General features: G+C 66.3%; 41 protein-coding genes (1 of these 41 running past the window's edge). 22 read left to right on the forward strand and 19 right to left on the reverse strand.

Annotation, left to right across the window (positions count from 1 at the left end; all coding sequences use genetic code 11):
• Positions 1 to 267 precede the first annotated feature (267 nt).
• From ACJ7C5_RS17800 to ACJ7C5_RS17820, 5 genes are all read left to right on the forward strand, one after another.
• Positions 268 to 2517 (forward strand): methyl-accepting chemotaxis protein, encoded by a 2250-nt coding sequence (locus ACJ7C5_RS17800; RefSeq protein WP_412703310.1) that lies wholly within the window; start codon positions 268 to 270, stop codon positions 2515 to 2517.
• A gap of 191 nt (positions 2518 to 2708) precedes the next feature.
• Positions 2709 to 3482: a flagellar brake protein gene (locus tag ACJ7C5_RS17805; RefSeq protein ID WP_088028335.1), complete on the forward strand. Its 774-nt coding sequence runs from the start codon at positions 2709 to 2711 to the stop codon at positions 3480 to 3482.
• Positions 3483 to 3725: 243 nt separating this feature from the next.
• Positions 3726 to 4217 carry a chemotaxis protein CheW gene (locus ACJ7C5_RS17810; RefSeq protein ID WP_412704671.1) on the forward strand — a complete coding sequence of 164 codons (492 nt, stop codon included), beginning with the start codon at positions 3726 to 3728 and terminating at the stop codon, positions 4215 to 4217.
• A gap of 136 nt (positions 4218 to 4353) precedes the next feature.
• On the forward strand, positions 4354 to 4737 hold the full coding sequence (locus tag ACJ7C5_RS17815) for a hypothetical protein (protein ID WP_010482470.1): 384 nt from the start codon (positions 4354 to 4356) through the stop codon (positions 4735 to 4737).
• Between the two features lie 101 nt (positions 4738 to 4838).
• The gene (locus ACJ7C5_RS17820) at positions 4839 to 7217 is read left to right on the forward strand and encodes a methyl-accepting chemotaxis protein (protein WP_412704672.1); all 2379 of its coding nucleotides are present in this window, start codon (positions 4839 to 4841) and stop codon (positions 7215 to 7217) included.
• Between the two features lie 101 nt (positions 7218 to 7318).
• Here the strand turns inward: ACJ7C5_RS17820 and ACJ7C5_RS17825 are convergent, their stop codons facing one another.
• Positions 7319 to 7939, reverse strand: coding sequence for a hypothetical protein (locus ACJ7C5_RS17825; protein WP_412704673.1), 621 nt, complete (start codon positions 7937 to 7939; stop codon positions 7319 to 7321).
• Positions 7940 to 8298: 359 nt separating this feature from the next.
• On the opposite strand from ACJ7C5_RS17825, the gene ACJ7C5_RS17830 reads away from it, so the two are divergent.
• The 5 genes from ACJ7C5_RS17830 to ACJ7C5_RS17850 all read left to right on the forward strand — a co-directional run bounded on the left by ACJ7C5_RS17830 (position 8299) and on the right by ACJ7C5_RS17850 (position 13739).
• Positions 8299 to 10560, forward strand: coding sequence for a methyl-accepting chemotaxis protein (locus tag ACJ7C5_RS17830; RefSeq protein WP_412704674.1), 2262 nt, complete (start codon positions 8299 to 8301; stop codon positions 10558 to 10560).
• A 52-nt stretch (positions 10561 to 10612) separates the two neighbouring features.
• On the forward strand, positions 10613 to 11467 hold the full coding sequence (locus tag ACJ7C5_RS17835; RefSeq protein WP_412704675.1) for a CheR family methyltransferase: 855 nt from the start codon (positions 10613 to 10615) through the stop codon (positions 11465 to 11467).
• On the forward strand, positions 11464 to 12060 hold the full coding sequence (gene cheD / locus ACJ7C5_RS17840; RefSeq protein ID WP_008264676.1) for a chemoreceptor glutamine deamidase CheD: 597 nt from the start codon (positions 11464 to 11466) through the stop codon (positions 12058 to 12060). The genes ACJ7C5_RS17835 and cheD overlap by 4 nt, the downstream gene beginning before the upstream one ends.
• Positions 12057 to 13130, forward strand: coding sequence for a protein-glutamate methylesterase/protein-glutamine glutaminase (locus ACJ7C5_RS17845; protein ID WP_197617249.1), 1074 nt, complete (start codon positions 12057 to 12059; stop codon positions 13128 to 13130). The genes cheD and ACJ7C5_RS17845 overlap by 4 nt, the downstream gene beginning before the upstream one ends.
• 285 nt (positions 13131 to 13415) lie before the next feature.
• Positions 13416 to 13739 (forward strand): hypothetical protein, encoded by a 324-nt coding sequence (locus tag ACJ7C5_RS17850; RefSeq protein ID WP_412704676.1) that lies wholly within the window; start codon positions 13416 to 13418, stop codon positions 13737 to 13739.
• Positions 13740 to 13820: 81 nt separating this feature from the next.
• On the opposite strand, the gene acnB is transcribed toward ACJ7C5_RS17850, so the two are convergent.
• From acnB to ACJ7C5_RS17865, 3 genes are read right to left on the reverse strand one after another with little or no spacing between them, the layout of a single operon-like run.
• The gene (gene acnB, locus ACJ7C5_RS17855; protein ID WP_412704677.1) at positions 13821 to 16412 is read right to left on the reverse strand and encodes a bifunctional aconitate hydratase 2/2-methylisocitrate dehydratase; all 2592 of its coding nucleotides are present in this window, start codon (positions 16410 to 16412) and stop codon (positions 13821 to 13823) included.
• 43 nt (positions 16413 to 16455) lie between these two features.
• Positions 16456 to 16854: a type II toxin-antitoxin system VapC family toxin gene (locus ACJ7C5_RS17860; protein ID WP_008267153.1), complete on the reverse strand. Its 399-nt coding sequence runs from the start codon at positions 16852 to 16854 to the stop codon at positions 16456 to 16458.
• Positions 16855 to 16860: 6 nt separating this feature from the next.
• A complete protein-coding gene (locus ACJ7C5_RS17865) occupies positions 16861 to 17085 on the reverse strand; it encodes an AbrB/MazE/SpoVT family DNA-binding domain-containing protein (protein WP_005409505.1) in 225 nt (74 codons plus the stop codon).
• Positions 17086 to 17387: 302 nt separating this feature from the next.
• Here ACJ7C5_RS17865 and acnA point away from each other — a divergent pair, with 302 nt between their 5' ends.
• Complete coding sequence (gene acnA / locus ACJ7C5_RS17870; protein ID WP_412704678.1) at positions 17388 to 20141, forward strand: aconitate hydratase AcnA; 2754 nt, start codon at positions 17388 to 17390, stop codon at positions 20139 to 20141.
• 287 nt (positions 20142 to 20428) lie between these two features.
• Here acnA and ACJ7C5_RS17875 read toward each other — a convergent pair whose 3' ends face one another.
• Positions 20429 to 21979, reverse strand: a complete 1551-nt coding sequence (locus ACJ7C5_RS17875; RefSeq protein ID WP_412704679.1) for a BCCT family transporter — start codon at positions 21977 to 21979, stop codon at positions 20429 to 20431.
• 170 nt (positions 21980 to 22149) lie between these two features.
• On the opposite strand from ACJ7C5_RS17875, the gene betI reads away from it, so the two are divergent.
• The 5 genes from betI to rpfF all read left to right on the forward strand — a co-directional run bounded on the left by betI (position 22150) and on the right by rpfF (position 29001).
• Positions 22150 to 22740, forward strand: a complete 591-nt coding sequence (gene betI / locus ACJ7C5_RS17880) for a transcriptional regulator BetI (RefSeq protein ID WP_005409501.1) — start codon at positions 22150 to 22152, stop codon at positions 22738 to 22740.
• Positions 22741 to 22778: 38 nt separating this feature from the next.
• Complete coding sequence (gene betB, locus ACJ7C5_RS17885) at positions 22779 to 24251, forward strand: betaine-aldehyde dehydrogenase (protein WP_412704680.1); 1473 nt, start codon at positions 22779 to 22781, stop codon at positions 24249 to 24251.
• A gap of 101 nt (positions 24252 to 24352) precedes the next feature.
• Complete coding sequence (betA, locus tag ACJ7C5_RS17890) at positions 24353 to 26035, forward strand: choline dehydrogenase (protein ID WP_412704681.1); 1683 nt, start codon at positions 24353 to 24355, stop codon at positions 26033 to 26035.
• A 218-nt stretch (positions 26036 to 26253) separates the two neighbouring features.
• Entirely contained in the window at positions 26254 to 27930 is a 1677-nt protein-coding gene (locus ACJ7C5_RS17895) for a long-chain fatty acid--CoA ligase (RefSeq protein ID WP_094001964.1), read from the forward strand.
• A 201-nt stretch (positions 27931 to 28131) separates the two neighbouring features.
• Positions 28132 to 29001 (forward strand): diffusible signal factor synthase RpfF, encoded by an 870-nt coding sequence (rpfF, locus tag ACJ7C5_RS17900; RefSeq protein WP_094001963.1) that lies wholly within the window; start codon positions 28132 to 28134, stop codon positions 28999 to 29001.
• 12 nt (positions 29002 to 29013) lie between these two features.
• Here rpfF and ACJ7C5_RS17905 read toward each other — a convergent pair whose 3' ends face one another.
• From ACJ7C5_RS17905 to ACJ7C5_RS17940, 8 genes are all read right to left on the reverse strand, one after another.
• A complete protein-coding gene (locus tag ACJ7C5_RS17905) occupies positions 29014 to 31734 on the reverse strand; it encodes a response regulator (protein ID WP_412704682.1) in 2721 nt (906 codons plus the stop codon).
• A 1-nt stretch (position 31735) separates the two neighbouring features.
• Positions 31736 to 32791 (reverse strand): cyclic di-GMP phosphodiesterase response regulator RpfG, encoded by a 1056-nt coding sequence (rpfG, locus tag ACJ7C5_RS17910; protein WP_412704683.1) that lies wholly within the window; start codon positions 32789 to 32791, stop codon positions 31736 to 31738.
• Between the two features lie 289 nt (positions 32792 to 33080).
• The gene (lysS, locus tag ACJ7C5_RS17915) at positions 33081 to 34592 is read right to left on the reverse strand and encodes a lysine--tRNA ligase (RefSeq protein ID WP_043398964.1); all 1512 of its coding nucleotides are present in this window, start codon (positions 34590 to 34592) and stop codon (positions 33081 to 33083) included.
• Between the two features lie 220 nt (positions 34593 to 34812).
• Entirely contained in the window at positions 34813 to 36453 is a 1641-nt protein-coding gene (locus ACJ7C5_RS17920) for an acetolactate synthase large subunit (protein ID WP_412704684.1), read from the reverse strand.
• Between the two features lie 63 nt (positions 36454 to 36516).
• Entirely contained in the window at positions 36517 to 37902 is a 1386-nt protein-coding gene (locus ACJ7C5_RS17925) for an NAD-dependent succinate-semialdehyde dehydrogenase (RefSeq protein ID WP_412704685.1), read from the reverse strand.
• A gap of 644 nt (positions 37903 to 38546) precedes the next feature.
• The gene (locus ACJ7C5_RS17930) at positions 38547 to 39329 is read right to left on the reverse strand and encodes a helix-turn-helix transcriptional regulator (RefSeq protein ID WP_065723163.1); all 783 of its coding nucleotides are present in this window, start codon (positions 39327 to 39329) and stop codon (positions 38547 to 38549) included.
• A 225-nt stretch (positions 39330 to 39554) separates the two neighbouring features.
• Positions 39555 to 40680 (reverse strand): peptide chain release factor 2 gene (gene prfB, locus ACJ7C5_RS17935; protein ID WP_097048047.1). Its coding sequence is split into 2 segments (ribosomal slippage): positions 39555 to 40604 and positions 40606 to 40680, totalling 1125 coding nucleotides; the frame shifts between segments, so codons are not numbered across the junction.
• A gap of 70 nt (positions 40681 to 40750) precedes the next feature.
• On the reverse strand, positions 40751 to 41635 hold the full coding sequence (locus tag ACJ7C5_RS17940; protein WP_412704686.1) for a LytTR family DNA-binding domain-containing protein: 885 nt from the start codon (positions 41633 to 41635) through the stop codon (positions 40751 to 40753).
• Between the two features lie 153 nt (positions 41636 to 41788).
• Between ACJ7C5_RS17940 and ACJ7C5_RS17945 the strand changes: the two genes are divergently transcribed.
• Both ACJ7C5_RS17945 and ACJ7C5_RS17950 read left to right on the forward strand, forming a co-directional pair.
• On the forward strand, positions 41789 to 42994 hold the full coding sequence (locus ACJ7C5_RS17945; RefSeq protein WP_412704687.1) for an acyltransferase family protein: 1206 nt from the start codon (positions 41789 to 41791) through the stop codon (positions 42992 to 42994).
• A 73-nt stretch (positions 42995 to 43067) separates the two neighbouring features.
• Positions 43068 to 44045 carry a phosphatase PAP2 family protein gene (locus ACJ7C5_RS17950; protein ID WP_412704688.1) on the forward strand — a complete coding sequence of 326 codons (978 nt, stop codon included), beginning with the start codon at positions 43068 to 43070 and terminating at the stop codon, positions 44043 to 44045.
• A gap of 139 nt (positions 44046 to 44184) precedes the next feature.
• Here the strand turns inward: ACJ7C5_RS17950 and ACJ7C5_RS17955 are convergent, their stop codons facing one another.
• Positions 44185 to 46989 (reverse strand): VIT domain-containing protein, encoded by a 2805-nt coding sequence (locus ACJ7C5_RS17955; protein WP_412704689.1) that lies wholly within the window; start codon positions 46987 to 46989, stop codon positions 44185 to 44187.
• Positions 46990 to 47225: 236 nt separating this feature from the next.
• Here ACJ7C5_RS17955 and ACJ7C5_RS17960 point away from each other — a divergent pair, with 236 nt between their 5' ends.
• Positions 47226 to 48275, forward strand: a complete 1050-nt coding sequence (locus ACJ7C5_RS17960; RefSeq protein WP_412704690.1) for a DUF1176 domain-containing protein — start codon at positions 47226 to 47228, stop codon at positions 48273 to 48275.
• Here the strand turns inward: ACJ7C5_RS17960 and ACJ7C5_RS17965 are convergent.
• Positions 48213 to 48791 (reverse strand): VIT domain-containing protein, encoded by a 579-nt coding sequence (locus ACJ7C5_RS17965; RefSeq protein WP_412704691.1) that lies wholly within the window; start codon positions 48789 to 48791, stop codon positions 48213 to 48215. The genes ACJ7C5_RS17960 and ACJ7C5_RS17965 overlap by 63 nt on opposite strands.
• Positions 48792 to 48922: 131 nt before the next feature.
• On the opposite strand from ACJ7C5_RS17965, the gene ACJ7C5_RS17970 reads away from it, so the two are divergent.
• Together ACJ7C5_RS17970 and ACJ7C5_RS17975 are read left to right on the forward strand one after the other, a co-directional pair.
• On the forward strand, positions 48923 to 49972 hold the full coding sequence (locus ACJ7C5_RS17970) for a DUF1176 domain-containing protein (protein WP_412704692.1): 1050 nt from the start codon (positions 48923 to 48925) through the stop codon (positions 49970 to 49972).
• A gap of 154 nt (positions 49973 to 50126) precedes the next feature.
• On the forward strand, positions 50127 to 51245 hold the full coding sequence (locus ACJ7C5_RS17975; protein ID WP_412704693.1) for a DUF1176 domain-containing protein: 1119 nt from the start codon (positions 50127 to 50129) through the stop codon (positions 51243 to 51245).
• 106 nt (positions 51246 to 51351) lie between these two features.
• Here ACJ7C5_RS17975 and recJ read toward each other — a convergent pair whose 3' ends face one another.
• Positions 51352 to 53109 (reverse strand): single-stranded-DNA-specific exonuclease RecJ, encoded by a 1758-nt coding sequence (recJ, locus tag ACJ7C5_RS17980; protein ID WP_412704694.1) that lies wholly within the window; start codon positions 53107 to 53109, stop codon positions 51352 to 51354.
• A 157-nt stretch (positions 53110 to 53266) separates the two neighbouring features.
• On the opposite strand from recJ, the gene ACJ7C5_RS17985 reads away from it, so the two are divergent.
• The gene (locus ACJ7C5_RS17985; protein WP_412704695.1) at positions 53267 to 54307 is read left to right on the forward strand and encodes a DUF1176 domain-containing protein; all 1041 of its coding nucleotides are present in this window, start codon (positions 53267 to 53269) and stop codon (positions 54305 to 54307) included.
• A 111-nt stretch (positions 54308 to 54418) separates the two neighbouring features.
• On the opposite strand, the gene ACJ7C5_RS17990 is transcribed toward ACJ7C5_RS17985, so the two are convergent.
• The 3 genes in view from ACJ7C5_RS17990 to carB are tightly spaced (at most 4 nt apart) and all read right to left on the reverse strand, a layout consistent with a single transcriptional unit that may run on beyond the window.
• The gene (locus tag ACJ7C5_RS17990; RefSeq protein ID WP_164080825.1) at positions 54419 to 55336 is read right to left on the reverse strand and encodes a phosphoglycerate mutase; all 918 of its coding nucleotides are present in this window, start codon (positions 55334 to 55336) and stop codon (positions 54419 to 54421) included.
• A 4-nt stretch (positions 55337 to 55340) separates the two neighbouring features.
• Positions 55341 to 55817, reverse strand: coding sequence for a transcription elongation factor GreA (gene greA / locus ACJ7C5_RS17995; protein ID WP_005416377.1), 477 nt, complete (start codon positions 55815 to 55817; stop codon positions 55341 to 55343).
• Positions 55814 to 57671, reverse strand: the 3' portion of a protein-coding gene (carB, locus tag ACJ7C5_RS18000; RefSeq protein ID WP_071229307.1) for a carbamoyl-phosphate synthase large subunit. Its footprint extends 1385 nt past the window's final position; the window shows 1858 of its 3243 coding nt (coding positions 1386–3243); the start codon falls outside the window, past its right edge; the stop codon is at positions 55814 to 55816. The genes greA and carB overlap by 4 nt, the downstream gene beginning before the upstream one ends.

A 57671-nucleotide genomic window follows, 5' to 3' on the forward strand; every position in this document is an offset into this window, starting at 1 on the left:
GACCCCCACCCCATCCGTGAACTCCGTCGGCACCGTGCTTGCGCATGCAACCACCTCATGCAAGCGAAAGCCCCGCCACTGCAGCACTTTCGCGTCGTCATCCCTACGCAACCGAATGTGATCTGCGTCCATAAAGTCCGCCCGCAGCACGCCGCTATCTCGCTTTGACGGCCGTCACCGAACCCCCACCGGGCACCCCCGTTCGCTCTGCAACCACCCCCAGCCGACGCACCGACGCCGGCACCCTGCCCACCTGGAGCACCCTGCATGAAGTGGTTCCAAGATCTGCCCATCGCCCGCAAGCTGGCCGTGGGGTTCACCCTCACCACGTTGATGACCCTGGTCCTCGGCGCCTTCGCCCTGTTGCGCCTGAGCGAGGCCAACAATCAGCTGGGCGAGATGGCCAGCAACGATATTCCGTCGGTCCAGCACCTGGGCGAAGCACGCTCGCAGCTGGGCGAGTTCCGCACCTACGAACTGGCCCTGCTGAGCATGCTCGACCAGCCGGAGAAGGTTGCCGACTACAACAAGCGCATGGACGACACCGCCAAGGCCGTGCATGACGAACTGGCCGCGTACTCGGCGCTGCCCGCACTGGAAAAGGAACGCGAACTCTATCGCGCGGCCAACGTGCAGCTGGAGCGCTATTTCGCCGCCAACAAGGCGATGCGCGAGGCCGTGGCCGCCGGCGATGGTGCCTTGGCGCAACAGATCTCCGACGAACAGTCGCGCCCGGCCCGTCGTGACCTGTTCGCCGCGATGAAGACCCTCGGCACCCACATCGCCGGCCTGATGGACGGCAAGATTGCCGCTGCCAATACCACCCACCGCACCAGCATGATCGCCATCATCGGCTGCATCGTGCTGCTTTCGCTGGTCGCAGCCGCGCTGGCCACGGTCATCTCGCGCGCCGTCACTGGCCCGCTGGGCAAGGCCGTGCATGCCATCCAGGCGGTTGCCCGCGGCGACCTCAGCGTCAGCACCCAGGCCACCAGCAAGGACGAAGCCGGCAAGATGCTGGCCGCCACGGCCGAGATGACCGCGATGCTTCGCCGTTTCAGCGAACAGACCCAGCTGATGGCACAGATGCACGCTGGCCCGGACATCAGCCACCGCATCCCGGAAGACTTCCCGGGCGTGTATGGCCAGCTGGCCGGGGGCATCAATACCGTGATCTTCGAGCACCTCGATGCGATCCGCGATGCCATCGACGTGCTCAACCAGTACGCCACCGGCAACCTCACCCCGGACGCACGTCGCCTGCCGGGCAGCCGCGCGATCCTGCACGAGTCGATGGATGCAGCCAAGGCCAGCCTGCTGGCCATCAACACGCAGATCCAGCAGCTGGCCTCGGCCGCCGCCGCCGGTGACTTCAGCCAGCGCGGTGATGCACAGCGTTTCGATCACGATTTCCGTGTGATGATCGAGCAGCTCAACAGCATGATGCAGGTGGCCGACGGCAACCTCGGCCAGCTCTCGCAGCTGCTGCAGTCGATCGCCGCTGGCGACCTGACCGCACGCATGGACGGCCAGTTCAACGGCGTGTTCGCACGCATGCGTGATGATGCCAACACCACCGTTGCACAGCTGACCCAGATCGTCGGCCAGATCCAGGCCAGCGCCGGCAGCATCACCCTGGCTGCCGGCGAGATCGCGTCGGGCAACAGCGACCTGTCGCGCCGTACCGAACAGCAGGCCGCCAACCTGGAAGAAACCGCCGCGTCGATGGAGGAACTGACCTCCACCGTGCGCCAGAACGCCGAACACGCCCGCCAGGCCAACCAGCTCGCCATCGGCGCGCATGGCGTCGCCTCGCAGGGCGGAGAGGTCGTCGGCCAGGTGGTCACCACCATGTCGGCCATCGAAGCCTCGTCGAAGAAGATCGCCGAGATCATCAGCGTCATCGACGGCATCGCCTTCCAGACCAACATCCTGGCACTGAATGCCGCGGTTGAGGCCGCGCGTGCCGGTGAACAGGGCCGCGGCTTCGCCGTGGTCGCCAGCGAAGTGCGTACCCTCGCCCAGCGCTCGGCTGCGGCCGCGAAGGAGATCAAGGGCCTGATCGACGACTCCGTCGGCAAGGTCGCCGAAGGCTCCAGCCTGGTGCACCAAGCCGGCAGCACCATGGGCGAGATCGTCGCCTCGGTGCAGCGCGTGACCGACATCATGGCCGAGATCTCCGCAGCCTCGCAGGAACAGTCGGCCGGCATCGAGCAGGTCAACCAGACCGTGGTGCAGATGGACGAAACCACCCAGCAGAACGCCGCGCTGGTGGAGGAAGCCACCGCCGCCGCGCGTGCAATGGAAGACCAGGCCGTGCAGCTGGGGGAAGCCGTGGCCCGCTTCCGGCTGGCATCACAGGGCGCCACCGTCGCGCCGACACGCCTGACCACCGCACCGCTGCCACGCCAGGTGGCGGCCGCCGCGCCGGTTGCCAGGCCCGCCCCTGCTCGTCCGCTGCGTGGGTCGGCGGCGCAGCCAGCACTGGCTGCGGACGGCGATTGGCAGGAGTTCTGACCTACGCGGAGGCATCCACGCAGAACCACGGGGTCAGATCCCTTTCCCGCGGGAAAGGGGTCTGACCCTTACGCGACCCTACACTCATGGAAAGTGATGCAATTCTCACTTCATAATCCGGCACAGTGGCCGATATCCCCATCGAGCCTCGCGCCAACGCGTGCTGGCGCCCGCCCCTGACCGTAGATTCCATGTCCGACGGCAACGACACTGCAGTGCATGATGTCCACGCGGCTGATGCCGCTGACGAACGTTTCCTGGTCCGCAATCCGCGCCAGCTGCGGCAGCTGCTGCGATCGCTGATCGACCAGCGATCACTGATCAATGCGCATATCGACGGCCGCGACCGCTCGTTCCCGACCGCGCTGCTTGAACTCGACGAGGACGACGACACCCTGCTGCTCGATGGCAGCCCGCAGGAGGCGTCCAACCGCGCCGCCGAACAGGCCGACCATCTGCTGTGCTTTGCCCAGCTCGAACGCGTGCTGGTGCGGTTCCGCCTGCAGGCACTGCAGCGCGTGGACAACGACGGCCACGTCGCCTTCCGTGCCCCTCTGCCGGACGAACTGGTCCATCTGCAACGACGTGAGATGTACCGGCTGGAGACGCCCGTCACCGATTCGCCCCAGTTGCTGATCCCCGCCGGCGAGAGCCGTGCCGAAGCGCTGTCGATGCGGGTGGTGGACATCAGCGGCGGCGGCCTGGCGGTAGCCGTGCCTACCGACTGCGCAGTGTTCAGCCTGCAGAAGCGCTACCCGGCGGTGCTGTCGCTGCCCGACGGCCCGGACCTGGAGATCGAGCTGGTCGTCTGCAACCTGCTGCCGCAGCGCCAACCCAACGGCATCGAGATCAAGCGCGTGGGCATGCGCTTCGACATCCTGCCCCGCGGCGCCGACAGCGCCATCCAGCGCTACATCTTCCGCATCGACCGCCAGCGCAAGGCGCGCCGCAACGGCGAGCTGTAAGGCCTCCCGACCGGTAGTGCCGGCCGCTGGCCGGCACTGGTCGTATCCACATTGTTGCCAGGTTGCCGGCCAGCGGCCGGCACTACCGCTTCCCGTATAGATCCACGCCATGCGTGGATGCCCCCACCCTCCCCGGTAGATCCACGCCATGCGTGGATGCCTTCCCCCGACACCTAAAGTCCCCAACCAAGGGGCCGATATCGAGCCTGACACCGGGACTTCCGGCAGAACCAGGACCCCTCGATGAACGACAAGACCAGCTCCACCGCCAACGCCGGTGGCGAATTCCTCAGCTTCACCCTCGGTGCCGAGCACTACGGCGTGGACATCCTCAAGGTGCAGGAAATCCGCGGCTACGACGCCGTCACCCGCGTGCCGGATGCCCCGGACTACATCAAGGGCGTGATCAACCTCCGCGGCACCATCGTGCCGGTCATCGACCTGCGACTGAAGCTGCGCCTGGACAACGCCCGCTACGACGCCTTCACCGTGATGATCGTGCTGAACGTGGACGACCGCGTGGTCGGCATCGTGGTCGACAGCGTCTCGGACGTGATCCCGCTGTCGGCCGAGCAGATCCGCCCGACCCCGGAATTCGGCGCCGCCGTCGATACCCGCTTCATCTCCGGCATCGGCACGCAGGACGACCGCATGCTGATCCTGCTCGACATCGAGACCCTGCTGGACAGCGCCGATATGGGTCAGGCCAACGTCGTTGAAGACGCCGCTGCCTGATCGAACGGACCTGCTTCACGTTCTGGTCACAAAACCCTTCAGTTCCCTCCGGCAGTGCCGATAGGGGGACAGAAGCCGGTCGCGCAGGAGCGCGCAGAACCGGAACGACCATCACCATCCCCGGAGATACACCTCGATGAAGTCCCTGCTTGCGTTCGTTTCGGCCGCTGTCCTGGCCACCACCGCTTCCGCCGCGTTCGCCCAGTCGGCCGACATGATCCCGCCGGAACTGGCCCCGCGCTCGGTCGGCAAGGACGGCATGGTCTGCGGCAAAGTTGAAAAGGCCCGCTACGCAGAAGGTTCCGAAGGCCAGCCGACCTTCCTGTACATGGGCGGCGCCTTCCCGCGCCACACCTTCTCGGCCCGCATCGCCGGCGAGAACCGCGGCAAGTTCTCCTTCCCGCTGGAAACCCTGGAAGGCAAGACCGTGTGCGTGATCGGCAAGATCCAGCGCGACGCCTCGCGCGCGGAAATCGAAGTCAGCTCGCCGGCCGGCCTGAAGCTGGCCAACATCAAGTAATCCGCTGTCCGTCGAACCACGCCGGACCTGGTGCCGGCGTGGTTTCTGCTGCAACCGGGCCCGATGCCCGGACGCGTCTGCCTTAGGAGCTCGCAACGCCCATGCCGTGGATCAACAACCTGAAACTGATGCCGAAGCTGCTGCTGACCTTCGGTGTCCTCCTGCTGGTGATGCTGCTGCAGGGCATCGTCGCCTATCGCGGCCTGCACTCGCTCAACAATGTCACCACCGAGTTGGCCGGTTCGCGCATGGAGAGCATCCGCATGGCCGGCGAGATGCGCGGCATGCTGGGTGAATATCGCAACGCCGCCTACCAGCAGCTGATCCGCGCCAGCGACGACGTCAAGGCCGATGCACGCAAGCAGACTGTCGAGCTGCGCGAGAGCATGGACAAGTCGATCAAGGGCTACCCGGCACTGGTCGACAACGCACAGCAGAAGAAGCTGTTCGACACCTTCGCAAAGGAGTGGAAGGACGCCCTGGCCTCCTATGACAGCGTCACCGAGATGCTGGAACTGGACCTGCCGGACGACGCCATCGATACCTTCGTCGGCGAGACCCGCACCAAGCACCGCAAGGCCGCATCGGCGCTGGAAGCGCTGATCGCCGAAGACAACCGCCTCGCCCGTGCCTCGCGCGAAGAGGCTGAATCCACCTATTCCGCCTCGGCCGTGCTGACTGTGATCGCCCTGCTGGGCGGCGCCGCGCTCGGCCTGGTGCTGGTCTGGCTGTTCGCCCGCGCCCTGGTCGGCAGCGTGCGCGGCGCCGTGTCGGTTGCCAACGACGTGGCCGGCGGCAAGCTCGATGGCCACATCGACGTCAGCCGCCAGGATGAAGTGGGCGAACTGATGCAGGCCATGCAGCGCATGCAGCGCGACCTGCGCGAGCGCATCGAAACCGACCAGGCCGTCGCCCGCGAGAACCTGCGCATCCGTACCGCGCTGGATTACAGCTCGACCGGCGTGTACCTGACCGACACCAGCAACACCATCGTTTACAGCAACCGCGCCCTGCAGCAGACCCTGAGCCAGTACCAGGACGAAGTCCGCCGCGATCTGCCGGACTTCGATGCGCAGGCTTCGCTGATCGGCAAGCCGGTCACCGTGCTCGAGCACCGCGGCGAGATGGACCAGACCCTGCTGGGCAACCTGAAGGCACACGGCGTCGCCCGTCGCCCGATGCAGTACGGCGATGCCCAGTTCGCCCAGGTGGTTTCGACCATCCGCAATGAAGGCGGCGACACCGTCGGCTACGTGGTGGAATGGCGCGACCGTACCCAGGAAGCGCAGGTGGAAGCCGAAGTGGCCCGCGTGATCGCCCAGGCTGCTGCCGGCGACCTGTCCGGCCGTATTGATTCCAGCGACAAGGAAGGCTTCTTCCTGCAGCTGGCCCAGCAGATCAACGGCCTGCTCGACGCCAACGCCGGCAGCATCGAGCAGATCTCCGGGCTGCTTGCCGCACTGTCGCAGGGCGACCTGACCGTGCGCATGCATGGCGACTACCAGGGCGTGTTCGCCCGCATGCGCGACGACGCCAACGCCACTGCCGCGCAGCTGAGCGAGATTGTTACCCGTATCAAGCAGTCCAGCCGTGCGATCAGCTCGGCCGCTGGCGAGATCGCATCGGGCAACAGTGACCTGTCGCGCCGCACCGAGCAGCAGGCCGCCAACCTGGAAGAAACCGCCGCCTCGATGGAGGAGCTGACCTCCACGGTGCGCCAGAACGCCGAGCACGCCCGCCAGGCCAACCAGCTCGCCATCGGCGCGCATGGCGTCGCCTCGCAGGGCGGTGAAGTGGTCGGCCAGGTGGTCACCACCATGTCGGCCATCGAAGCCTCGTCGAAGAAGATCGCCGAGATCATCTCGGTCATCGACGGCATCGCCTTCCAGACCAACATTCTGGCGTTGAACGCCGCAGTGGAAGCTGCGCGTGCCGGTGAACAGGGTCGTGGTTTCGCCGTGGTTGCCAGCGAAGTGCGCACCCTCGCCCAGCGTTCGGCCGCTGCCGCCAAGGAGATCAAGGGCCTGATCGACGACTCGGTCGGCAAGGTCAACGACGGCTCGGCGCTGGTACACAAGGCCGGCGCCACCATGGGCGAGATCGTCGCCTCTGTGCAGCGCGTGACCGACATCATGGCCGAGATCTCCGCAGCCTCGCAGGAGCAGAGCGCCGGCATCGAGCAGGTCAACCAGACCGTGGTGCAGATGGACGAAACCACCCAGCAGAACGCCGCGCTGGTGGAAGAAGCCACCGCCGCCGCACGTGCGATGGAAGAACAGGCCGGCCACCTCAGCGAAGCGGTGTCGATCTTCGTGGTCGACGAAGCCGAGACCGTGGCTGCCCCGCGCATCGCCGCTGCCCCGGCCCCGCGTGCTGCCGCACCTGCCGCGCCGGCCCCGGTCGCCCCGCCAGCCCGCCGCACCGCCGGTGGTCGCCCGATGGCCACCGAACTGGCCGACGGAGACTGGCAGGAGTTCTGATGCCTGCCTGACCTGACGCACGAGAACGCCCTGGCCCTGCGCTGGGGCGTTTTCGTTCTGCAGAATCCAGGCTCCTCAACTGCACGATGCCGTGCGCTCCGCTAACGCAACTCAAGCCTCTCATCGAAATCGAACTCGAGCTGCCTGGGCGCGCGGCAGGCACGGAATCGACGCCATGGCCTCAAGCCTTCCATGCTTATCGGTGGCGCTAGAACAAGCGCATGCTGCCATGCAGACACTTGGCTCGCGTATGCACAGCGACGATAGGTGTGGGAAATGGACAAGCGTAGAAAGCGAGCCAACGCGGACATACGGAAATCATGGTGCTCCAGCATCACCAGATAGATGCTGGCGACCGAGTAGTGCAACTCCCCCTCGGCCGGAGGAATCGGATCCGCTTCGCGGGCCTCCATTACGCTCAGCGGGTCATCTCCATCGGCGCTCAACCGTTCCAGCAAGGGATGGCTCCCTGCGTCGTCCCCCGGCGCATGATCCAAGCGCACGGCGTGCCGGACGTTCAGCTCGGTATAGCGCACAAGCCTCTGATAGAGATGGCTGATCAGCTGGCTTTGATCGTCGCGCTCCTTGAGATTCAGCGGTCGCCTGTCGGACTGCTCCCATGTGGCTACCAACAACCAGGCTTCACTGATCACATCATCTTCGCTGTACTCACCCCGCGTATGCCGCGCAATGCGCCTCAGATCGCCCTGTCGCTCCACCATGAACTCCGCAAATCCGTCCAATGCCTGCCCGCTCCACACTGTGGCCTCCCACAGTGGGCCGGGTGGCGGCCTCCGGCTATGAACGGAGTTGCAGATTTCTGAGGGCTGCCGGCGGTTGGATGACGATGGGCAGGCAACGGATGCTACGAATTCCTATCCACGCATGGCGTGGATCTACTGGATTACGCGCTACCGGACGCCCACGCCCGCCGCCGCTGCAAGGAAACCTGAATACGTTCGGACACCGCACCTCAATCCCCCGGCCCATCGGCCGATAACGGGGTTGTCACGGCGTGTCCCGCCGCTGACCGGCTCGGCGCCGCCCGCCCGCTTCGACCTGGTCCTGCTCGATGAATCTCATGCATCGCTGGCAACACTACTTCAGCAACCTCTCCGTCCGGCGCAAGCTCAACCTGCTGACGCTGCTCATCGCGCTCGGCGTGATCGCGCTCTCGGTGATCGCCGCCCGCATGCAGTACCTCGACCTGACCGAGACCCGCAAGACCGCGCTGAAGACCCAGGTCGAACTCAGCTACGGCATCCTCCAGCATTACCACCGCCTGGCCGGTACCGGCGAGCTCAGCGAGGACGCTGCCAAGAGCGCGGCGTTGCAGGCGCTGGAAGTGATGCGCGCCGAGAACGATGCCTACTACTTCAACATCTACGACACCGGCTACCGCCTGCTGATGCACCCGTTCCGCAAGGACCTGGTCGGCAAGGACATGAAGGACTTCCGCACCGACGACGGCGTACGCATCTACTACGACCAGGTCGAAGCGGCCAAGGCCGGAGGCGGCTTCGTCAACTATCGCTGGGCCAAGCCCGGCAGCAAGGGCGAGGTCGAGAAGGTGGCCTACGCCGGCCTGTTCGCGCCCTGGAACTGGGTGGTCAGCAGTGGCGTCTACATGGACGACGTGCAGAAGCAGGCGCTGGTGTTCACCGCCATCATGGCCGTCTCCGGTGGCGTGCTGGTGCTGATCGTGCTGGCCCTGAGCTGGCTCATCGGCAACCGCATCGCCGTGCCGCTGAAGCAGGCAACGGCCGTCGCCGAGGGTATCGCCCGCGGCAAGCTGGACAGCCACATCGGCCCGCAGCCGCATGACGAGACCGGCCGCCTGCTGGACGCCATGTCGGGCATGCAGCAGCAGCTGCACGCGGTGATCAGCGGCCAGCGCGAGATGGCGCGCCGCCACGACGGCGGCGAACTGAGTTACCGCATCGACGCCAGCGCCTTCCCCGGCGAGTACGGGCTGATGGTGCAGGAAACCAACGCCCTGGTTGGCGGCCACGTGCAGACCCTGCACGACGTGCTGGACGTGGTGCAGCAATACGCGGTCGGTGATCTCAGCCGCGACATCGCACGCTATCCCGGCGAGAAGGCCGCGATGACCACCACCGTCGACACGGTCAAGGCCAACCTCGGCCGCATCAATGCCGAGATCAAGCAGCTGGCCAGTGCCGCCGCTGCCGGCGACTTCAGCCGTCGTGGCGATGCGCAGCGCTTCGATCACGATTTCCGCCTGATGCTGGAAAACCTCAACGCGATGATGGCGGTCAGCGATGACAACCTCGGCAAGCTCTCGCAGCTGCTGTCGGCCATCGCCGAAGGCGACTTGACCGCGCGCATGCACGGCGACTACCAGGGCGTGTTCGCGCGCATGCGGGACGACGCCAACACCACCGTCGCGCAGCTGACCCAGATCGTCGGCCAGATCCAGGCCAGTGCCTCCAGCATCACCCTGGCCGCCGGTGAGATCGCTTCGGGCAACAGCGACCTGTCGCGCCGCACCGAACAGCAGGCCGCCAATCTGGAAGAAACCGCCGCGTCGATGGAGGAGCTGACCTCCACCGTGCGCCAGAACGCCGAGCACGCCCGCCAGGCCAACCAGCTCGCCATCGGCGCGCAGGGTGTGGCCTCGCAGGGTGGCAGCGTGGTCGGCCAGGTGGTCACCACCATGTCGGCCATCGAAGCCTCCTCGAAGAAGATCGCCGAGATCATCAGCGTCATCGATGGCATCGCCTTCCAGACCAACATCCTGGCCTTGAACGCCGCGGTGGAGGCTGCGCGTGCCGGTGAACAGGGTCGCGGCTTCGCCGTGGTCGCCAGTGAAGTGCGCACCCTCGCCCAGCGCTCGGCCGCCGCTGCGAAGGAGATCAAGGGCCTGATCGATGACTCGGTCGGCAAGGTCGCCGAAGGCTCCAGCCTGGTCCACCAGGCCGGCAGCACCATGGGCGAGATCGTCGCCTCGGTGCAGCGCGTGACCGACATCATGGCCGAGATCTCCGCGGCCTCGCAGGAGCAGTCGGCCGGCATCGAGCAGGTCAACCAGACCGTGGTGCAGATGGACGAAACCACCCAGCAGAACGCTGCGCTGGTGGAAGAAGCCACCGCTGCCGCGCGCGCGATGGAAGAACAGGCTGGCCAGCTGGCCGACGCCGTGGCGATCTTCCGCCTGGACAACCAGGTCTCCGCCGCCGTGAAGGCCGTGGCCGCACGCGTGGAACCGGCCCGTGTCACCACCGTGGCACGTCCACAGCCGGCCAGCACGCCCACCCCGGTCCGCCGCAGCAGCAACGCCAGCACCTTCGTCGCCAGCGACAGCGACTGGCAGGAATTCTGAGACCCACCCGCGGCGGCTTCGGCCGCCGCCTCTGCCGATGGACACGTCCCCCGTGCAAAGTCCTACTCCCATCGTCACCGGCCCGCGCGAATTCGAGTTCGCCGACCGTGATTTCCGCCGCGTCTGCGACCTGATCTACCAGCGCGTGGGCATCGCCCTCGCCCCGGCAAAGCGCGACATGGTCTATGGCCGCCTGTCGCGCCGCCTGCGCACGCTGGGCATGCGCAGCTTCCAGCAGTATCTGGACCATCTGGAGCAGGAAGACGGCGACGAGTGGCAGGCGTTCACCAACGCGCTGACCACCAACCTGACCTCGTTCTTCCGTGAGCCGCACCACTTCGACAAGCTGCGCGAGGAGCTGCAACAGCGCTCCAGCCGCACGCCGCTGCTGCTGTGGTCGTGCGCGGCGTCCACCGGCGAAGAGCCCTACTCGATGGCGATCACCGCCTGCGAGGCCTTCGGTACCCTCAAGCCACCGGTACGCATCATCGCCACCGACGTCGATACCCAGGTGCTGGCCACCGCCGGCCGTGGCGTCTACAACATCGATCGCGTCACCAGCCTCGATCCGGACCTGCGCCGGCGCTACTTCCAGCGCGGCAGCGGCCCCAACGAGGGCCAGTGCCGCGTGTTGCCGGCGCTGCGCGAGTTGATCGAGTTCCGCCCATTGAACCTGCTCGCCCCGCGCTACGACGTCGGCGGCCCGTTCGACGCGCTGTTCTGCCGCAACGTGATGATCTACTTCGACAAGCCGACCCAGCGCGCGATCCTGGGCCGGCTGGTGCAGCACCTGTCCGACGATGGCCTGCTCTACACCGGCCACTCGGAGAACTACCTGCACGCCGCCGACCTGATCCAGCCCTGCGGGCGCACCCTGTACCGCCGTGCGGCAAGGGCCGGCGCATGAACGCCTCGCTGCGTACCGATGATGTGATGCGTTACCAGGACGCGCGCTTCAAGACCATTGCGGCCAAGCTGTTGCCGACCCAGTACCTGGTGGTCGACGACACCACCGCGCTGACCACCACGCTGGGCTCCTGCGTGGCCGCCTGCCTGCGCGACCCGGTGCTGAAGATCGGCGGCATGAACCATTTCCTGCTGCCCGAGGGCAATGCCGGCGACGGCGCACCTGCGCGCTATGGCAGCTACGCGATGGAACTGCTGATCAACGACATGCTCAAGCGTGGCGCGCACCGCAAGCGCATCGAGGCCAAGGTGTTCGGCGGCGCCAACGTACTCAAGGGCTTCACCAGCAATCCGGTCGGCACCCGCAACGCCGAGTTCGTGCGCCAGTACCTGCAGGCCGAGCACATTCCGATCATCGCCGAGGACCTGTGCGGCATCCATCCGCGCAAGATCTGGTTCTTCGCCGATACCGGCCGGGTGGTGGTGCAGCGCCTGCCGCATGCACACGAAGCCGAAGTGGCCGCGACCGAATCGGCCGTGCGGGCACGCCTGTCCAAGGCCCCGGTCACCGGCGGCGTGGAGCTGTTCGAATGACCCTGACCGGCAACGCCCCCTGCCGGGTCCTGATCGTCGACGACTCCGCCGTCGTACGCCAGATGCTCACCGAGATCCTGTCCAGCGATCCGTCCATCGACGTGGTCGGCACCGCCGCCGACCCGCTGCTGGCGCGCGAGAAGATCAAGCGCCTGGCCCCGGACGTGATCACGCTGGACGTGGAAATGCCGCGCATGGACGGGCTGGCGTTCCTGGAAAACCTGATGCGCCTGCACCCGCTGCCGGTGGTGATGATCTCCTCGCTGACCGAACGCGGCGCCGACACCACCCTGCAGGCACTGGCGCTGGGCGCGGTGGATTTCGTCTCCAAGCCGAAGCTGGACGTGGCGCGCGGCCTGCAGGCCTACGCCGACGAGATCATCGCCAAGGTCAAGATGGCGGCGCGCTCGCGGGTGCGTCCGCTGGTGCGCGCTGCCGCACCGAAGCTCCTGCTGGAAGCCGCTCCTGCGATGCGCCCCGCCGCGCCGCAGTTCCGCACCACCGACCGCCTGATCGCGATCGGCTCGTCAGCCGGTGGCACCGAGGCCCTGCGCGTGGTGTTGGAAGGAATGCCCGCCGATGGCCCGGCCGTGGTGATGACCCAGCACCTGCCGGCCAGCTTCAGCAGCGCCTTCGCCGAACGCCTGGACCGCCACTCGGCAATGGCCGTACGCGAGGCCAGCGACGGCGAAGCGGTGCTGCCCGGCCACGCCTACCTTCCGCCCGGCGGCAAGCACCTGCGGATCATCCGCGACGGTGCGCGCTGGCGCTGCCGCGTCGACGACGGCCCTGCGGTTAACCGGCACAAGCCCGCGGTGGACGTGCTGTTCCGCTCGGTCGCGCAGAACGCCGGCGGCAACGCCATCGGCGCCATCCTCACCGGCATGGGCGATGACGGCGCACGCGGCCTGCTGGAGATGCGTCAGGCCGGCGCCCCGACGCTGGTGCAGGACGAGGCCACCAGTGTGGTCTGGGGCATGCCCGGTGCCGCCTTCAAGCTCGGCGCTGCCGAAGAGCAGGTGCCGCTGGAGCGGATTGCCGAGCGGTTGCTGGCCCTGGCCCGCGGCTGATTGCGTGCCCCCGCTCAAGGGCGCGCGCGCAGTAGATCCACGCCATGCGTGGATGCCTTTGTAGAGTCGAGCCGCGCTCGACTCATCGCGCATCGCACGAACAGCAGCCAAGCATGGACTCGGCGCTACAGGCCATCAGGCAACAAAAAAAGGCGCCGGCTTTCACCGGGGGGTTCTTCGTTTCAACGCGCTACCCGCATGTGTGCTTTGATAGCGGTATTGCACAAGGAATGCTGCACATGATCAAAGGCATGGAAGGCCGCCCTGGCGGCCGTACTGCTTTCATTGCCACTGGCACCCGCCAGCGCCAGTGGCGATCTGTTCTACTTCGAGGCCAAGCAGGGTGATGTGTTCTTCATGCTGATGCTGGTGGGTCGCGAAGACCCCGGCGCGGTAAGCGTCAGCTGGAAAGGCGCGTCGATCCCGCCGTACCCCAACGTGCATCGCCGCTACTACATCGAATTCAACCGCGCAAAGCGCGAGGCCTATGTGCGTCCACATAGCCGTGATGGATTGCCCTGGTTCGAGATGGATGTTTCCGGTGAGCGCGGCAACGTGCTGATCGGCGGCCGTCGGTTGCAGGGCAACGCAGACTGGACCGTGCAATAGCGGATGCAGCAGACAAAAACCCCGGCTTTCACCGGGGGTTCTTCGTTTCAACGGGATGCCGGCCAGCGGCCGGCACTACCCTCAGGCAGCGACCGTCTTGGCCACGTCCTGGTATTCCTCGATCTGGTCGAAGTTCATGTAGCGGTAGATCTCCGCGCCGCTGGCAGCGATCACGCCCACATCGGCCATGTACTCTTCCTTGGTCGGGATGCGGCCCAGACGCGAGCAGATCGCGGCCAGTTCGGCCGAACCCAGGTACACGTTGGTGTTGCGGCCCAGGCGGTTCGGGAAGTTGCGGGTCGAGGTCGACATCGCGGTGGAACCTTCACGGATCTGCGCCTGGTTGCCCATGCACAGCGAGCAGCCCGGCATTTCCATGCGTGCGCCCGTAGCGCCGAAGGTGCCGTACACGCCTTCCTTGGTCAGCTCCGAGGCATCCATCTTGGTCGGCGGGGCCACCCACAGGCGGGTCGGCAGGTCACGCTTGCCTTCCAGTAGCTTGGCAGCCGCACGGAAGTGACCGATGTTGGTCATGCACGAACCGATGAACACTTCGTCGATCTTGGCGCCGGCCACTTCGGACAGGGTCTTCACGTCGTCCGGGTCGTTCGGGCAAGCCACGATCGGCTCGTGGATGTCGGCCAGGTCGATCTCGATGACGGCGGCGTACTCGGCGTCGGCATCCGGCTCCAGCAGCTCCGGGTTGGCCAGCCACGCTTCCATCTTCTCGATACGGCGCTGCAGCGAGCGCGGATCCTGGTAACCCTCGGCAATCATCCACTTCAGCAGAGTGATGTTGCTGTTGAGGTACTCGATGATCGGCTCCTTGTTCAGGCGCACCGAGCAGCCGGCCGCCGAACGCTCGGCCGAGGCGTCGGACAGTTCGAACGCCTGTTCGACCTTCAGTTCCGGCAGGCCTTCGATTTCCAGGATGCGACCGGAGAAGATGTTCTTCTTGCCAGCCTTGGCCACAGTCAGCAGGCCCGACTTGATCGCGTACAGCGGGATCGCGTTGACCAGGTCACGCAGAGTCACGCCCGGCTGCATCTTGCCCTTGAAGCGCACCAGCACCGACTCCGGCATGTCCAGCGGCATCACGCCGGTAGCAGCGGCGAAGGCCACCAGGCCCGAACCGGCCGGGAACGAAATGCCCACCGGGAAACGGGTGTGCGAGTCACCACCGGTACCGACGGTGTCCGGCAGCAGCATGCGGTTGAGCCAGCTGTGGATCACGCCGTCGCCCGGGCGCAGCGAGACGCCGCCACGGGTGGAGATGAACTCCGGCAGGGTATGGTGGGTCTTCACGTCCACCGGCTTCGGATAGGCGGCGGTGTGACAGAACGACTGCATCACCAGGTCGGCCGAGAAACCCAGGCAGGCCAGGTCCTTCAGCTCGTCACGGGTCATCGGGCCGGTGGTGTCCTGCGAGCCGACCGAAGTCATCTTCGGTTCGCAGTAGGTACCCGGGCGCATGCCCTGGCCTTCAGGCAGGCCACAGGCGCGGCCGACCATCTTCTGCGCCAGCGAGAAGCCCTTGCCGGTATCGACCGGCTGCACCGGCAGGCGGAACAGGTCGGTCGGGGCCAGGCCCAGCGCTTCGCGCGCCTTGCCGGTCAGGCCACGGCCGATGATCAGCGGAATGCGGCCACCGGCGCGCACTTCGTCGAACAGCACTTCGGACTTGACCTGGAACTCGGCGATCACTTCACCGTTCTTCAGCGCCTTGCCTTCGTACGGACGCAGCTCGACCACATCGCCGTGCTCCATCTTCGACACGTCCAGCTCGATCGGCAGTGCACCGGCATCTTCCATGGTGTTGTAGAAGATCGGAGCGATCTTCGAACCCAGGCAGACGCCACCGGCGCGCTTGTTCGGGATGAACGGAATGTCATCGCCGGTCCACCACAGCACGCTGTTGGTGGCCGACTTGCGCGAGGAACCGGTGCCGACCACGTCGCCGACGTAGGCAACCAGGTGGCCCTTGTCCTTCAGGTCGAGGATCTGCTGGATCGGGCCGCGCTTGCCGTCCTCTTCCGGGGTGAACGGCGCGTCGTCGCGCTTGTTCTTCAGCATCGCCAGGGCGTGCATCGGAATGTCCGGGCGGGTGGTCGCGTCCGGCGCCGGCGAAAGGTCGTCGGTGTTGGTCTCGCCCGGCACCTTGAACACGGTGACGGTCAGGCTCTGCGGCACTTCCGGGTTGCTGGTGAACCACTCGGCATCGGCCCAGCTCTGCAGCACGGCCTGGGCGTTGGCATTGCCGGCCTTGGCCTTTTCCTGCACATCATGGAAGGCATCGAACACCAGCAGGGTCTTCTTCAGACCGTTGGCGGCGATGGTGCCGACGCTGGCGTCGTCCAGCAGCTGTACCAGCGGGGCAACGTTGTAACCGCCGAGCATGGTGCCCAGCAGTTCGGTGGCGCGCTCACGGCTGATCAGCGGGTTCTGCTCGCTGCCCAGGGCGATCGCCGCCAGGTACGAGGCTTTGACTTTGGCAGCATCGTCGACGCCGGCCGGCACGCGGTGGGTCAGCAGGTCGAGCAGGAACTCGGCCTCGCCCTGCGGCGGGTTCTTCAGCAGTTCGATGACATCGGCCGTCTGCTGCGCGCTCAGCGGCAGCGGCGGGATGCCAAGCGCAGCGCGCTCGGCGACGTGGTGGCGGTAGGCTTCCAACATGACAACTCCCGGGTAATGCGTAGGTTGAAAAAACAAAGTGGGCTCAGGCTTGCGGCACGATCAGCTTCAGGCCCTTGAAGTAGTCGCGGTAAAACGTATCGTTCCAGGTGATCAGGCCGTCGCACTGCAGCAGTGCGTGAGCGCCGACCATGAATTCGTCCAGGCTGCGGCGGCTGCCGCTGCGCTGGCGGTGGCGGCGGTGCATCTCGCCGGCGCGCAGCGCCGACTTGGCTTCCATCGGGTTGAAATGCACGCCCATTTCTTCCAGTGCTTCGAGCACCTCAGCGCCGCCGCGCAGCGATGCGCAGACCTCGGCCAGGGTCGCACCGCAGACCACCACGCGGCCACCGACCAGGCTCTGCCGGAGGATGGCTTCCACGGCATCGGCCTGCGGACCATTGCTGAGCAGCTCGACCAGCACCGGTGAATCGACGGCGATCATCACGGCTTATTCCTCGTCACGCACCGCGCGTACCGCTGCGTCGGACGATTCGAAACCGTCCAGCGCGAACTTGCCGCGCGCCCGTGAAATGGCATCGTCAACACTCTTGCGCAGGATGATGCGGCTGCCGTCCAGCTCGACCTTCAGCAGCGTGCCCTTGGTCAGGCCGAGGGCATCACGCACCGCCTTGGGCAGGGTGATCTGTCCGCGCTCTGCAACAGTGGCTTCCATGGGTAGGCCCTCCAGAGTATGCACAAATTATACATACTTCCCCGGGCATACTTCCACCCTGAACAGGACCGGCACCCCGCCAGCCCTTGCCTCGCAAAGGATCGGCCACAAACGTGACATACGCCATACACCGTCCCCTGTAGTCTGGAACCGATGCCGCAGGCCGGAACCCGGCCCGGATGAATCCATTCAGTCTGGGGTTCATACTGGGACCACCGGGGCCGCCAGGCCCGCGGCGACCGCAAGCAGGTCCGCCCATGCGCGGGCCACTGCAAGCCATCCGCAAGAAGGAGTTACCCCGCATGAGCGATTCGTTCTCCACCCGCAGCCAGCTGAACGTCGGCGGCAAGACCTACGACTACTTCAGCCTGCCCACGCTGGGCCAGCGCTTCGATATCTCCCACCTGCCCTACTCGATGAAGATCCTGCTGGAGAACCTGCTCCGGCACGAGGACGGCGGCATCACCGTCGGCAAGGACCACATCGAAGCCGTGGCCCGCTGGAACCCGGCGGCCGAGCCGGACACCGAAATCGCCTTCATGCCAGCGCGCGTGGTCCTGCAGGACTTCACCGGCGTGCCCTGCGTGGTCGACCTGGCCGCGATGCGTGACGCGGTGGTCAAGCTTGGCGGCTCACCTGAGCAGATCAACCCGCAGATTCCCTCCGAACTGGTCATCGACCACTCGGTGCAGGTCGATGTGTTCGGCAAGCCGGACGCACTGGACCTCAACGGCAAGATCGAATTCCAGCGCAACCAGGAACGCTACGGCTTCCTGCGCTGGGGCCAGAAGGCCTTCGACAACTTCAAGGTGGTGCCGCCGAACACCGGCATCGTCCACCAGGTGAACCTGGAGAACCTGGCCCGCGTGGTGATGACCGCCGACAAGGACGGCAAGGCCGTTGCGTATCCGGACACGGTGTTCGGCACCGACAGCCACACCACCATGATCAACGGCATCGGCGTGCTGGGCTGGGGCGTGGGCGGCATCGAAGCGGAGGCGGCCATGCTTGGCCAGCCGTCGTCGATGCTGATCCCGCAGGTGGTCGGCTTCAAGCTGACCGGCAAGCTGCCCGAGGGCGCCACCGCCACCGACCTGGTGCTGACCGTCACCCAGATGCTGCGCAAGCTGGGCGTGGTCGGCAAGTTCGTCGAGTTCTACGGTGACGGCCTGCAGCACCTGCCGCTGGCCGACCGCGCCACCATCGGCAACATGGCCCCGGAATACGGCGCCACCTGCGGCATCTTCCCGATCGACGCCGAATCGTTGAACTACCTGCGCCTGTCCGGCCGCAGCGAAGAGCAGATCGATCTGGTCGAAGCCTATGCCAAGGCGCAGGGCCTGTGGCACGAGCCGGGCAGCCCGCACGCGCAGTACAGCACCACGCTGGAACTGGACATGGGCACGGTGAAGCCGTCGCTGGCCGGCCCGAAGCGTCCGCAGGACCGCGTGCTGCTGGAAGACGTGCAGAAGAACTACCGCGAAGCACTGGTCGGCCTGACCACCAACCGCGACAAGCGCAGCGATGACGTCTCCTCGTTCGTCAACGAAGGCGGTGGCGCCGCGGTCGGCAACGAGCAGCTGGCCAAGGGCTACGCCGACATCGAAACCGAAGGCCGCAAGGTCCGCCTGAAAGATGGTGCAGTGGTCATCGCTGCCATCACCTCGTGCACCAACACCTCCAACCCGGCGGTGATGATCGGTGCCGGCCTGCTGGCCCGCAACGCGGCCGCCAAGGGCCTGAACCGCCAGCCGTGGGTGAAGACCTCGCTCGGCCCGGGCTCGCGCGTGGTCACCGACTATCTGGAAAAGGCCGGCGTACTGAAGGAACTGGAGAAGATCGGCTTCTACGTGGTCGGCTACGGCTGCACCACCTGCATCGGCAACTCCGGCCCGCTGCCGACCGAAGTCAGCGCTGGCATCGCCACCGGCGATCTGGTCGTCACCTCGGTACTGTCCGGCAACCGCAACTTCGAGGGCCGCGTGCATCCCGAAGTAAAGATGAACTACCTGGCCAGTCCGCCGCTGGTGGTGGCCTACGCCATCGCCGGCACCACCGACATCGACCTGACCACCCAGCCGCTGGGTACCGGCAGTGATGGCCAGCCGGTGTTCCTGCGCGACATCTGGCCGAGCAACAAGGAAATCGGCGACGTCATCGCTGCCACCATCGGCCCGGAGATGTTCAAGCAGAACTACGCCGATGTGTTCAAGGGTGATACCCGCTGGAACACCATCGCTTCGCCGGACGGCAATCTGTACGAGTGGAGCGATGCCTCCACCTACATCAAGAACCCGCCGTACTTCGATGGCATGACCATGCAGACCGGCAGCATCGACGACGTGCACGGTGCGCGCGTGATGGGCCTGTTCGGCGACTCGATCACCACCGACCACATCTCCCCGGCCGGCAACATCAAGAAGGACTCGCCGGCAGGCCGCTTCCTGCAGGAGCGCGGCGTGCAGCCGGCCGACTTCAACAGCTACGGCAGCCGCCGCGGCAACGATGACGTGATGGTCCGCGGCACCTTCGCCAACATCCGCATCAAGAACCTGATGTTCGGTGGCGAGGAAGGCGGCAACACCCTGTACTACCCCGCCGGTGGTGGCCAGCCGGAGAAGCTGGCGATCTACGATGCGGCCATGAAGTACAAGGCCGACAAGGTGCCGCTGGTGGTGCTGGCCGGCAAGGAATATGGCACCGGTTCGTCGCGCGACTGGGCCGCCAAGGGCACCCTGCTGCTGGGGGTGAAGGCGGTCATCGCCGAGAGCTTCGAGCGCATCCACCGCTCCAACCTGGTCGGCATGGGCGTGCTGCCGCTGCAGTTCCGCAACGGCGAGAACGCGCAGTCTCTGGGCCTGGACGGCTCGGAAGTGATCGACATCACCGGCCTGCAGGACGGTGCCAGCAAGCGCGCCACGGTCACCGCGACCAAGGCCGATGGCACCAGGAAGACCTTCGAAGTCTCGGTGATGCTGCTGACCCCGAAGGAAGTCGAGTACTTCCGTCATGGCGGCCTGCTGCAGTACGTGCTGCGCCAGCTAGCAGGTCGCTGAACCGTCCTGCGGTACCAGAGGGCGGAAGCCCGGCCCCCGCGCCAGCGCGGGGGCGCTGCGGGGACGCGCGAACCAGTGGTTCGCAAGCGCGCCTCCTCGCCCACCACGGCGGCCTGCTGCAGTACGTACTGCGCCAGTTGGCCAGCAAGTAACGGCGCGGCTGCGCCCGATTGAGGAAAGGGCCGGATCCTTGCGGATCCGGCCCTTTGCGTTTGCGATGCCCTCTGTAGAGCCGAGCCTGCGCTCGGCTGCTTCTGCGCCAACAGCAGCCGAGCATGGGCTCGGCTCTACAGACGCGGTGCGTCCGGGTCGGTGCGCAGCGCCTTCAGCAGACCCCACATGTAGAACGCCAGCGTGAACGAGAACGGCAGGCCGCACAGCACCACTGCGGTCTGCATCGCGCTGAAATTACCAGCCAGCAGCAGGCCGACGCTGGCCACGGTGATGCCGGCCGCCCAGAACACGCGCAGCCAGATCGGCGCGTCATGGCCATCTTCCACGCCATCGTCAACGCGACGGGTGCACAGGTTGGCGATCATCAGCGTGCCCGAATCGACCGGGGTCAGGAACAGCACGAAGCCGATCACCACCGCGGCACCGGCCACGTACGGCGCGCCGGGCAGGTATTCCAGCAGCTTGAACAGCGTCATCGCCGCATCGTGCTGGGCCACGTCACCCAGGATCGCCTGGCCATGGTTGAGCACCAGGTCGATGGCGGTGTTGCCAAAGATCGACAGCCAGGCCAGGGTGAAGCCGAGCGGGATCAGCAGCACGCCCATGATCACTTCGCGGATGGTGCGGCCACGCGAAATGCGCGCCACGAAAAGGCCGACGAACGGCGCCCAGGCGATCCACCACGCCCAGTAGAACAGCGTCCACGAGCCCATCCACTCACGACCCTTCGGGTCGTTGAGGTACATGTCGAAACTCTTGCGCACGAACGCGCCGAGGTAGTCGCCAGTGTTCTGGATCAGGCCGTCGAACAGGTGCAGGGTCGGGCCGGTGATCAGCACGAACAGCAGCAGGCCGCACAGCAGGCGCACATTGAGGTTGGAGAGCCAGGCAATGCCCTTTTCCACACCGGCGACCACACCGATGGTGGCCACCACCATCATCACCAGCACGATCGCCACCAGCACCTGCGGCGTATCCGGGATGTGGAACAGGTAGACCAGGCCAGACTGCACCACCAACGCGCCGATGCCGAGGTTGGTCACCATCGAGATCAGCGTGGCCAGGATGCCAAAGCCATCCACCATGTCGCCGATGCGGCCGTGGATGCGCTCACCGAAAATCGGGTACAGCGCCGAGCGCAGCGCCAGCGGCAGGTCGCGGCGGTAGGCGAAGTAGCCCAGTGCCACGCCGACCAGCGCGTACAGCGCCCAGCCGTGCAGACCCCAGTGCAGGAAGGTCAGCACCATCGCTTCGCGGCCGGCGGCCACGGTTCCGCCGGGCTGCCCGGGCGGATGCAGGAAATGGTCCAGCGGCTCGTAGGCACCGTAGTACAGCAGCGCGATGCCGATGCCGGCCGAGAACAGCATCGAGACCCAGGCGACGTAGCCGAAGGCCGGTGATTCCTCGTTGTGGCCCAGGCGGATGCGGCCATACGGCGAGAACGCCAGCCACAGCACGAAGCCCAGGCACAGCACGATCAGCAGCATGTACCACCAGCCGAACGCGGCCGACACTTCGGCCTGCGCCCATTGCAGCCAGTGCTCGCTGCCTTCGGGATAGAGAACGGTGAGCAGCCCGAGGATGCCGATCGACACCGAGGAGCTGAAGAAGACAAAACGGTTCAAGCGCAGGGGCGAACGCTTGGGATGAGCCAGGGAAGACATGGGGTCGTCTCATCAAGTCCGAGGGAGCACATGGGCGGGGCCGGACCGGTAAACCGGGCCCATGGCGTGGGGCGCGAGCGCATCCTAGGGTTTATTGATTGAACGTTCAATCAATAAAAAGCATAATGGCGGGCAGCCCGATCCTTCGGGTCGCAATCCGTGGAGAGACAATGCCGAAGAAAGGCGTGGAACCGGTACGGCGCGAGCAGCTGATCCGGGCCACTTTCCAGACCATCGACGAGATCGGCATGGCCGATGCGACCGTCGCCACCATCGCGAAGAAGGCCGGGCTGTCCAGCGGCATCGTCGCCCACTACTTCGGCGACAAGGACGGCCTGCTCAATGCTGCAATGCGGCAGATCCTGCGCGAGCTGAAGGACGCGGTCGCCCGTTACCGCGCCGACGCCAGCGACGACCCGCGCGAGCAGCTGCGCGCCATCGTCGATGGCAACTTCGACGACAGCCAGATCAACGGCACCGCCATGCGTGTCTGGCTCACCTTCTGGGCCGCCAGCATGCACCAGCCGGAACTGGCCCGGCTGCAGCGCGCCAACGACCAGCGCCTGTTCTCCAACCTGTGCCACCAGTTCAACCGCCTGCTGCCCCACCCGCAGGCCCGCCTGGCCGCCCGCGGCCTGGCCGCGATGATCGACGGCCTGTGGCTGCGCGGCAGCCTGGTCGGCGGCCAGTTCAATGCCGAGAAGTCCCGGCGCATCGCTTACGGCTATATCGACTTCCAGTTGCAGGCTGTCGCGCTATAAGCGCTTCAGCACCCGCCCCCTTCCAAGGAGTACGCCCCATGACCACCCTGCCCGTCCAACAGCTCTACATCCACGGCCAGCGCGTCGATGCCACCAGCGGCAAGACCTTCAAATCCGTCAACCCGGCCACCGGTGAAGTGATCGCTGAAGTGCAGGTCGCCAGCCAGGCCGACGTCGAGCGCGCCGTGCAGAGCGCAGCCGAAGGCCAGAAGGTGTGGGCCGCGATGACCGCCATGGAGCGTTCGCGCATCCTGCGCCGCGCCGTCGAGATCCTGCGCGAGCGCAACGACGAACTGGCGCACCTGGAAACCCTGGACACCGGCAAGGCACTGGCCGAAACCACCACCGTGGACATCGTCACCGGCGCCGACGTGGTCGAGTACTACGCCGGCCTGGCCACCGCCATCGAAGGCATCCAGCTGCCGCTGCGCGAGTCGAGCTTCTTCTACACCCGCCGCGAGCCGCTGGGCGTGGTCGCCGGCATCGGTGCCTGGAACTACCCGATCCAGATCGCCATGTGGAAGTCGGCCCCGGCCCTGGCCGCTGGCAACGCCATGGTATTCAAGCCGTCGGAAGTGACCCCGCTGACCGCGATCCGGCTGGCCGAGATCTACACCGAAGCCGGCGTGCCGGCCGGCGTGTTCAATGTCGTGCAGGGTCCGGGCCGCGAGATCGGCCAGTGGCTGACCGAGCACCCGGTGATCGAGAAGATCTCCTTCACCGGCGGCGTCGCCACCGGCAAGAAGGTCATGGCCAGCGCCGCGTCCTCGTCACTGAAGGAGGTGACCATGGAACTGGGCGGCAAGTCGCCGCTGGTGATCTGCGATGACGCCGATCTGGACCGCGCCGCCGACATCGCGGTGATGGCCAACTTCTTCAGCTCCGGCCAGGTCTGCACCAACGGCACCCGCGTGTTCGTGCCGCGCAGCATGCTGGCCGCGTTCGAAGCCGCGGTGGTCGAGCGCGTCAAGCGCATCCGCATCGGCGACCCGATGGCCGCCGAGACCAACTTCGGTCCGCTGACCAGCTTCCCGCACATGGAAAACGTGCTGCGCTACATCGAAAGCGGCAAGGCCGAAGGCGCCCGCCTGCTGACCGGCGGCGGCCGTGCCACCGAAGGCGCGCTGGCCAATGGCGCCTACGTGCTGCCGACCGTGTTCTCCGACTGCCGCGATGACATGACCATCGTCAAGGAAGAGATCTTCGGGCCGGTGATGAGCATCCTTGCCTACGACGACGAAGACGAAGTGGTGCGTCGTGCCAACGACACCACCTTCGGCCTCGCCGCCGGCGTGGTCAGTAAGGACGTCAGCCGCGCCCACCGCATCATCCACCGCCTGGAAGCCGGCATCTGCTGGATCAACACCTGGGGCGAATCGCCGGCCGAAATGCCGGTCGGCGGCTACAAGGAATCCGGCGTCGGCCGCGAGAACGGCCTCTCCACCCTCGGCCACTACACCCGCATCAAGTCGGTGCAGGTGGAGCTGGGCGACTACGCCAGCGTGTTCTGATCGGCGCGCCCTGAGCGCGCACCTTCGTCCGGCCACCGCGCCGATCCGACATTCCGCCGGGACGCCTGCATGCAGCGCGCCCCGGCCTGCAGGAGACACCCATGAGCACCCATAACGAGTACGACTACATCATCATCGGCGCCGGTTCGGCCGGCAACGTGCTGGCCACCCGCCTCACCGAAGATGCCGATGTCAGCGTGCTGCTGCTGGAAGCCGGTGGCCCGGACTACCGGCTCGACTTCCGCACCCAGATGCCAGCGGCGCTGGCCTTCCCGCTGCAGGGCAAGCGCTACAACTGGGCGTACAAGACCGATCCCGAGCCCTTCATGAACAACCGCCGCATGGACTGCGGCCGCGGCAAGGGCCTGGGCGGCTCGTCGCTGATCAACGGCATGTGCTACATCCGCGGCAACGCGATGGACTACGACAACTGGGCCAGCATGCCGGGCCTGGAAGACTGGACCTATCTGGACTGCCTGCCGTACTTCCGCAAGGCGGAAACCCGTGACATCGGCCCCAACGACTACCACGGTGGCGAAGGCCCGCTGCGCGTGACCACGCCCAAGGCCGGCAACAACGAGCTGTTCGCTGCGATGGTCGAGGCCGGCGTGCAGGCCGGCTACCCGCGCACCGACGACCTCAACGGCTACCAGCAGGAAGGCTTCGGCCCGATGGACCGCACGGTGACCCCGAAGGGCCGTCGCTCCAGCACCGCCCGCGGCTACCTGGACCTGGCCAAGCCGCGCCCGAACCTGACCATCGTCACCCACGCGCTGACCGACCGCATCCTGTTCTCGGGCAAGCGTGCGGTAGGCGTGCAGTGGCTGCACAACGACCACCCGCAGCGTGCCACCGCGCGCCGCGAAGTGCTGCTGTGCGGCGGCGCCATCGCCTCGCCGCAGATCCTGCAGCGCTCGGGCGTCGGCCCGGCCGATCTGCTGCGCAGCCTCGACATCGACCTGGTGCACCACCTGCCGGGCGTCGGCGCCAACCTGCAGGATCACCTCGAAATGTACCTGCAGTACGAGTGCAAGAAGCCGGTATCGCTGGCACCGGCACTGAAGCTGTACAACCAGCCGGCCATCGGTGCCGAGTGGCTGTTCCTGGGCACCGGCATCGGCGCCAGCAACCAGTTCGAGGCCGGTGGCTTCATCCGCAGCGACGCCGAATTCGACTGGCCGAACCTGCAGTACCACTTCCTGCCGGTGGCGATCAATTACAACGGCTCCAACCCGATCAAGGCACACAGCTTCCAGATGCACGTCGGCTCGATGCGCTCGCCCAGCCGCGGCCGCATCCATGTGCGCTCGAAGGATCCGCGCGAACATCCGAGCATCCTGTTCAACTACATGTCGCACGACCAGGACTGGCGCGAGTTCCGTGCCGCGATCCGGATCACCCGCGAGATCTTCGCGCAGCCGGCGCTGGCGCCGTACAGCGGCCGCGAGATCTCCCCGGGCAATGCGCTGCAGACCGATGCGCAGATCGACGCGTTCGTGCGCGAGCACGCCGAGACCGCCTACCACCCGTCGTGCTCGAACAAGATGGGCCATGCCGATGACCCGATGGCGGTGGTCGACGGCCAGGGCCGCGTGCACGGCCTGGAAGGCCTGCGCATCGTCGATGCCTCGATCATGCCGCAGGTGGTGACCGGCAACCTCAACGCACCGACCATCATGATGGCCGAGAAGCTGGCCGACGTGATCCGTGGCCGCACCCCGCTGGCCCGCAGCACCGCGCCGTACTACAAGGCCAACGGCGCACCGGTACGAAACAAGGGCTGAGTCCTCGGCCATCGGAAACATCCGCCGTGCATGGCCCGGCGCTACCAGGCGCGCGTTGCCTTCGGTAGCGCCGGGCCATGCACGGCGGCTTTTGGCGCCTACGGCCGAACAGAGTCCGCCCCCTTCGCGTTTTCCCTACGGAACGGTATGCTGCGGTGAGCGGTTCTGGCGGATACTGTCCGCGCCGCACCCATCATCACGATTCCTGGAGGGGGAATATGAGTCTGGATCGTCCCTGGCTGCAGAGCTATCCGAAAGGCGTTCCCGCCGAAATCGACGTCAACGAATTCCATTCGGTAGCCTCGGTCTTCGACGCTTCCGTCGCGAAATTCCGCGACCGTCCCGCCTACTCCAGCTTCGGCAAGGTGCTCACCTATGGTGAGACGGACGCGCTGGTCACCCAGTTCGCCGCCTACCTGCTGGGTGAGCTCAAGCTCAAGAAGGGTGACCGCGTCGCCCTGATGATGCCCAACTGCCTGCAGTACCCGGTGGCCACCTTCGGCGTGCTGCGCGCCGGCCTGACCGTGGTCAACGTCAACCCGCTGTACACCGCGCGCGAACTCAAGCACCAGCTGGTCGACGCGGGCGTCAGTGCCCTGGTGGTGGTCGACAACTTCGGCGACACCGTCGAGCAGGTCATCGCCGATACGCCGGTCAAGCACGTGGTCACCACCGGCCTGGGCGACCTGCTCGGCGCCAAGGGCGCGATCGTCAACTTCGTGCTGAAGTACGTCAAGAAGATGGTGCCCAACTACCACATCAAGGGCGCCGTCCGCTTCAAGCAGGCGCTCAAGCTGGGCAGCCGCCATGCGCTTCCGCCGGTCGAGATCGACCACGACGACATCGCCTTCCTGCAGTACACCGGCGGCACCACCGGCGTGGCCAAGGGTGCGATGCTGACCAACCGCAACCTGATCGCCAACATGCAGCAGGCGTCGGCGTGGTTGTCCACCTCGGGCATCGAGCCGGGCAAGGAAGTGATCATCACCGCACTGCCGCTGTACCACATCTTCGCGTTGACCGCGAACGGCCTGGTCTTCATGAAGTTCGGTGGATGCAATCACCTGATCACCAACCCGCGCGACATGAAGGGCTTCGTCAAGGAGCTCAAGGGCACCCGCTTCACCGCCATCACCGGCGTCAACACGCTGTTCAACGGTCTGCTCAACACCCCGGGCTTCGACGAGATCGACTTCTCTTCGGTCAAGTTCACCCTGGGCGGTGGCATGGCGGTGCAACGTGCCGTGGCCGAACGCTGGAAGAAGGTCACCGGCGTGACCCTGGTCGAAGCCTACGGCTTGACCGAAACCTCGCCAGCAGCCTGCATCAACCCGCTCACCCTGCCCGAGTACAACGGCGCCATCGGCCTGCCGATCCCGTCCACCGATGCCTGCATCAAGGACGACAACGGCAACATCCTGGCGCTGGGCGAAGTGGGCGAACTGTGCATCAAGGGCCCGCAGGTGATGAAGGGTTATTGGCAGCGCCCGGAAGAAACCGCCACCGCCATCGATGCGGACGGTTGGCTGCACACCGGCGACATGGCCAGGATGGACGAACAGGGCTTCTTCTACATCGTCGACCGCAAGAAGGACATGATCCTGGTGTCCGGCTTCAACGTGTACCCGAATGAAGTCGAGGACGTCATCGCGATGATGCCAGGCGTATTGGAAGTGGCCGCGGTCGGCGTCCCGGACGAGAAGTCCGGCGAGGTGGTCAAGGTCGTGATCGTGAAGAAAGACCCGAACCTGACCGCTGAAATGGTCAAGGAACACGCGCGGGCAAACCTGACCGGTTACAAGCACCCCAGAATCGTGGAATTCCGAAAGGAGCTGCCGAAGACCAACGTCGGCAAGATTCTCCGTCGCGAGCTGCGTGATACGCCCGCCCCGTAAGGGTTTCCGGGCAAGCGAGCAGGACAGGGACCCCGCCGGCAACGGCGGGGTCTTTTTATTACCGGAACATGGCCGGCACGGCGCTTGCGAGCGGTTCACGACAGGTGCATAGAATCAGTCGCCGCCGCACGTTCAGCTCGCCTCCCCTCACTCCTCTCCGTCCGCTCTGCGGTTGGCCGGACGGTCACACGGAGAACTCCCATGTCCGCAGTACGCCCCATCATCACCCGCCCCTCGCTGCACCCTACCCTGCGCATCACCGAAGAGCCCGAGCGGGATGTGTACTGGATCCACATGCATGCCAACCTGGCCAACCAGCCGGGCCGGCCCTGCTTCGCCTCACGCCTGGTCGATGACATCGTCGACTACCAGCGCGAGCTGGGCGATCGCCTCAGCGCCTCGCACGTCCTGTCACCCCATGTCGTCCTGGCCTCGGACAGTGACGTGTTCAACCTGGGCGGCGACCTTGAGCTGTTCTGCCGGCTGATCCGCGAAGGTGACCGCGCCCGACTGCTCGACTATGCCCAACGCTGCGTACGCGGCGTGCATGCCTTCCATGCCGGGCTCGGTGCACGTGCGCACAGCATTGCGCTGGTCCAGGGCAATGCCCTGGGCGGCGGCTTCGAAGCCGCACTGAGCTGCCACACCATCGTCGCCGAGGAAGGTGTGCTGATGGGCCTGCCGGAGGTGTTGTTCGATCTGTTCCCGGGCATGGGCGCCTACTCCTTCCTGTGCCAGCGGATCAGCCCGCGACTGGCCGAGAAGATCATGCTCGAGGGCAACCTCTATACCGCCAGCCAGCTCAAGGAGATGGGCCTGGTCGATATCGTGGTGCCCGTCGGCGAAGGCGTCGCCGCGGTCGAACAGGTGATCAAGGACAGCAAGCGGATTCCACATGCCTGGGCCGCGATGCGTGAGGTGAACGAAATCGCCAGCATGGTGCCGCTGCACGAAATGATGCGGATCACCGAGATCTGGGTGGACACCGCCATGCAGCTCGGCGAGAAGTCCCTGCGCACCATGGACCGGCTGGTGCGGGCGCAGGCCCGGCGCAATGGCGACCCGGCCTGACAGCGCGGTGGCTCAGGACGGGCTGCGCTCGCTGTCATCGCGCCGCGCGATATCGGCACTGCGGGCGGCCAGCGCATTCCTGCCATTGCGCAGTGCGGCGGCAAGACTGCCGAGACGGGCCACCCACTCGCCCTTCAACTGCCAGTCCGCCATGCGCATGATCTCGCCACTGGAGGCGGCAACCTGGACCAGTCCCAGGTTGCTCGCCACCCCGCGCAGGGCGTGGGCGTGCTCGCGGAAGTCCTCCCAGGCCTGGCGTTCACCGCAGGCCTGCAGCTGGCCCATGCTCGCATCGACATCCACCAGGCACTGGTCGATGAACTTGCGCTCGAAGCCGTCGCCCATGCCCAGCGACGCCAGCTCGTCCAGCACGGCAGTATCGAGCACGCCATCGCCAACCGGCAGCGCCGGTACGGACTGGATGCCCGACTCGGTGCGCGTATTGGCCGCCACATCAGCCAGCACTTCCAGCAGGCGGGTGGCCACCACGGGCTTGGCAAGGAAGGCGCGGGCACCGGCCTGCTCGCAACGCAGGATGGACTCGGGAGTGACGTCCGCACTCAGCACCATCACCGGCACGTAGGGCATGCCGCTGGCCTGCATCACACGCAACTGCTTGAGCAGGTCCAGTCCGCTCATGCCGGGCATGTGCAGATCGACGATCGCTGCGTCGTAACTGGCCTGCTCCAGTGCATCGAGCACTTCGGCGCCGCCATTGACGCAGGTCACCTTGTGGCCGGCCTTCTCCAGCAACCGCTGCAACACCATGCGGTTGGCTTCATGGTCGTCGGCCACCAGCACCCGCAGGCTGCGCACCCGTGCACGATGACGCAGGAAGGGATTGGAAAACGCGATGACATTGCCGGCTTCAGCCACCTCGGATGGAACCGCCGGGGCTGATGAGGTCTCTGCCACGTCCAGCGTGATCTCGACCCAGAACACGCTGCCGCGCAGGCTGTTTGGCGCATAGCCGACCTGCCCGCCCATCGACTCGACCAGGCCCTTGGCAATGGCCGTGCCCAGGCCGGTTCCCTCATGACGACGGGCCAGGCCGACATCGCCCTGCTCGAAGGCATTGAACAGGCGCCCGCGCAACGCCACCGGCACGCCGATGCCCGTGTCGACGATCTCGAATCGCAGCCGCACCCGCTCGCTGCCCAGCGCATCCGGGCTGGACACGCGCAGATGCACGTAGCCGCTGTCGGTGAACTTGACCGCGTTGCCCATCAGGTTCAGCAGGATCTGCTGCAGATGCCCGGCATCACCCAGCAGGCGCGGTGGCACGTTGTCGTCCACCTGCACACGGTAGTCCAGTGATTTCGAGCGGGTCTGCGGGCTCAGGATCAGATTGATCGCCTGCAGCACATCGGCCAGCGCGAACTCGTGCCACTCCACGCGCACCTTGCCGGCCTCGATGGCAGAGATGTCCAGCACCTCTTCCACCAGTGCCAACAGGCTGCGGGTCGAGGCCTGGATGGTGTTCAGGCATTCGCGCTGCTCATCGTCCAGGCGAGTGGTGGCCAGCACTTCGGTCATGCCGGCCAGCCCGTTCAGCGGCGTGCGGAACTCATGACTCATGTTGGCCAGAAAGCGGCTCTTGGCTTCGTTGGCCTGGCGCGCCTCGGCGACCGCGCGGGTCAAGGCATGCAACAGCGAATCGAAGTACAGCGGGATCGCGCCCAGGCCCAGCAGCAGGCCCCAGCCCAGATAGTCGTGCCCACGCCAGTAGGGCGACAGCATCACCGTACACAGGAACGCCAGGCAGCCCATGGCCGTGGCCACGCGCAGGTACGTACTGCCGTAACGCATGCCGTTGCCGATCGTCACCCACAGCATCACCGCGTACAGCGGCGCTGCCGGCTCGCCCTGGATGGTCATGATCCAGGCCATGCAGGTGTAATCGGTCAGCATGCCGATCACCCTTCGTACATGCGAAACACCCGGATTGACCAGGATCGCCGCCAGCAGGCCGGCGGAGATGGCCAGCTCGAAGGCCAGAATCAACCAGGTCGTGGTCAGCGCTTCACCGCCACCACTGAGCGAACGCCAGCCCAGGTAGCTGATGAACAGCGCGGTGATCACGATGCGGATCAGGTTCTGCGCGTGCTCGCTGTCCTCGCGCCCGGACAGGCGCTGCCTGAAACGGGCCAACAGCGAGCGATTATGGGCGGCGGCGGGGGTCGTATCCATGGTCGGATGTCGCATCCTTCGGCGCAGCAGGGAGGAGCAGCACAACGGTACTGCCAACAACCCAAACCACAGGGAAATGGCCAGGCCCAGGTTGGCCTGCCAGTAAGGGGTCAACAGCACGGTGGTGCCGAAACTGACCATCGCCAGCACGATGGCGGCAGCCAGGTAACGCGGCCCGAAGCGCAGGCCGTTGCCCACCGTGACCCACATCACCACCGCATACACCCACGCCAGCGGCTCGCCCATCTGGATCATGCCGACCGCGATCAGGCCATAGTCGGCCAGCATCCCGATGACCCGCCGTGGATCGGAGCGCTCCGGCTTCCACAGCAGCCAGCCGAACAGCAGCAGCGAAAGCCCCAATCCGGTCAGCACCGTCGCCAGCACGCCCTGGTACTGCTCCAGACGGTGCAGGCGTGCTCCGGACAGCAGCACATAGACCAGGATCAGCGAGATCAGCGCCACCCGCACGATCGCCTGGCCATGCTCCGAATCCGGACGCTGCGCCAACCGGCGCTTCACGCGTGCGAACAGGTCCTGCATGTCACCCACCCGGTCGCGTCGATGCCGTCGAGTGCTGGGCGCAGATATCCATCAACTGCTGGTGACCGCGCATCAGCGCATCCACGCAGCGCGGGTCGAACAGTCGGCCACGCTGGGCGTACAGATAAGCCAGTGTGGCTTCCATGGTCCATGCTTCCTTGTACGGACGGGGCGAAATCAGGGCATCAAAAACGTCGGCGACAGCGACGATGCGCGCTTCCAGCGGGATCGCCTCGCCGACCAGGCCATCAGGGTAGCCACTGCCGTCATAGCGCTCGTGGTGGCGCAGCGCGATCAGCGCACCGACCTGGATGAAACGGTTCTGGCTGCCGCTGAGCAGTTCATGGCCGATCCGAGGGTGACGGCGCATGATCGCCAGCTCCTCGTCGTTGAGCTTGCCCTGCTTGAGCAGAACGGCATCGGGAATGGCGATCTTGCCCATGTCATGCAGGGGCGCGGCCATCTCGATCAGGCGCACGTCGTCTTCGGGCAGGCCCAGTTGCTCGGCAATCAGCCCCGCCACGCGTGCCATGCGCTCAAGGTAGGCGCTGGTGCCGGCATCACGGAACTCGATGGCACGGGCCAATCGCGACAGGGTCTCGCGTTCGCGCTCCTCGACCTCGTGCATGCTGGCCAGCAGGCGCTGCTCCAGTGACAACGCCCGCTGCTTCACGTTCTCGGTCTGCTGGCGCAGCTGCAGCAGGTTGTAGCAGCGCGCGCGTAGTTCGCGCGGGCGGATCGGCTTGACCAGGAAATCAATGACGCCCGCTTCCAGCGCGGCCTGCCGGATCGGCTCGTCGCCGACCACGGTGATCAGGATCACGGGAATGTCGCGGTGCTTGGGCAGGCGGCGGAAACGGCGGGCGAATTCCAGCCCGTCCATCTCCGGCATGCGGTAATCGAGCAGCAGCAGGTCGACCGGATGCGCCTCGCACCAGGCCAATGCGGTCAACGGATCACCGAAGTCATACACGCTCAGTTCCGGCGCGATATCTTCGATGACGTGACGCAGCATCGTCCGCGCGGACGTCTGGTCGTCAACAATGACGATGTTCAACGCGTACTCTGCCTGGTTTCTCGACCATGCTGGATCATCAGCAGGCGAGGATACCCTGCCGCTGCGAACGCTCGCACCCTGCATCGGCCTGACTCCCGTGTCATGCGTCCCGGTTCATGATCGTCATCACAATGTGAAGCGGACTCTCCACAGTGCGCACTCCCCCTGGCGCCGATCAAGCCACAACAGACGTCAAGGTAGTGCATTAACGATACGCCGAGTGCGGGAGGCGTCAATCGCGCCGTCTCATTTCGCGACGGCGCGCACAAACAGGAGTCAAAAAGACGACTTACTGCTCCGGACGCATGTACGGGAACAGCAGCACGTCACGGATCGAGCTGCTGCCAGTCAGCAGCATCACCAGGCGATCGACACCGATGCCCAGGCCGCCGGTCGGGGCCATGCCGTACTCCAGCGCACGGATGTAGTCGGCGTCGTAGTGCATGGCTTCGTCGTCGCCACCTTCCTTCGCGGCCACCTGGGCCTGGAAACGCTGGGCCTGGTCTTCCGGGTCGTTAAGCTCGGAGAAGCCATTGGCCAGCTCCTTGCCGTTGACGAACAGCTCGAAGCGGTCGGTGTAGCCCGGATCGTTGTCGTTGGCGCGGGCCAGCGGCGAGACCTCTACCGGATGGTCGGTGATGAAGGTCGGCTGGATCAGGGTGTGCTCGACAGTGGCCTCGAAGATCTCCAGCAGCAGCTTGCCCCAGCCGTAGGACGGCTTGACGCGGATCTTCAAGCGCTCGCAATGGCGCAGCAGCGCGTCGCGGTCGGTGCAGTCCGCCGCAGAGATTTCCGGATTGTGGTGGCGCACCGCCTCGTCCATGCGCCAGCGGCGGAACGCCGGGCCCAGGTCGATCTTCGCACCGTCCCACTCCACCTCGGTGCCGCCGTTGACCGCCTTGGCCACGTCACGGATCACGCCTTCGGTCAGATCCATGATCTCGTTGTACGTGGCATAGGCCTCGTACAGCTCCATCATGGTGAATTCCGGGTTGTGGCGGGTGCTGACGCCCTCATTGCGGAAGTTGCGGTTGATCTCGTACACGCGCTCCAGGCCACCCACGGTCAGGCGCTTGAGGTACAACTCAGGCGCCACGCGCAGGTACAGGTCCAGATCCAGCGCGTTGTGGTGGGTGGTGAACGGCTTGGCCGCCGCGCCGCCGGGGATGTAATGCATCATCGGCGTCTCGACTTCCAGGAAGTCGCGGTTGTCCAGCCACGCGCGCATGGCGCGGATGATCTTCGAGCGCTTGATGAACACCGCGCGCGACTCCGGGGTCACGATCAGGTCCACATAGCGCTGGCGATAGCGCTGCTCGACGTCGGCCAGGCCATGCCACTTGTCCGGTAGCGGACGCAGCGACTTGGTCAGCAGGCGGATCGATTCGGCCTTGACCGACAGCTCGCCGGTCTTGGTGCGGGTCAGGCCGCCTTCGACGGCAATGATGTCGCCCACGTCCCAGCCCTTGAAGGCGGTATAGGCATCGCCCAGCACCGTGCCCTGCAGGAACAGCTGGATGCGGCCGGACTCGTCCTGGATCTGCGCGAAACTGGCCTTGCCCATGATGCGCTTGGCCATCAGGCGGCCGGCCATCTTCACCTGGCGGCCGTTGCCTTCCAGGGCCTCGGCGGTCCACTGTTCGGCGTCGGCGAATTCTTCCTGCAGGCGGCCGGCGAAGTCCTCGCGACGGAAGTCGTTCGGGTACGCGATGCCCTGCCCACGCAGCGTTTTGAGTTTCTCGCGGCGCTCGGCGATCAACTTGTTTTCGTCAACGGGGGGGGTATCGGTAGCTTCGCTCATGGATCTGCGGGAATCGTATAGTGAGGGGGGGGATGCTGCACCCGGCAAAGCCGGCTCCACAGCATACCAAAACCGCCCTGCCCCGGCCCTGGGCCGGCGCCCTGCCCCGGTAGTCGCCAACCTTGGTTGGCGCTCTGCGTGTCGACCAAGGTCGACACCTACCAAGGCCGCTGCCCGCCGCTCTGGTAGCTGCCAACCTTGGTTGGCGCCCGGCCCGGCGTCAGCCGTTCCCGGGGAACGCCTGCCGCAGCTCCTCCACCAGCACCCGCTGGTTCTCCGAGTAATCGATCGGCACCGATACCAGGTGCACCCCACCCTCGTTGAACGCCGCCTCCAGCGTCGGAATGAACTGCTCGATGGCCGTTACCTCATGCCCCTTGCAGCCATAGGCTTCCGCATACTTCACGAAATCCGGGTTACTGAAGGTCATGCCGTAGTCGGTGAAGCCATCCACCGCCTGCTTCCAGCGGATCATGCCGTAGGCGCCGTCATTGAGGATCAGCACCACCAGGTTCAGGCCCAGCCGTCGCGCGGTCTCCAGCTCCTGGCTGTTCATCATGAAACCGCCGTCGCCACACACCGCCAGCACCCGCCGCTGCGGGTACAGGATCGAGGCCATGATCGCCGACGGCAGGCCCGCGCCCATCGTCGCCAGCGCGTTGTCCAGCAGCAGTGTATTGGCCACCTGGGTGCGGTAGTTGCGCGCAAACCAGATCTTGTACATGCCGTTGTCCAGCGCCACGATGCCGTCCGGCGGCATCACCTGGCGCACGTCGTGCACCAGCCGCTGCGGGGTGAACCCGGCTTCTTCGGCACGGTCGGCCAGATGTTCGAGGATGGTTGCGCGCAGTGGCAGCAGCGCGTCGGCATTCGGCACCGCGCCTTCGATGCGGTCGGCCAGCTGGGTCAGCGAGCGACCGATATCGCCGATCACTTCCACCTGCGGGAAGTACACCTGCTCCACCGCCGCCTGCGAGTAGCCGATATGGATCACAGTCGGTCCGCCCGGGCGCATCACGAATGGCGGCTTCTCGGTGACCTCATGACCGATGGTCACGATCACGTCGGCCTGGTCGATCGCCATGTGCACGTAGTCGCGCTCGGTCAGCGCGGCGGTGCCCATGTACAGGCCCGAACCACCGGCCACCGCACCCTTGCCCATCTGCGTGGTGAAGAACGGAATACCCGCGCGCAGCACGAAGGCCGACAGCGCTTCGCTGGACTGCGGCCGCGACGCCGCCGAGGCGATCATCAGCAGCGGGCGCTTGGCATTGCGGATGATCTCCGCCGCGCGGTCCAGTGCTTCCGGACTGGCAATCGGACGATCCACCGCGTGCGGCGGAATCAGCGCTACGTCCCCGACCTCATCGGCCGCAACGTCTTCGGGCAGCTCCAGCAGCACCGGACCCGGGCGCTCTTCCAGCGCGGTACGGAACGCCTCGCGGACGATGGTCGGTATGGTGCGCGCCGAGACGATCTGGCGCGCCTGCTTGGTCAGCGGCTTCATCGTGCTGACAATGTCGACAATCTGGAAACGCGCCTGCTTGCTGGCGACGATGCCCTTCTGGCCGGTAATCATGATCACCGGCCACGCGCCCAGCAGCGCGTACGCGGCGCCGGTGGTGAAGTTGAGCGCGCCCGGGCCGAGCGTGGCCAGGCACACACCCGGCTTGCCGGTCAGACGGCCATAGGTGGCTGCCATGAACACCGCCGCCTGTTCGTGGCGGGTGATGACCAGCTCGATGCTGGAATGGCGGAGTGATTCGACCACGTCGAGGTTCTCCTCGCCGGGGATGCCGAAAATACGCTCGACGCCTTCGTTCTCAAGCGCGGCGACGAGCAGATCTGAACCCTTGGACATTGGAATGCCGTCCTTTTCGCTGGACTGATGATGGATCGTTGCAGGAAGGATGGAAGCTGCGCGTCAACGCTTGTCGAACCACACCGTCTGCGCGTTGACGAATTCGCGGATGCCGAAGTGCGAGAGCTCACGGCCGAAGCCGCTCTTCTTCACGCCGCCGATCGGCACGCGCGGGTCCGAAGCGGAGAAACCGTTGACGAACACGCCACCGGTCTGCAGCCGGCGCGCCAGCTGCATCGCACGGGCGCGGTCGCCGCTCCACAGGTTGCCGCTGAGGCCGAACTCGCTCTGGTTGGCCAGCTCCACTGCATGGTCGGCATCACGGGCCCGGCTGATCGAGGCCACCGGACCGAAGGTCTCGGTATCGAAGGCCTGCATGCCCGGCTCCACGCCGGCCAGCACGGTGGGGGCGTAGAACGCGCCCGGGCGATCCAGCTGATGGCCGCCGACCAGCAGCTTCGCGCCCGCGTCCACCGAAGCACGTACCTGCGCGTCCAGCTGCTCCAGCAGGTCCTGGCGTGCCATCGGGCCGATGCGGTTCGCCGGGTCGCGGCCGTCGCCGATGGTCAGCGCCTGCACCTTCTGGCAGAACTGCGCCACGAACCGGTCGTAGACCGCGTCTTCGACGATGATGCGCTTGCCGGCAATGCAGACCTGCCCGGTGTTCTGGAAGCGCGAGGCCACGGCGGCATCGACCGCAGCGTCCAGATCGGCATCGGCCAGCACGATGAACGGATCCGAGCCGCCCAGTTCCAGCACCACCTTTTTCAGCGCCTGCCCGGCCTGGGCGGCGATGCTGCGGCCAGCGGCCACGCTGCCAGTCAGGGTCACCGCCGCGATGCGATCATCGGCAATGGCACGGCTGGTACCCTCGCGGCTGATGTTGGCCGCGATGAAGGTGCCTTCCGGCAACCCAGCGTCGCGCCAAGCGGCGTCGAGCAGCTGCGCGGTACCGACGATGTTCTCGGCCGGCTTCAGCAGGAAGCCGTTGCCACCCATCAGGATCGGTACCGCCGCGCGCATCACCTGCCAGTACGGGAAGTTCCACGGCATGATGCCCAGCACCACGCCCAGCGGCAGGTAGGACACGTAAGCCTTGTCGTCGGGCACCTGGGTCGGTTCGTCGCGCAGGAACTGCGCGCCGTGGTCGGCGTACCAGTCGCATAGCACGGCGCACTTCTCGATCTCGGCCAGCGACTCGGCCTGGACCTTGCCCATTTCGGCGGTAGCCAACGCAGCCAGCTTTTCACGGTCACGGCGCAGTACCGCGGCCATCGCACGCAGTACGTCTGCACGCTGTTCAAGGCTCTTGGCGCTCCAGGCCGCAAAGCCAACCTGGCCGCGATCCAGGATTGTTTCCAGTTCGACGTCGGAGGCGAAGGGATGGCTGGCGATCTGCTGGCCGGTGGCCGGATCGCGGGAAATGGCGGTAGTGGGGGCAGCGGACATGCAGGTCTCCTGGTGTCTCGACAACGGGCGGCGGCCCGTCTCCTGCACAGGAATGTGGACCCGATGCGCGAGTACAACAAGGCGTCTGCTTATCCTGTGACCTGCACTTACCTGTCTGAATGGGGAGCTCTTGGCAGGGCTGCGCCCTGCACCCGCCGAAGCGGCGGCAACAGCAACAGCCGAAGCAACAGCACAAGCTGGTTTCCTGCGGGATGGCGGGGTGGGTCCGGTTGCGGGAGACGCCGTAAACCCGTCCTTGGGGGCTTGGCCGCGGCATCCATGCCGCGGACACTCCTGCAACCGGACCCACCCCGCCTTCGACAATTTCCCGCTGCTGTTGGTAGGTGCCGACCTTGGTCGGCACGGGGTCGGATCCCATCGTGAATATCGATTTCTGAAAAATGTGTCGACCAAGGTCGACACCTACCAACAACCGCGCGAAATCTGTCTGAGGCGGGGCGGTGTGGGTTGGCAGGACCGTTGGCGCCATGGATGGCGCCATCGAGCCCCCAGGGACGGGTTTACGGCGTGTCCTGACAACCCACACCGCCCCGCCACCCCACGGAAGGCCCGCATTTGACGTTGACGTTGACGTTGCTCTGGCTCGCAGCAGGTGCAGGGCTGCAAGCCCTGCCGAATACCCCCTACTTCCGCGGCAGGTAGGTCACCAGGGAAAGATCGTGGCGGCTCTCCGGCACCAGCGCCACGTACTGCAGGTCCAGCAACCCGCGCGTGGGGTGATTCAGCTTCTTCGCACCTTCGTCGAACCGCCGTACGTCGTGCTCCGGCCACCACTGGCGGAACTCCTCGCTATGCGCGGCGATGTCCTCGGCCAGGGCCAGGAACGGGGCCTTGTCCGGCGCCTGCGCCATCGCCGCGCGGAAGCCGGCCAGCAGGCCGCGGGTCATTTCTTCCCAGTTGAGGATCAGCGTGCGGTACGGCGGGTACAGGAACATCAGCCGCAACGTGTTGCGCTCATGCGGCGCCAGCTGGCTGTAATCCACGAACAGCTCGGCGATGGCCGGGTTCCACGCCAGGATGTCGTAGCGGGTATTACGCACGTAGGCCGGGATCGGCTGCATGGCCTCGACCAGCTGGCGCAGGCCATCGGTGACCGTCTCGTCCGGTGACTCCAGCGGCACGCCGTAGCCGGACAGCGCAAACGCGTAGGCGCGTTCGTCGTCACTCATGCGCAGTACCTGCGCCAGGCGCTCCAGCACCTCCGGCGAAGCGCGCACTTCACGGCCCTGCTCGATCCAGGTGTACCAGCTGACGCTGACCCCGATCGCCAGCGCCACTTCCTCGCGCTTCAGGCCCGGGGTTCGCCGGCGCCCGGCCGGGAGGCCGAGCGTGGCGGGGTCGACACGGGCGCGGCAGGCCTTGAGAAAGCCCCCGAGCTCCTTGCGTTCACTTTCGCTGCGCATCATCGGCCCGTCCTACACTTTGTAGCGTCGAGCCATGCTCGACGCATCCACCAGCTCGCGAAAAGCAGCCGAGCATGGCTATGCCCGGTCGTCCTGACCGGCACCCTGCGGGCCGTCGCGAGCGACGTTGGCAGCGGCTCCTGCCGCTGCCTTCGGCTCTACACAAAAACGGTTCAACCACCCTCGGCGTTGCACGCGAGGGTGACGATCTCCGCGCAGGCGCGTCGATCAGGCATCGACGCGCTTGGAGCCCACGGCCAGGCCGGCCTTCAGGCTGGCCTCGACGAACTCGTCCAGGTCGCCGTCCAGCACCTTCTGCGTATCCGAACGCTCGATGCCGGTGCGCAGGTCCTTGATACGGCTCTGGTCGAGCACGTAGTTGCGGATCTGGCTGCCCCAGCCGATGTCGGACTTGGTGGCTTCCACCGCGTCCTTTTCGGCGTTGCGCTTCTGGATCTCCAGCTCGTACAGCTTGGCGGCCAGCATCTTCATCGCGTTGTCGCGGTTCTGGTGCTGGCTGCGGCCGGTCTGGCAGGCCACGACGATGTTGGTCGGGATGTGGGTGATACGCACCGCCGACTCGGTCTTGTTCACGTGCTGGCCACCGGCACCGGACGAACGGTACACGTCGGTACGCAGGTCGGCCGGGTTGATGGTGATGTCGATGTTGTCATCGATCTCCGGCGACACGAACACCGAGGTGAAGCTGGTGTGGCGGCGGTTGTCCGAGTCGAACGGCGACTTGCGCACCAGGCGGTGCACGCCGGTCTCGGTCTTCAGCCAGCCATAGGCATAGTCGCCTTCCACGCGCAGCGTGGCCGACTTGATGCCGGCGACGTCGCCACCGGAGACTTCCATCAGCTCGGTCTTCCAGCCGCGCGATTCACACCAGCGCAGGTACATGCGCAGCAGGATCTCGGCCCAGTCCTGGGCTTCGGTGCCACCGGCACCGGCCTGGATGTCGACGAACGCGGCAGCATTGTCCATCTCGCCGGAGAACATGCGCTGGAACTCCAGCTTCTCGACGTGCGACTGGTGCTTGTCCAGGTCGGCGACCACGGCCAGCGCGGTGTCCTCGTCCTGCTCGGACTCGGCCAGCTCAAGCAGTTCGGTGGCATCAGCCAGGCCGTCCAGCACCGAGGCGATGCCGCCCACGGTCTTTTCCAGGCTGGAACGCTCGCGGCCCAGGTTCTGGGCGTATTCGGCGTTGTTCCAGACGTCGGGGCTTTCCAGCTCCCGCGTTACTTCTTCAAGACGCTCTTTCTTGGCGTCGTAGTCAAAGATACCCCCGAAGCGACAGCACGCGATCGGTCAGATCGGTGATGCGCTGGCGGACAGGATTCAGTTCGATCATGTCGGCGGTTATGCATTCAAAAGATGACTGGTAATGATACCGCAGGCCGGGGATGCCCGGAATGAGGGCCTCACCCTGCCCCCAGCGCCTGCCGCAGCAACGGCAGCTGGCGCCGGCTGCAGGGCACTTTGGCTCCATCGGCCATGTGCAGCAGGGCCTCGCCCCCGTCCAGCGGCTCGATCGAGCGCAGCTGGCCGCGATGGATCAGCCAGCTGCGGTGCGGGCGCAGGAACTCGCCCGGATCCAGCCGCTGCTCCAGCACCGCCATGGTGATCCGCAGCGGGTAGTCGTGGCCGCGTACCCGCAGGTTCACGTAATTCCCCGCCGCCTGGGCGTACTCCACGTCGGCGGTGGCGACCAGGAACTCCTTGCCCAGCTTGCGTACCAGGAAATGCTGGGGGCGCTCGACCGGCTCCACCGGTGGGCCGACATCGGGCGATGCCAGCAGGTGCGCCTCGCCCTGGCGCTGACGGCCGAACCAGGCCACCGCGTGCACGGCAATCACCAGCAGGCTGTAGGTCTGCACATCCTTGAAGAACTCGTAGAACCACTGCGCTGGCCAGTCACCGTAGGTGTAGCGCTGGCCGATGAACGTGAAGGCCATCTTGCGCAGCAGCACCATGGCACTGACATGCAGCAGCCACCAGGCAACACCACCCAGCACGTAGAAGCCGATCCGGCGCCGCCAGGTATCTGCATGCAACGGCCAGCGACGAGCGGCGGCGTGCAGAAGCGCCAACAGGCCCAGGCTGGCCAGCGCACTGCTGAACTCCTCGATCGAGACAGTCCCTGCGAAAAAGGGCTGCGCGTCGCGCAATGCCCGCATCCACTGCGCCAGCACATTGCCTGCGGCGGTGCCCAGGAACAGCAACGACCAGAATGCGACGGCAAGCCCGGGGCGACGCGTTCGTTCTGCAACTGGGGCGGTCAGCGCCGCCGAATCTCCATTCTCCATGCCTCCATTGTTGCCCATCCGGCTCCATGCGCATCAGCCATTGGTCCCAGCCACCCCACCACTGGCCCCTGAACGTCCGCCATCGCGCCCCATCCACTGGCATCCGGGCCTTGGCTGGCAGAGCGTGCAGCTTCCTCCCGAAGCCCGCCGCTCATGCACCGTCGCCACGACTTGGACACCCTGCGCATCGCCGCCTTCGCCCTGCTGATCCTCTACCACGCCGCCATGGCCTACGTGGCCGGCTGGGACTTTCACCTCAAGAGCACCTACACCTCCGAATGGCTGCAGTGGCCGATGATCGCGCTGAATCGATGGCGCATGCCGCTGCTGTTCGCCATCAGCGGTATCGCGCTGGGCCTGTCCCTGCCCGACCGGGGTCGGTTGCAGCACACCCTCCGCCGTGGCTGGCGCCTGCTTCTGCCATTGCTGTTCGGCATCGTCGCCGTCGTGTCCCTGCAGGCCTACTACGAAGCGCTGGACAAGGGCGACGTGGCACCGGGGCTGGCCCGGTTCCTGTGGCGCTACTGGCAGTTCCAGCCGTGGCCAGGCGCGCATTTCAGTGGTGCCGCCTACGGCTTCACCTGGAACCACCTGTGGTATCTGGCCTACCTGCTGCCTTACACCGTACTGGCGGTGGTACTGGCCAGCCTGCTGCGGCCTCTGCGCGGGGCGCTGCCGCGCTGGCAGAGCAGCGACCGTGTGCTGGGCGGGCTGCTGCTGGTGCTGCCGGTGGCCTGGCTGGCCTGGGCCCTGCTGGTGCTGATGCCGCGCTGGCCACCCACACACGCGCTGATGGACGACGTCTACGTGCACGCCGAGTCGCTGCCACTGTTCCTCGGCGGGTTCATCGCCGCGCGCTGGCAGCGTGGCTGGGAGCTGCTGGTACGCGGGCGCCGGCTGACCCTGGCGCTGGCCGTGCTGGGGCTGTGCCTGGAACTGAGCATCCGCGCATTGGCCCGGCTGCCGCACGTCGGCGACCTCGACGCCTGGGTGCTGGCACTGCCATGGGGCCAGACCGAGCGCATCGGCCGTGCGCTGTATACCTGGTCCATGCTGCTGACCCTGTTCGGCTGGGCCCAGGTACTGCTGTCCCGCCCGTGGCCGGGCCTGGCGTACTGCAGGGAGGCGGTGTTCAGCTGGTACATCCTGCACCAGACCGTGCTGATCGTGCTGCTGTATGCACTGCGCCCGCTGCAGCTCGGCCCGTGGCTGGAACCCGCCCTGCTGGTGGCCGGCACCATTGGCGGCTGCCTGCTGATCCACGAACTGCTGATCCGCCGCGTGCGCTGGCTGCGCCCGCTGTTCGGCCTGCGCAACGACGCGTCATCGCTGCCCGTGGCACGTGTTGCGCCGGTGTAGAGCCGAGTCCACACTCGGCTGCTTTGGCGCGGTTCACCCTGGCCCGCTTACCAACGGATGATGAGGACAACGGATGTTCCAGACGCAATGGCACCTGTGGTTGCAGCACACTTTCGACACCGGCTGGTTCCTGTCGGTGATGCAGTTCATCAGCCTGCTCGGTTACGAGATGGCCTATACCGCGCTGATCCTGGTGTGCGCGTTCGGTGCGCGCCTGCGCGCCGGCCTCTGCGTGATGCTGGCGGTGCTGCTGATGGCCTGCGCCACCCATGCGATCAAACAGAGCGCCGCCCTGCCCCGTCCCTCCGACGTGGATGCAGCGGTACTGGACAAGGGCGAGCCTTCGCACCCGTTCGTGGTGGATGGTGGCGGCCACACGTTCTGGTCGCTGCCCGATGCGAAGGCCACGGCGATGCTGCGGGCCCAGCCGCACGCCGACTATGGCTTCAACAGCGGCCACGTGGGCATCACCACTGCAGCGGGTGTTGCCCTGCTGCTGGCGTTCGGCATCCGCCGCCGTTGGCTGCGCTGGACGCTGGTGCTGGGCTGGCCCCTGCTGATGGCGATCTCGCGCATGTATCTGGGCCGGCACTTCCTGGCCGATGTGCTGGCCGGGTGGCTGATCGGCCTCGGGGTGGCCGTGCTGGCGTGGCAGTTGATGCCGGGACTGCGTGGAGAGAGGCGCTGGCAGCTGCCGGTGCTGCTGGGCCTGGGCGTGATGCTGGCATGGGCTTCGCTGTGGACGCCCCTGGTGCCGCTGGGCGAAGCTTCGCGCCTGTTGGCGTTGGCGCTGCTGGTGGCGTGGCTGCAGTGGCGCGGCTGGCCGGCAGACCCGCAGGGTATCGTGCAGCGGGTGCTGGGCGTGGTGGTGGTCTACCTGCTGGCGCGGCCGGTGATTGGTTGGTTCGCAGACATCATTCCGCTGCCGGATGCGCCGGTTACGGAGTTGCTGTGGCACACCGTCGGCACGCTGCTGATTCTCGGTGGCGGCGTGGCACTGGCACGGTGGATTCCGCGCCAGCACCTGCCGAAAGTCGAAGACGTGCAGTAGATCCACGCCATGCGTGGATAGGCCATCCCGACTCCAACCAAAAGCCACGCATGGCGTGGCTCTACTTCAATCGGGTAGATCCGCGCCCTGCGCGGACAGGCCCTTCCCCGACCGTGCAGTCGCCCTGCATGGCCCGGCGCTACCGCACCTCGAACTCGCCCACCAGCACAGTCTCGGCGCGGTCCTTCAGTCGCATCGTGACCATCTGGTCCTTCTGCTTCGGCGTGCCCCAGTGCGTGGTCAGCCGCAGCATCAGGGTCGTCGCACCAGTCACCAGCTGCTGGCGGCTGCCGAAGTAATTGGCCTCCACCTTGTACTTGCCGGGCTTGGCGTTGCGCAGCGAGAACTGCTCGGGACCATAGCCGCCGGTGAAGTCCTGCGACATCTGTCCACCCTGATAGGTCAGGCGGTTGCCGTAGTACGCGCGCTCGCCGTTCGGGTCGGTCACCCACAGGTCCATGTCGCTGTTGTCCGCATCCCACGACAGCACCACGCGCAGGTCCAGCGGCATCGCCTGCAGCAAGCGCGGGTCGATGCTGCGGGTATCCAGCCGTGTCGTGCTGCGTGCCACCAGGTTGGTCAACTCGTCCAATGCGATCAGGGCGATGCCGTCGAAGCGGTTGTCCCACGGCCGCACCACCACCTGGTACAGCGGCGCCAACGCCTGCTGCGGCTTGCCTGCAGCCGCCAGTGCCAGGCCAAGATCGCGGAAGCTCTGCGGTTCTTCCTGGCCCATCGCCAGCACCTGCTCGAACACCGGCACCGCCAGTGCCGGGGCGTCAGCCTGCATCAACCGGTAGCCGAGCACGCGCAGCAGATGGCGGTTGTCCAGGTCCATCTCGGCCAGGTTCGACAGCACACGCAGTGCCAGCTCGCGCTGGCCCTGCTCCAGCAACAGATCGGCCACGTCGAGGAAGAACGCGCTGCTGTCGGCATGTGCGTCACGCTCGGCCAGGTAGCGGTCATACAGTTGCGCCGCCGGGCCCTGGCGCAGCCGCCGGGCGATGGCCGAGTCCGGCTGCCACGCTGCCAGCTGGATGCCGAGCTCCCCATTGTTGGCGGCGGATGCAGCGACAACGCTGCCGGTGAGCGCGACCACATCCAGCGCTTTGTTCGATGCGGACGTTGAGCGACGTGCACGCGCACTGCTGGCTTCCATGCGCTGCTCGGCAGCGGCGGCCATCGGTGCCGGGGCGGGCGGTGCCGCAGGGGCCGGCGCGGCGAGCATCGCCATCGGCGCCGAGTCCATCGCGTATTCCGCGGATGCAACTTCCAGCGCCCTGCCCTTCAACTGCGGCGGCGCACCCTTCGGCCAGCTGCGGTTCCACCACTGCTGGCGTTCCTTCCAACGTGCGGCAACCTGGTCCAGGCGCTGGCGATCAGCAGCGGCGCGATCACCTACCTGCACTGCAAACCTGGCGTCGTACTCGGCGCGCAGCTTGCCCGAAGGGCGGATCGCGTAGCGCAGGTAGTCCTCCAGCGTTTCCAGCACGATCAGCGAGGTGTCCGGACCGACCAGGCCAAACTGCTGCGACAGCATTTGCATAGCCTCGCGGTTGCCTCGACGGTCGGCGCCGAGTTGCTGCAGACGGGCCTGCGCCCACAAGCCGGCCAGTAGTTCACCGTCGTCACTCTTCTGCGTTGCCGGCAGCGCCTGCCATTCACCGCCGCCCACGCGCACCCGCATCGGCACGCCGTCCGCCGCAAGGCGGGCATGCAGCCATAGCCAGCCTTCGGCCTCGCTGCGACGATCGATCACAACATCCTGTACGCCACGGCCCGCATCGACCTGCACGTCCAACGGCGACGACAGCAGTTCGCGAGCGGCCGCATCAACATCCTTGCCCAGCGCGACAAAGCGACCGCCATGCGCTTCGCTCCAGCCGCGCAGGCGCACTGCATCGGTTCGCGCACCAGCACTGCTGACCGCGAACAGGCGCTGCTGCGGTGCGAGTGCTGGCAATGCTTCCGGTCCATAGGTCAGCAGGCCATCGCTGACCAGCAGGTACTCCTTCACGCTCGGTTGCGGCTGCCACTGCGCCAGCGCGCTGGCACCGTCGGGACGTACGGCCTGGAGTGCTGCACGCAGCTCGCTCCAGTTGCCTGCACGGACACGGAAGCGACGCATGGGTTCGGCACGGTCACGCAGCACGGTCAACGCCACGGTGCCGTCACCCATCGCTGCGAAGTAGCGATCCAGCAGCGCGAACTCACGTGTGCGATCGCGCTGGCCCGCCGAACCGGAGCCATCCCACAGCAGGCCGATCTCGCTGGGCAACGTGCGGGGCGCGCTGCCGGGCGATACCGGCAGCTGCGCCAACAGGTAGTGCCCGTCCTGCCAGGGCGCCACCTGCACCTGTGCCTGGCGGGCTGCGGGCAGGCTCCACTGCAGCTGCGTCGGCAGCTGCGCGCCCCTGCCCTGCCAGTGCAGCTGGCCCGCGTTGATGCGGAACGGAGCCGTACCTGCGGTGGCCGCTTCCGGCGCCTGCAGCTTCAGCTCAACCGATGCAGCGCCAGCGGCGAACTGCAGCGGCAGCGTCCACTGCCAGCCCTGGCCGGCGAAGGCCAGCGGTTCGCGAATCACCAGCTGCACGCGTCGGCTGCCACCGGCCGGCAGCGGATAGATACGCAGGCGGAACTGGTTGCCGGCAGTCTGTTCCAGCAGCCCCGGGTCGACGCCACGGCGTGCGATCTCTTCGAACACCTGGCGGCCGCGGTCCTTGGGCACCGGCACCGCATCGCGCAGTTCACCGTTGATGTCCAGCGCGAAGCCGCTGATCTGCTGGCCATCGGCCAGCGGGAACTGCAGCTCGCCCTCCAGCACGCGCCGGTTCGGGTTGTGGAACTCCAGGGTGATCCGGGTCTGGGCGACGCCTGCCTGGACCTCGCCTTCGATGCGGGCTTGCCGCAATTGAACCGGTTGCTCGGCGGCGGGCGCAATCAACAGCGGGGTGGTGATTTGCGGCCTGGCAATACGTGGCGACTGAGCGCCGGCAGGCCCTACCACGAGGGCCAGCAACAACACAGCGCAGCAACGGACGAAGACCATGACAGGGCTCCAGTGGGATCGTGGACGTTTGAACGCACGGACAGCCGGAATGGGGTTGGACCGTGCGCGTCTTTTCTTTGCCCCCACCCACAGGCACCATGCCCCACTCTCCCACACGCGCAAGGATGCCGATGCGATTGCCCCTGCTGGCCACTCTGTTGGTCCTTGCCTGCCCCGTGACCGCCCTTGCTGCGGCTCCGGCCAAGAGCCTGTATTTCCAGCACCACGACTGGGTCGTAGCCTGTGACAACACCCTGACCTGCCGCGCGGCCGGCTACGCCGCCGACGATGACAGCACCCTGAGTGTGCTGCTCACCCGCAAGGGCGGCCCCGGCCAAGCCATCCAGGGCCGCCTGTCGCTGCAGCCGGAAGAAGGCCAAACCCAGCCCAAGGGCGCGCTGCATCTGCGCATCCAGCGCCAGGACCTGGGCGTACTGGCTCCCGTGAAGGGCGAAGGCACGCACAGCTTGAATGCCGCACAGACCAGCGCGGTGCTGTCCGCATTGGTGCGCGACGGTGGAATCAGCGTGACCGATGGCGCTGGCCATCGCTGGCCGCTGTCGGACAAGGGTGCCGCAGCGGTGCTGCTGAAGATCGATGAATACCAGGGCCGCCTCGGCACGCCCGGCGCCGTGATGCGCAAGGGCAGCACGCCTGAGTCCGGCGTTCCCGCCGCACTTCCGGTGCCGGTTGTGCGCAAGGCCGCTACCCTGGACTCGACCCCGGACGCCCCGGCGTTCGCGCGGCTGGCCGCCTCACCCGCCCTGCGCGCGGCACTGCGTGCCACGCTGGAGGACGACAGCTGCGAAGGTCTGCAGGAAACTGATGCCGACGTTCCGCTCAGCAACTCCCCGCTGCAGGTCCGGCGCCTGGACGCGCAGCATGTGCTGGTCACGGTCCCGTGTTGGCGCGGGGCCTACAACATCGGCGATGGCTATTGGGTCGCGCGCCCGCAGGCGCCGTTCCAGGCGCAATGGGTGACCAGCGATGCGATCGACTACGCCGACGGCCAGATCATTGCCGCGCAGAAGGGCCGCGGCCTCGCTGACTGCATGTCGCACGCAGCCTGGACGTGGGACGGGACGAACTTCATCGCGACGTCGGAGGTGGCGCCGGGTCTATGCCGGGGCGTGCCCGGTGGCACATGGGAGCTGCCAACACTCGTAGCCGAGGTCCGCTGATTCCCCCCAACCGGTAGCGCCGGGCCATGCCCGGCGAGAGCGGTACCCATTCTGCGCCCGCCGGCTACTGCCAACCGGCAGCGGATAGATTCGCGGGCGGAGCTGGTTGCCTGCGGTCTGTTTCAGCAAGACCGGATTGACACCACGGCACGCGATCTCCTCCACCACCTGACGCCCACGGTCATTAGGCACCAACGCGGCATCGCGCAGCTCACCATTGAAGTCCGGCGCGAAGCCCGTGACCCGCTGGTCATCCGTCAGCGGAAACTGCAGTTCGCCCTCCACCACGCGGTCGTTGGGTTTGTGGAACTCCAGGATGATGCGCATCTGGGCAATGCTGGCCTGAAGCGCGCTTGCAATGCGAAATTGTCGTAACTGGCCCGACTGCTCAGCGGCCGGGGCAATCAGCAGTAGGGTAAAGCCCAACGGCATGGGCAGAGGACGCGTCGGCGGCGCCGACGCTGGCATCACCATCAAGCCACGTAAAAACAAGGTCCGGCAACGGGCGAAGAGCATGACAGCGCTCCAGCCGGAGCTTGGACCTTCGAACGCACGAACTATCGGAACGAGGTTACACCGCGCGCAGCTTTTCATTGCCCTCACCCGCAGTCACGATGCCTAACTGTCCCACATCTCCAGAATTGCCGATGCGATTTGCACAGCGCATATCTCTGCTGGTCTTGGTCTGGCCCCTGGCCGCCGAAGCCGCGCCCTCGCCCAAACACTTGGAATTCTCTCATCACGACTGGTTCGTGGTCTGTGACAACACGCGGACGTGCCGCGCCGTCGGCTATCCAGCCGACGAGCAAGGCATCCTGAGCGTGCTGCTCACCCGCAAGAGCGGACCTGGACAAGCCGTCAAGGCCCGACTCTCACTGCAACCGGGCGAGAATCAGACCCAACCTAAAGGTGCGCTGCACCTACATATCCAGCAGCATAATCTGGGCGTTCTGGCACCCGCAAAGGGCGAAGGCACGCACACTTTGAATGCCGCGCAGACCAGTGCACTATTGTCTGCACTGGTGCGCGACGGTGATATCAGCGTAGCTGACGCTGCCGGCCACCGATGGCCGCTGTCGGACGAGGGTGCAGCAGCGGTGCTGCTGAAGATCGACGAATACCAGGGCCGTCTCGGAACTCCCGGGGCTGTGATGCGCAAGGGCAGGCTGCCTGAAGCCAACGTTCCTGCTGCACCCTCGATGCCGGTAGTGCACAAGGCCACTACCCCGAATCCAAACCGGCGCGACCCCGCCTTGGCGCGGCTGGCCATCTCACCGGCTCTGCGCGCGGCCCTGCTCGCCACGCCCAATGCCGATGGCTGCGAAGGCTTGATGGAGGCAGATGCCGATGCGCCGCTGACTAATTCTCCGCTGAAGGTCCGCCGCCTGGACGCACAGCATGTACTGGTCAGTGTTCCCTGCTGGCGTGCCGCCTACAACTCCGGCGACGGCTACTGGGTCGCCCGCCCACAGGCGCCGTTCCGGGCGAAGTGGGTAACCGACGAAGCGACGGGCTACGACAACGGCCAGATCACTGCTTCGAAGCTGGGGCGCAGCGTCGGCGACTGCATGTGGTCGGCAACCTGGACGTGGAACGGCACCGACTTCGTCGCTACATCTGAAATGGCAGTAGGCCTATGCCGCGGCGTACCCGGGGACACCTGGGAACTGCCTAGACTGGTCAGCGAGATCCGCTGAGCCTTTAGAAGCACTAGCGCAGGCCAATGCCCGGCGAGCGCACTCCCCATTTCAGGTCGTTCTCCTTAAATGCCCGTGTGTCGCAATTGGACCGCCTACTCAGTTATGCATCTGATCTGCAATGGCATGAATGCAATCAGCGGAGCCAACCGGGATGGCGCTACGAAAATCCGGTGCAAGGGAGCAAAAGCCAACGGCGATAAGCTCCACGATCAGCAGAAGGGCCGTCATCGCCCGGACGCATCTGAGCATGGCCTTCATCCTCCTGGCAGCGGCCGGCACGACCCACGCCGCGCCTATCAAGGGCCTCCGCTTTGACCACCACGACTGGATGCTGGCCTGCGACAACACCCGTACCTGCCGCGTCGCCGGCTACCAGGACGATGTCGGCGGCAACTTGCCGGTGTCGGTGCTGCTGACTCGCAAGGGTGGGCCCGGGCAGCCGGTCAGCGCCGAACTGATGCTGGGCCAGTACGACGATGTCAAGCTGCCGACGCGGCTGTCGCTGCAGATCAACGGCAAGGATCTGGGCGCGCTGACGATGACCAACGGCCCGGCAACGCTCTCCACGGCGCAGACGGCGGCACTGCTGGCCTCACTGACGCGCAGCAGCCGCATCGTGGCGGTCGGCAACGATGGCCAGTGCTGGACGGTGTCCGACCGTGGCGCCTCGGCAGTGCTGCTCAAGATGGACGAATTCCAAGGCCGCCTAGAGACCCCTGGCGCACTGATGCGCAAGGGATCGCGCGCCGAAGCGTCCGTACCACCCGCGCTGCCGGTGCCGACGCTGGTTCTGGCGCCACGGGTGGCGGCACGCGCCACCGACGCCGCACTGGAACACTCGCCCGCACTGCGCGCGGCGCTGGCCCAAGCCGATCCGGGCGGCAAGTGCGTCGCGCTTACGCCCGAAGGCCTGCCGATGGTGGACGGACCGCAGGAGCTGCATGTCACCCGGCTGAGCAGGACTTCCCTGCTGGTGTCTACGCTGTGCTGGCGTGGCGCCTACAACGAAGGCATCGGCTACTGGGTGGTAAACGATGCCCCGCCCTTCAAGGCCACGCTCGTGACCGCATCGGGCGGCGATGACGACGGTCGTGAGATCAATTCGGCACACAAGGGCCGCGGTTTGGGCGATTGCTGGTCAACCGCGAGTTGGGGCTGGGACGGGCGCCGATTCGTGCAGACCGAGAAAGCCACCACCGGTCTGTGCCGCCGGGTCGCCGCCGGTGGCGCCTGGCAGATGCCATCTCTGGTAACCGAGGTGAAGCCCTGAGCACGACAGGTTCAGCGCATCCACGCATGGCGTGGATCTACAAGGGCGACGTCCCCAGGCACCGCCGACGCCGTGCCGCTTGCGGCGCCCGTGCGCGAGGCGCCGCTCAGACCGGTAGGCTGTGCTCCACGATCAGCTGGATGGCGCTGCCGCCACGATAGTCATCGCAGGCCAGTCGGTAGGCCAGATGCACATGACGGCCGGGTGCGTTGCCGTGCCAGCCGCCGAAATGGATCGCGTTGATCGTGCCGGGTACACCCGGCAGGCGCAGTTCCAGCTTGAGGTGGCGTTCCTTCAGTACGCGCCAGTTGGCCACTTCGAAGTGGCCGTCGAACAGCGGCTCGGGGAAGCCCTGGCCCCACGGGCCAGCCAGGCGCAACGCATCGGCGTGACGATGGTCCAGCTCGTCGGCGGCCAGTTCGCCATCGCTCAGCACCTGCTGCTGCAGCGCCGCCGGGTCGAGCATTTCCAGCACCACGGCGACGAAGGCGGCCTTGAAGTCATCGACGTGATCCAGCCGCATGCTCAGTCCAGCCGCCATGGCATGCCCACCGAAGCGTTCGATCAGGCCCGGATGCCGCGCGTCGACCAATGCCAGTGCGTCACGGATGTGCAGGCCGGGGATCGAGCGGGCCGAGCCTCGCAAGGTGTCGGCGCCGGGTTCTGCAGGCGCGAAGGCGATCACCGGGCGATGCAGGCGATCTTTCATCTTCGAGGCGACCAGGCCGACCACGCCCGGGTGCCAGTCGGCGTCGAACAGGCAGGCCGCCACCGGTCGCTGGCCGGCCATGTCCAGCACCACGCGGGTCAACCCCTGCTCGGCGTCATCGGTCATCGACTGCTGCACTGCGCGCCGTTCCGAATTGATCTGCTCCAGCGTCTGCGCGATGTCGCGCGCCTGGCGCGGGTCTTCGGTCAGCAACAGCGCGATACCCAGCGCCATGTCTTCCAGCCGGCCCGCCGCGTTCAGGCGTGGGCCGAGTGCGAAACCAATATCGGTGGCCGTCAGTCGCGTGGCGTCACGGCCGCTGGCTTCGATCAGGGCACGCAGGCCGACACATCCCTGCCCTGCGCGCAGACGGCGCAGTCCCGCACTGACCAGTGCACGGTTGTTCGGATCCAGCGCCACCAGGTCGGCGACGGTGCCGACCGCCACCAGGTCCAGCAGCGTGGTCAGGTCAGGCCCCTTGCCATCGGCAAAGACACCGGCCTCGCGCATCCGCCGGCGCAACGCCATCAGCACGTAGAAGATCACGCCGACACCGGCCAGCGATTTGCTGGGGAAGGCATCGCCATCCAGATTCGGATCAACGATGACATCGGCCGGCGGCAGCTGCGGGCCGGGAAGATGATGGTCGGTGACCAGCACCTGCCAGCCACGCGCCTTGGCCTCAGTCACACCCGCGTGGCAGGCAATGCCGTGGTCGACCGTGACCAGCAGATCCGGCTGCAGCTCGGCCAGCTCCTCCACCAGCGACGGCGACAGGCCGTAGCCGTGCACCATGCGGTTCGGCACCGCGTGCAAGACGTGCTGTGCGCCGAGCATGCGCAGGCCACGCACGCCGACCGCACAGGCGGTGGCGCCATCGCAGTCGAAATCGCCGACCACCAGGATGCGCTTGTCGTTGGCGATGGCTTCGACCAGCAGGCTCACTGCATCGTCGATGCCGGTCAGCAGCTCGGGCGCATGCAGGCTGCCCAGCTTCGGCAGCGCCAGTTCGGGTGTGCCTGCACCACGACTGGCGTAAAGCCGCGCCAGCAGCGGCAGCGTGCCCTCCGGCCAGCTGCCGGGTGCGACCGCATCGCGACGGCGGATCATCGGCGTATCTGAGGAGGAATGCGCAGCATCGGCGGCAAGGGACATCGGCATCGCCGGGTTACGGAAGACCCGCACATCATAGCGTGCGACCTCCGCCCCGGTCGGCTGCCTCTGCGGACGCAGGTCTCTGACTCTTGACAGAGCAGTTGGTTTTCGCAGGCGCATCTTCCATGCTTGCCTGCCCTGCAACGGACATCTTCCAATGCTTCGCACTCTGCAGACCGCGCTGTTGGCGCTCGTCGTGGCCCCGGCCGCTTACGCCGCCACACCTGAGCCCAAGGCGGGGGTCGAATTCGAGCACAACGACTGGTCGCTGGCCTGTGACAACACCCGCACCTGCCGCGCGGCTGGATACAGCCCGCAAGCTGCAGGCAACCTGCTCAGTCTGATGCTGGAACGCGCAGGTGGCCCGGGCACGAAGGTGTTCGCACGGCTGCGCAATGGCGAGGACGGTGTAAGCCCAACGCCAACCGGAGCGCTGCGCCTGCGCCTGAACGGCAAGCACCTGGGCCCGGTGCGCGACACGGGCGACGGGGACAAAGAGTTGTTGCAGCAGGCACAGACCGATGCACTGGTCGCCGCACTGCCCCGCCAGGCACGCATCGAGATCATCGACGGCAAGGGCAAGGTCTGGCCGATCTCCGACAGCGGTGCAGCGGCCGTACTGCTGAAGATGGACGAGGCACAGGGCCGGCTGGGCACGCCGGGTGCGCTGGTGCGACGCGGCCACAAGGCCGAAGCGAACGTGCCTGCGGCATTGCCGGTGCCGGCGATCATGCGCGGCACGCTGGTGGAACCGCGCGCCGCGGACGCGGCGCTGGCGAAAGCGCCGGGCCTGCGCAAGGCGCTGATCGGCAGCTTGCCGAAGCCGGATGTGTGCGGTCGCCTGAGCGATGGGGGGAAAGATGAGATCGAGATCCAGCGACTGGACGCCCAGCATGTGCTGGCAAGCACCAGCTGCTTCGTGGGGCCCTACAACATGAGCAACGGCTACTGGGTGGTGCGAGACAAATCGCCGTACCAGGCGACCTTTGTCACCGACCTGGCCGAAGATTTTGACCGCGATGACGCTACGTTGCGAGGCCGTTTCCGGGGCCGCGGTGTCGGCGATTGCATCTCCGCAAATGACTGGGTCTGGGACGGCGAGCGCTTCGTGAAGAGCAGCGATTTCACGACGGGCCAGTGTCGCAATATGCTCGGCGGGCACTGGACGCTGCCGACGGTGGTCAGCGAGGTTCGTTGATGCCGGCAGGGCTTCGCCCGTTACCTGCGGTAGTGCCGGGCGCTGGCCGGCAACCCCGGCAAACATCGGGGGTCCGAGCCGTTTTCCGATGGAAAACGGATCCGACCCCGCTCAATCGTGAAGCTGACGCGGCTTCTTCCAGAACTGCCAGCGCTGGCCACGATCCAGCTGGAACTGCTGACCATCCTCGAAATCCAGCACCAGCCGCTGCAGCTCGCCACGCTTCAGCGCGGCCAGCAGCGGACGGATCGCATCATTGCCGAGCTGCTGCAGGGAGCGCAGCTGGCGCAGGTCGACCAGTGCATCCACCGCCTGCTCGCCATCCACGGCTACGCCTGCCGCCAGAGCCAGACCCTGCAGCAGGGCATCACGACTGCGCACCTGTGCGTGCGGCGTACTGACCGACACCGGCATCACGCCACCGCCCCAGAACCACAGCGAATTGATCGGCTGTTGTCCCTGCGCGGCGCGCTGCTGGTTCCAGGAATGATTGTGCAGCAGCACCTGCGCCTCGGTCATCAGCGCCCGCCAGCGGCGGCCACCCTCGCCTTCCGGCAGGTGCGAGAACAGGTCATCGCCCAGCACCTCGTCCGGACTGTCGAAGTCCGGCAGGGCCAGGTCGATCGGAAGCCGCAGGTACCAGCGCGAAGGGTCCGGTGCGTCGAGCACGAACCCGGCATCGGCGAACAACGGCTGCAGCACCGGCAGCAACGCCAGGCTGTCGGCCAGGGTCGGCCGCAGTGTTTCGCCATAGGCCATCATCCGCGCGCCGTGCATGTCCGGCACCATGCAGGCCGGATCGGCACGCAGCCAGCTCGCGCCGGCAGCATCGCCGGCGTCACGCTGGCGGCTCAGTGCGGCCACCGGCCAGTGCGGCGCGGCGACCGTGAAATGGCGCTGCAGCTGTGCCCGCTCGCCGGCTTCAAACTGCGAGGCGTTGGCGCGGCCCAGGGCACGCGCCACGTCATCAGGCAGCGCAGCCGCGGCAAAGCGGCTGCGTGCCGGCAACAGCAGGGTCGCCGTTGCCACCGGGTCAGTCCACGTAGCTGACGCTGACGATCTCGTACTCGCGCTGGCCGGCCGGGGCGTCGATCACGATCGAATCGCCTTCCAGCTTGCCGATCATCGCGCGTGCCACCGGCGAGGAAATCGCGATCAGGCCCAGCTTGATGTCTGCTTCCAGGTCACCGACGATCTGGTACTTCTTCTCTTCGTCGGTTTCCACGTCGGCCAGGGTCACGCTGGCACCGAACACCACCTTGGAGCCGGCGTTGAGCTTGCTCACGTCGATGATCTCGGCGTGCGACAGCTCGCCTTCCAGCTGCTTGATGCGGCCTTCGATGAAGCCCTGTTCCTCGCGCGCGGCGTGGTACTCGGCGTTCTCCTTCAGGTCGCCATGCTCACGTGCTTCAGCGATCGCGGCGATCACCTTCGGGCGCTTGACCGACTTCAGGTGATCCAGTTCGTCGCGCAGCTTCTGCGCGCCCTTCATCGTGATGGGGGCTCTCATGCATTCAACTCCTTGTGCAGCTCCTGCAGCGACCAGACGGGGCCGGTGCCGCGGAATTCCAGTGAATCCACCAGCGCCTTGGCGCCGGCAATGGTGGTCGAGTAGGTGACGCGGTGCTGCAGCGCCTCGCGACGGATCGAGAACGAGTCGTTGATCGCCGAACGACCTTCGGTCGTGTTGACGATGTAGACGATCTCGCCGTTCTTGATCGAGTCGACGATGTGCGGACGGCCCTCGACCACCTTGTTGATGATCTCGCAGTCCATGCCGTGCTGCTGCAGCCACGCGGCGGTGCCGCGGGTGGCGACCAGGCTGTAGCCACGCGCCAGCAGTGCCTTGGCCACCGGCAGCACGCGCTTCTTGTCCGGATCGCGGACCGAGACGAAGGCCTTGCCGACCGGCGGCGCCTTGATGCCACCCGCTTCCTGCGCACGCGCGAAGGCGGCGTTGAAGGTGCGGCCCACGCCCATCACCTCACCGGTGGAGCGCATCTCCGGCCCGAGGATCGGGTCGACGCCCTGGAACTTGGCGAACGGGAAGATCGCTTCCTTCACCGAGTAGTAGTCCGGCACGATTTCCTTGGTCGCGCCCTGCTCGGCCAGCGTCTTGCCGGCCATGCAGCGGGCGGCGATCTTGGCCAACGGCATGCCGGTGGCCTTGGACACGAACGGCACGGTGCGCGAGGCACGCGGGTTCACTTCCAGCAGGTAGATGGTGTCGGCACCTTCATCGCTGGTCTGGATCGCGAACTGGGTGTTCATCAGGCCGACCACGTTCAGGGCCTTGGCCAGCTCCACCACCTGGCGGCGCAGTTCGGCCTGGGTTTCAGCCGACAGCGAGTACGGCGGCAGCGAGCACGAGGAATCGCCCGAGTGCACGCCGGCTTCTTCAATGTGCTCCATCACGCCGCCGATCAGGACGTTGCCCTGCGCATCGGCAATGATGTCGACGTCGCACTCGACGGCGTTGTCGAGGAAGCGGTCCAGCAGCACCGGCGAATCGTTGGACACCTTCACCGCGTCGCGCACGTAGCGGGCCAGGTCGGCTTCGCCGTAGACGATCTCCATCGCACGGCCGCCCAGCACGTAGCTCGGGCGCACCACCAGCGGGTAGCCGATCTCGCGGGCCAGCAGCAGGGCTTCCTGGTCGTTGCGGGCGATGCGGTTCGGCGGCTGCTTCAGGCCCAGCTTGTCGACCAGCTGCTGGAAGCGCTCGCGGTCTTCGGCCAGGTCGATGGAGTCCGGGCTGGTGCCGATCACCGGCACGCCGTTGGCTTCCAGCGCGCGCGCCAACTTCAGCGGGGTCTGGCCGCCGTACTGCACGATCACGCCCTTCGGCTGTTCCAGTTCGACGATTTCCAGCACGTCTTCCAGGGTCAGCGGTTCGAAGTACAGGCGGTCGGAGGTGTCGTAGTCGGTCGACACGGTTTCCGGGTTGCAGTTGACCATGATGGTTTCATAACCATCCTCGCGCAGCGCCAGTGCAGCGTGCACGCAGCAGTAGTCGAACTCGATGCCCTGGCCGATGCGGTTCGGGCCACCGCCGAGGATCATGATCTTGTCGCGGTTGCTCGGCGCGGCCTCGCACTCGTCCTCGTAGGTCGAGTACAGGTAGGCAGTGCCGGTGGAGAACTCACCGGCGCAGGAATCGACGCGCTTGTAGACCGGACGCACCTTGTGCGCACGACGCAGCGCGCGGATGGCGGCTTCGTTGGTGCCGGTCAGCTGCGCCAGGCGGGCGTCGGAGAAGCCAGCGCGCTTCAGCTTGCGCAGGCGGGCGGCGTCCAGCGCGTCGATGCCACCGGCAGCGACGTCAGCTTCGGCCGCGATGATTTCCTCGATCTGGTCCAGGAAC

This window comes from Nocardiopsis yanglingensis, from assembly GCF_045809185.1.
GTDB classification, from domain to species: domain Bacteria; phylum Pseudomonadota; class Gammaproteobacteria; order Xanthomonadales; family Xanthomonadaceae; genus Stenotrophomonas; species Stenotrophomonas yanglingensis.

Coding starts and splice junctions, on each gene's coding strand:
- ACJ7C5_RS17800 (WP_412703310.1), top strand. CDS start 268: ATGAAGTGGTTCCAAGATCTGCCCATCGCCCGCAAGCTGGCCGTGGGG.
- ACJ7C5_RS17805 (WP_088028335.1), top strand. CDS start 2,709: ATGTCCGACGGCAACGACACTGCAGTGCATGATGTCCACGCGGCTGAT.
- ACJ7C5_RS17810 (WP_412704671.1), top strand. CDS start 3,726: ATGAACGACAAGACCAGCTCCACCGCCAACGCCGGTGGCGAATTCCTC.
- ACJ7C5_RS17815 (WP_010482470.1), top strand. CDS start 4,354: ATGAAGTCCCTGCTTGCGTTCGTTTCGGCCGCTGTCCTGGCCACCACC.
- ACJ7C5_RS17820 (WP_412704672.1), top strand. CDS start 4,839: ATGCCGTGGATCAACAACCTGAAACTGATGCCGAAGCTGCTGCTGACC.
- ACJ7C5_RS17825 (WP_412704673.1), bottom strand. CDS start 7,939: ATGGTGGAGCGACAGGGCGATCTGAGGCGCATTGCGCGGCATACGCGG.
- ACJ7C5_RS17830 (WP_412704674.1), top strand. CDS start 8,299: ATGCATCGCTGGCAACACTACTTCAGCAACCTCTCCGTCCGGCGCAAG.
- cheD (WP_008264676.1), top strand. CDS start 11,464: ATGAACGCCTCGCTGCGTACCGATGATGTGATGCGTTACCAGGACGCG.
- ACJ7C5_RS17845 (WP_197617249.1), top strand. CDS start 12,057: ATGACCCTGACCGGCAACGCCCCCTGCCGGGTCCTGATCGTCGACGAC.
- acnB (WP_412704677.1), bottom strand. CDS start 16,412: ATGTTGGAAGCCTACCGCCACCACGTCGCCGAGCGCGCTGCGCTTGGC.
- ACJ7C5_RS17860 (WP_008267153.1), bottom strand. CDS start 16,854: ATGATCGCCGTCGATTCACCGGTGCTGGTCGAGCTGCTCAGCAATGGT.
- ACJ7C5_RS17865 (WP_005409505.1), bottom strand. CDS start 17,085: ATGGAAGCCACTGTTGCAGAGCGCGGACAGATCACCCTGCCCAAGGCG.
- acnA (WP_412704678.1), top strand. CDS start 17,388: ATGAGCGATTCGTTCTCCACCCGCAGCCAGCTGAACGTCGGCGGCAAG.
- ACJ7C5_RS17875 (WP_412704679.1), bottom strand. CDS start 21,979: ATGTCTTCCCTGGCTCATCCCAAGCGTTCGCCCCTGCGCTTGAACCGT.
- betI (WP_005409501.1), top strand. CDS start 22,150: ATGCCGAAGAAAGGCGTGGAACCGGTACGGCGCGAGCAGCTGATCCGG.
- betB (WP_412704680.1), top strand. CDS start 22,779: ATGACCACCCTGCCCGTCCAACAGCTCTACATCCACGGCCAGCGCGTC.
- betA (WP_412704681.1), top strand. CDS start 24,353: ATGAGCACCCATAACGAGTACGACTACATCATCATCGGCGCCGGTTCG.
- ACJ7C5_RS17895 (WP_094001964.1), top strand. CDS start 26,254: ATGAGTCTGGATCGTCCCTGGCTGCAGAGCTATCCGAAAGGCGTTCCC.
- rpfF (WP_094001963.1), top strand. CDS start 28,132: ATGTCCGCAGTACGCCCCATCATCACCCGCCCCTCGCTGCACCCTACC.
- ACJ7C5_RS17905 (WP_412704682.1), bottom strand. CDS start 31,734: ATGCAGGACCTGTTCGCACGCGTGAAGCGCCGGTTGGCGCAGCGTCCG.
- lysS (WP_043398964.1), bottom strand. CDS start 34,592: ATGAGCGAAGCTACCGATACCCCCCCCGTTGACGAAAACAAGTTGATC.
- ACJ7C5_RS17920 (WP_412704684.1), bottom strand. CDS start 36,453: ATGTCCAAGGGTTCAGATCTGCTCGTCGCCGCGCTTGAGAACGAAGGC.
- ACJ7C5_RS17925 (WP_412704685.1), bottom strand. CDS start 37,902: ATGTCCGCTGCCCCCACTACCGCCATTTCCCGCGATCCGGCCACCGGC.
- ACJ7C5_RS17930 (WP_065723163.1), bottom strand. CDS start 39,329: ATGATGCGCAGCGAAAGTGAACGCAAGGAGCTCGGGGGCTTTCTCAAG.
- ACJ7C5_RS17940 (WP_412704686.1), bottom strand. CDS start 41,635: ATGGAGAATGGAGATTCGGCGGCGCTGACCGCCCCAGTTGCAGAACGA.
- ACJ7C5_RS17945 (WP_412704687.1), top strand. CDS start 41,789: ATGCACCGTCGCCACGACTTGGACACCCTGCGCATCGCCGCCTTCGCC.
- ACJ7C5_RS17950 (WP_412704688.1), top strand. CDS start 43,068: ATGTTCCAGACGCAATGGCACCTGTGGTTGCAGCACACTTTCGACACC.
- ACJ7C5_RS17960 (WP_412704690.1), top strand. CDS start 47,226: ATGCGATTGCCCCTGCTGGCCACTCTGTTGGTCCTTGCCTGCCCCGTG.
- ACJ7C5_RS17965 (WP_412704691.1), bottom strand. CDS start 48,791: ATGCTCTTCGCCCGTTGCCGGACCTTGTTTTTACGTGGCTTGATGGTG.
- ACJ7C5_RS17970 (WP_412704692.1), top strand. CDS start 48,923: ATGCGATTTGCACAGCGCATATCTCTGCTGGTCTTGGTCTGGCCCCTG.
- ACJ7C5_RS17975 (WP_412704693.1), top strand. CDS start 50,127: ATGGCGCTACGAAAATCCGGTGCAAGGGAGCAAAAGCCAACGGCGATA.
- recJ (WP_412704694.1), bottom strand. CDS start 53,109: ATGTCCCTTGCCGCCGATGCTGCGCATTCCTCCTCAGATACGCCGATG.
- ACJ7C5_RS17985 (WP_412704695.1), top strand. CDS start 53,267: ATGCTTCGCACTCTGCAGACCGCGCTGTTGGCGCTCGTCGTGGCCCCG.
- greA (WP_005416377.1), bottom strand. CDS start 55,817: ATGAGAGCCCCCATCACGATGAAGGGCGCGCAGAAGCTGCGCGACGAA.